Below are 57671 nucleotides of genomic sequence, written 5' to 3' on the forward strand. Positions count from 1 at the left end.
ATGATCAGATCATATACGGCAGCAACCGTAGCGCGCGGATTGCTGGCAGCCTGTTCACCAGTCGTTTCTTCTGTTACAATAGGCACAGCCGGAGCATTCTCGTGTCCTTTATAAGTAAACTGATAAATTTGCACCAAATTTAAATAACTCCAGGCACGAGTAGCCAAGGCCTGTCCACGGTATTGCTTCAAAGCCTTATCCTCCACATCAGCTGTTGCTACTTTTAGAATGTCATTCGCCATTTTTATTTCACTGTAGAACAAATTCCAGAAGTAATAAGTATTGGTACCTGTTTCCGTTCTGTCAGTCATGCGCAGCTGAGAACGGTACCAGTTATAACCCGTATCTTCAGAAGGCATATCCATTCCGCTCGTATCATACATCATGCAGGCTGACGCAAAACCAAAATCGAAGTGAGCCGTACCACCATACCATTCTCCGATAGAATTATATTTAATCAGGTTTGAGGACAATCCTATTACATCCGCTTTCAGCTTCGAAGGGTCTTTTGACTGTATTTCATCTTTTTGATCAGAGGTGATCGTGCCTCCTTCAGGTATTTCATCCAGATCGCAGGATGTTACCATAAATGCAAAAGATGGAAGGAGATATAAATATTTATATAGTTTCATATTTCTAACTTTTAATTAAAATGTTAATTTAATACCACCAGACAATGTTCGTACAGGTGAATAAGTCATAGCATTAGCGCTGGTATATGACTGACGAGGGTCAAGTCCTTTACGTTTTGACAGCAGAGCCACATTGTCGGCTGCAAAATAAATGCGTAAATTAGACAACTGTAATTTGGTCACCCACGCCTTGGGGAATGTATAACCCAATGTAATATTAGTAAGATCCAGATAATTCGAACTGATCAAGAATCTGTCTGAAGCAGAGTTAGCATAAGTATCATTTCCATTCAAACGGGGTATATTGCTACCTTTATTGCTCTCCGACCATGAGTTCAAGATATCTTTGTGCCAGTTCTGACCGGCAGAAGCCGCACTTCCGTTGTGCATCAATGACTGGTAACCGCTATCAAACAATTTACCGCCCAACTGATAAGCACAAGAAATAGAAAAATCAAAACCGTATGCTGAAACAGTCGTACCGAAGCCACCATACACATCCGGCAACAAGTCACCTGTCTCATATCGGGTTGCTTTATTCCATTCGGTAGTGGTTTCCCGTCCTGTAACATTACCTTTTTCATCTTTCACATCCATATAATACAATGCCACACCTTCATCATTTACTCCTGCATACTTGCGATAGTAACGTTGATACATGGATTTTCCCTCTTTATAGATAGTAGAGCCGGATATCAGCTCTCCATTCAGTTCCGGAGCAAGCTCTAAGATCTTGTTTTTAACCGAAGTCGCATTCAAAAATACATTCCATTGCACGTTTTTAGTCTTGATGATGTCTGAATTCAAGTCTATTTCAATTCCGCTATTACGAATAGAACCCACATTCTTCGGATATACCGCATAGCCATTGGAAGGAGAAACCGGCATGTAATACAACATATCCGTTGTTTTACGGCTGAAATATTCTATACTACCATTCAGCAAACCCTTAAACAAGTTAAAATCAAAACCGGCATTAAAAGAATATGAAGTTTCCCATGTAATATCCGGATTTCCTTTATAGGACATATTTACCGCAAAATCTCCATTATTCTCTACCACATTATATTGATCCTGGTATGGATAATAGTTCTTGCTGCCATATACATCATTGAAAAGCAAATCATCATTACCTTGAATACCGTAGCTGACTTTAAATTTAATGAAATCAGCCCATTTCTGATTTTCCATAAATGCTTCTTTAGTCAATACCCATGCTCCACCAACAGATCCGAAGTTACCCCAGCGATTATCTTTAGCGAATCGGGAAGAAGCATCGCGACGATAAGAGGCACTAAAAATGTATCTGCCGTCATAATCGTATTGTGCACGTGCCAACCATCCTTCTGTAGAATAATTATCAGTAAAAGAACTAATAGAAGGATTTTTTATTGCATTGTCTATTTCAACAATATTCGGGTTGAATAATTTTTCTTTGCTTCCGTTTAAGTATTTATACTCATAAGTATAATTTTCATGTCCTACCAGAACGTCAATGTTATGCTTGCCAAATTCTTTAGTGTAAGACAGTAATTCCTGCTGGTTGATACCTGAGGTACGAGTCGAGCCGGCATAAACGATACCACCCACTTTTGAATATTGTCCATAGTAGGCGTTATACAAGCAGCTGTAGCGAGTATTATCCAGATCAACACCTATATTATATGTAAATTTCAATCCGTCCCAGATATTAACAGCGGCATACCAACGTCCACTGAACACATCTGCCAGGTATTGACGTTTGTCCAGTTCCATCATGGCAGCAGGATTGGAACCACTCATAAACGTACGTTTATAATTTCCTCCCACGCTTCTGTCTCCAAAGTCATATACTGTAAATCCGTTGCTGTCCACCATAATTGACTTGTCGGCATTGCGAGCGTACATGGGATAGATTGGAGCGATGTAATTAGCCACATAGAAAAGATTGGCAGAAGAAGTTCCTGCATAACTGTCCTGACTGGCCGGAGATTGCATATCATAATTTGTGTATGACATGTTCGCTCCCACCTTCAACCAACTTTTGGCTTGATAATCGGCCTTCACACGAGCTGAATAACGGGTAAATCCGGATCCGGCGATCAATCCGCTATCATCCAGATAACCAGCGGACATGTAATAATTTAATTTGTCAGTAGCACCAGATATATTAAGATTATATTCTTGACGTAAGTTTCCACTATTGAATAATTCATCATACCAATTATCCGGCTGATAGTAATATGTACCGTCCGAATATCCCAAGGTGGCTTTCGGATTCAGTTTTCCGTCCATTCCAATCATAGACTCCCCTTGAGGTACTGTATAAATTTGATAACCTACACCACCATTGTTATTAGTCGGCAGTGACTGATTGGCAAAAGCATTCGCTTCCGCAGGAGTCTTTCCATTGTATATCTGACCATTATACATAGAAAGATAAGCCTGTTCCAAATAAGTGGCCGGATTTGTCAGGACATCATAATTAGGTACAGCACGTGAATTGGATCCCCATTTTGCATCCACGTTTATCACTGCCTTCCCCATCGATCCTTTTTTGGTTGTAATCAATACAACTCCATTGGCTCCACGAGCACCATAAAGTGCATTGGATGCGGCATCTTTCAAGACTGTTGTAGATTCAATATCGGAAGTATTAATAGAAGAAAGATCTCCATCATAGGGTACCCCATCCACTACATACAACGGAGCATTTCCGGCGGCCATAGAACCAGTACCGCGCACCCGGATTTTTGCAGTAGATCCCGGTTGTCCGCCATTACTACTAGACATGACCTGCACTCCGGCTACAGCACCAGACAATGCATTGGTAATATTCGACACTTGTCTTTTCTCTATTTTTTTACTATCGACAACTGCCGCCGAACCTGTAAAAGATGATTTTTTCGCAGTACCGTATGCTACAACCATCACTTCGTCAAGTACTTCTGTATCAGACTTTAAGATTATCTGTAAATTGGATTTTATACCCACTTCCTGGGTCGCCATACCAATAAACGAAACCACCAAAGTCTTTGCGGAACTAATGTATTGTCTATTTCGTTCATTATCAATATGATAAAATTTGCACCTAATTGATTCCCCCACTGCTTAAAACCGTATTATAATGATTTTGGAAATTATTTATACCATTATTCTACCATCCCGGCCCTTCATCTTGATTAAATTTTCACCTGTCGTAACCTTTCTTTAATAGATATCGCATTCATGGATTTTTCTTCTTTGTTACCGGAATTTATAATGACGGGATGTGAAATCCAGTTGTCGGTTGGCTGTTTTGGATTCTTTAACAATTCAAAAAAATGCAGTGGCCCTTGGTACTGATTTTCTACCTGGTTGTGCAAGGAGGGGATTTTTGTTGTGTTTTATTTCCTTCAGTTTATTGCCCGGCAACCACGGCGAAGAAACGCTGTGCTTACAAGGCAATAAACTTTATCAAGGAGATGATGCGCTATTTCTTTTGGCATTTTTTCAAATCCCGTACGATTGTACTTCCCATCACCTCTCCATATATCTGTGTCGTAGCAAGATTTTTATGTCCTAACAGCTTTTGCACAGTTGTTATATTGGCGCCTTTGTATATCAATAAAGTCGCATTGGTGTGGCGGGCAGAATGGAATGAAAAGTGTTTGTTTATTCTGGCCAATTTGCCTATTCGTATCAGTTCTTTATTTACGCTTGAATTATTCTTTATTGAAAAAAACGAACTCCATTTCCCTCGGTATTTCTGCAACAGGGTTAGTGCCTTACCTTCAAACAACAGGCTTAAAGGCAATTTTACTTCCGCACCGGTTTTGACAGAGTCAAAAATCAGCCACAATTTTCCGCCCATTTTCACGACATTCTTTTCTTTCAGACTCACAAAGTCAGAATAACGTAATCCTGTATAACAGCAAAATAAAAAAGCATCAAGTGTATGTTCCAACCCCCTGTTTCTTCCTGTCAGAGAGACTTCCTCTAATTTTTTCATTTCTTCCGGCAATAAAAAAACATGTTTTCCTTCTTTCATTTTGATTTTATATCTTCTGAAGGCATAATTGTTAGGATCAATATATCCTTTATTAATTGCGGCATTAACAAAAGATTTCAAATGTTTCATGTGTTTGGCTATTGTGTTTGTTTGATATCCGGATTCATAAAGGAATTTTTCAAAATCTGTAACGAAATTATAGGTCAAGTCTTCAAACTCAATTGTCGGCTTGAACGATTGTAAAAGGGTTATTGTTGTCAAATGATTGCGCTTGGTACTGTCTTTTAACTGGGAAGAAATAATTTCTTTGCGTGCAAACCCTAAAAAAGAAGCGTCTGTATTCGATTTGAACTCTTCCTTGATGAGGCTCAAGGTTATAGTCTTTCCCTGTCTCCACAAACTTAATTCTTTTTTCTCCAATTCAATAATAAACTCATTGAGCATGCCGTTCAGTGCATCTTGATTGGGATGATCCTTGACCACCTTTCTTTTTACATCCCATTGTTCCGGCCGTAAATAAACATGCGTGGAGAAATACACTTTCTTTTTATTCAAGTAAGCCTCAACTTGAACTAAAGCTGTCCCTCTGTCATTTAAACTTTTTTTTCGATTGTAAACGAAACGATAACTGATTTTCCTCATAATTTAATTCTTTAATTGAAATACTACAATACTATAATAAGACGCAATAAAGAAAAGTAGAAAAGCGTTATCCTGCTATTTTGTTTCCATCTTTATATTAATTAGACGATTGATTAACATTTGTAGGTTAATGTATGTTTATATAATAAGTTATAATTTGAAAGTCATTTCTCTTCACGACTTAGAAAAAAGAATAAATATGAGGTTTATTTTCGTTTTTTGTGAGTTTTAAATGCCCAAAAGCATAAAAATATAGCGGTTTAGTATGTTTTTTACAATAATTTGTTTGAGATTACAATTTTATTCATACCTTTGTAATTTGTTAGAGTGAATGAATTTATATTAATGCAAAGTTAAACTTTAAGAGAGAATTTTATGAAAAGAAAATTAATGCTGTTATTGACCTGCCTTTTTGTAGGTATAGGTCTGGTAACCGCTCAGATCACGAAGGTGACAGGTACTGTTATCTCGGAGGAAGACGGATTACCCGTAGTTGGCGCCTCTATTTTGGTAAAAGGTACTACTGTAGGTACAGTTACTGACATGGATGGTAAATTTACATTATCAAACGTTCCAAGTTCCGCAAAGACTTTGGTGGTTTCGTTTATTGGGATGGCTACTCAGGAAGTGGGTATTAAACAGACTGTTCATATCGTTTTGAAATCTGATGCAGAGATGCTTGACGATGTAGTGGTTGTGGCATACGGTACTGCGAAAAAATCATCTTTTACAGGTTCAGCAGCTGCCGTTAGTGGAGAAAAAATAGCAAAAATGCAAGTTTCTTCAGTTTCTAAAGCTTTGGAAGGTGCAGCAGCTGGTGTACAAGTAATCAATACCAGCGGACAGCCTGGAGAAAATGCAAAAATAAGAATCCGTGGTATTGGATCTTTTAGTGCCTCGTCGGCTCCTTTGTATGTCGTTGATGGTATGCCTTATGATGAAGAGTCTGTTAATGCATTGAATCCTGCCGATATTGAAAGCATGTCTATATTAAAAGATGCTGCGTCTGCAGCCCTTTATGGTTCACGTGCTGCAAACGGTGTTGTGATGATTACTACCAAAAAAGGTATGGTAGACAAGTCCAAAGTTACTCTTGATGCACGCTGGGGAGTAAATACTCGTGGTGTCCCTGAATATGATATCATGAAAGATCAAAAAGAATACGTACTGACAGCTTGGAATACGTTGAAAAATCAATCTACAGGCGCGGAAGCTTCTGAAGGATTGATCGGCAGCATTGGTTACAATCCTTTTATCGGTGTAGCTAATAATGCTATGGTTTCAGCTGATGGTGTAGTTAGTTCTGCTGCTCTCCGTCATAATGACGATTGGGCTGATGCCGCATTGCATAATGGTATGCGCCAGGAATATAATTTGAGTTTGCAAGGTGGTAATGCCAAGACAACTCATTTTTTATCATTGGGATATTTGAAGGATGAAGGAATTTTAAGGCATACTGACTTCGAACGTATTTCAGCACGTGCCAACATTAATCATACTGTAAACAAATTTATTGACGTCAATGGTAATTTGGCTTATGCAAGAGCAGAAAAAAATGCAGGCCAGTCGCAAAATGCCAGTCTGACTAATTATTCTAATGCTTTTATGTTTACTCAGCAGATCGCTCCCATCTATCCTGTATATGCGTATGACGAAAACGGAAGTCGCATATATGACGAAGATGGCAACACTGTTTATGATTTTGGTGATGGTACATACAGTACACGTATGGGTGGTTTCAGCAATCAGAATATTGCAGCCAACTCTGGATTGGATGTACATCAGACATTGAATGACAACTTTAATGGTCGTGGTACTATCAATATTAATATTATTGATGGTTTAAAGGCGACCGCTAATATTGGTTATGATTTGATGAACCAGATCCGTACAGACCACATGAATCAATTGTATGGAGATGCTGCTAAAGTGAATGGTCGTACTTACAAATACAATCAACGTATTGAATCATTTACAGCAAATCAACTTTTAACCTATAACAAATCGTTCGGCCATCATAATATTGACATAATGGCGGGTCACGAATCTTATTCATATACACTGAAGTATCAGTATACTCATAAATATAATTTTTATACTATTGGGAATCCTGAGTTCAACAATGCTATAACTATGAGTGATATGGAATCATACACGCAAGAACATAGCATGGAAAGTTTCTTCGGACGTGTAAACTATGATTTTGATAACAAATATTATCTGTCTGCAAGTATTCGTTCGGATGAATCCTCCAAATTCCATCCTGACCATCGCCGTGGTACTTTTTGGTCTGTCGGAGGGTCTTGGAGATTGACCCAGGAAGAGTTTTTGAAAGATGTGGAATGGTTATCCAATCTTAAACTGAAAGCAAGTTATGGAACACAAGGTAATGATGGAATTCTTGATATAAATGGTTATGTAGTCTATCAGCCATATTTGAAACAATATTCTGTAACCAATAATAACGGAGATTTCTCTGTAGTCGAAACTTATCGTGGAAATAAAGACCTGACTTGGGAAAAAAGCAAAAACTTGAATATTGGTTTGGAAGCTGGCTTTTTTAATAACCGTTTGAAACTAGAAACTGAATACTTCTTGAAGAAGAGTTCGGACATGTTGTACAATATGCCTTATCCTATTTCTTCTGGTATTTCTTACGTTCCGATGAACTTGTTGGATATGCAGAATAAGGGTATTGAATTTACTATTTCTGCCACTCCGATTCAAACAAAAGATTTTACATGGAATCTTTCTTTTAACGGTACACACTATAGCAATAAGATATTGAATCTTCCGGAAGACAAAAGAGAGAACGGAATCATTCATGGTACCGCTTCTTTATTCCGCTTGATGGAAGGAGGCTCCATCTATGATCTTTATACCTATGAATATGCAGGTGTTAATCCGGAGACAGGTGCGGCACAATGGTATATGGATGAGAAAGATGCTAATGGCAAAGTGATCGGAAAAACTGTGACAGAAGATTATACTCAGGCAAGTAAATATGAACTGGGTTCTACTTTGCCCGACTTCCAAGGAGGTATCTCAACTGATTTTGTATACAAAGGAATCGATCTGTCTATAGCTGCAAACTTTCAAATAGGTGGAAAGATATATGACAGCATGTATTCTTCTTTCATGCATGCGGGAAGCAATATGGGCAACAACTGGCACAAGGATATCTTGGATGCCTGGACTCCGGAAAACAAAAATACAAATGTACCTATAATGGACGGTGCGCAAAATAGCAACAGTCAGTCTTCACGTTTCTTGACGAATGCATCATTCTTCAATATCCGTAATATTTCATTAGGATATACTTTCCCGAAAGAATGGATGAAAGCAATATCAGCAAGCAGTGCACGTATTTACGTATCTGCCGATAATGTAGCTTTATTCTCTAAACGTAAAGGTATGGATCCACGCCAATATGCTTATGGATATTCGGCTGCCAACTATTCTGCGATTCGTACTTTATCATTCGGCATTAATTTGAACTTTTAAAAGAATAGAATTATGAAATATACAAAATATTTAGCAATATTGGCTGCAGCACTTATGATGGGGTCTTGTAGCGATGACTTTTTGGACAAGGAGCCTTCAGAAAATGCATCAGAAGACCAAATTAAGGATTTGCTTGACAAAGATCCTACAGCTATTCAAGCATACATTACAGGATATTACAAAAATATGTTTGCTCCGGAAGCACAGCAAAGTCATGATGACTTCGGATTAAAAGCGTTTGAATTGGCTACGGACTTGATGGGGGGTGATATGGCGTATATGACTTCACACTTCTTCGTATATGATTATCTGCTTGACAACCGTGCCTCAAGTTATCGTCGTACTACCACTTACTGGCAAGAACTGTATGCTGTAATCAGTGGTGCGAATGAAGTAATCGGCGGTCTGAAAGAACAAGAGGGCAGCGGTGATGAGAGTGTTGAGAAGATGTTGGGACAAAGTTACGCCATACGTGCTTACTGCTATTTTTGGTTAATAAACATGTACCAACAACCTTATGAATGGAATAAAGATAAATTAGGTATTCCTATTTATACCGAATCTGAAACCAAATTGAATCGTATTCCTGTAGGTGAGGTCTATGAACAGATACTGAGCGATATAGACAAAGGATATAATTATTTGAAAGGAAAAGGTATATCCAAGAAAGATGAATTGAATGAATATGCAGCAGCTGCCATTTATGCAAACATCCTTTCATTTGTCAATGATTATCCCGATCAATGGAATGAAGTTGCCAAATACGCAAAATTGGCTATTGAAGGTGGGTCACTGATGAGTGAAAAAGAATTACTTTCCGGCTTTAATGACCTTTCTTTGAGCGAAGTGTTATGGGGGGCTGATATTAATGGTGAAACGAATACATTTTACGCTTCATTCATGAGTCAAGTTGATCCTTACGGTCCGGGCTATGGTGGTAGTTTAGGAAATTACAAAATGATTTCCAGTGATTTGTATGAAAAGATTTCAGACAAAGACATTCGTAAGAAATGGTTTGGAGTTGATTTTGGAGAAACAAATACTCATTATAAAGTAAGACAATATGTGCAGCGCAAATTTATTGATGTAGGTTCTACCGCACCTGGTTTTACTCCTACAGGTGATACTTTCTGCTCTGATTATATTTATTTGCGTACCGGTGAAATGTATTTTGTCGCAGCAGAAGCATTATATAGGGCAGGAAAAGAAAGTGAAGCAAAAACAATGCTGACTACGATTATGAAAACTCGTAATCCGGAATACGAAACATCCGCAACAAGTGATGCGCTTTTACAAGAAATTGAACTTCAAAAGCGTATTGAAATGTGGGGTGAAGGTCGTCGTTTGTTTGACATGAAACGTCGTCATGAAAGTTTGGATAGAACACATGCGATTAATCATAGTGCGATTGCTCCAAAGGAAGTCCCTGCCGGTAGCAAATTGTTCATTTATCAAATTCCTGATAAAGAGTTGAATGCCAATAGTGAGATTACTGATAAAAATGAATAATTACTGATAAATCTATAATAAAAAGATGTCTGGTAATAAAGGGCACTGAAATAGTTCATACTTTTCAAGCGCCCTCGGCTGAAACCTTAAAATCAAAAGTTCGCCAAGTCCATATTCACGGATTTGGCGATTTTTTTTCCGAGGGTTGAAAAGTCGATATATAGCAGTAGTGGCTTTAACGTGGCCAAAATCACTTTTTATGAAGTTTAATCAATTGGATTACAGCCAAATCGGAAGACCCTCCATTAAGATGGTCCTCTATATTATGATTTGAAGTGCCGTATCGATAATAAATTAGAGTTCAATACATTGACAATCCTCTGTTCATTAGCATGTAGGGATGCTGAGATTATCTTCATATTAAATGACTCAGCGATAAAAGCCGGTTGTTCCTTTTCTCCTTTCATCTACAGCTGAAACGCCCTGTCCATAGGCGTTCCGGCTATGAAGGGGCTCCTGTCATTGCCCTGTCAGCCTCCTTTCAGCCTGCTCTTTCACATTTTTTGTGAAGGGACAAAACGATACGGGCTGAAATGGAAGTGAGGGGAAGTGGTTTCAGCTTTAACCGGCTGATTTTCTGTGCATATTACATAAGATGACAGGATGAGGGGAAAAGGGAGCGTATCGGATTAGTGGGGGAGTAATACACGGAACAGACCAGGTCTGTAAGCTGAACAGGCTAAGTCTGTACGTTGAACAGGCTAAGTCTGTACGTTGAACAGGCTAAGTCTGTGCACTGAACAAGCTGGCGTGTTTTAAAAACGTATAGTTGTTTTTTAAAAGCCTGAAGATGTTTTCTTAAAAGTTGAAGGCGTATTTTTTAAAGCTCAAGGTGTATTTTAAAAACATAAAGGCGTATTCAACAATAACATTAGTAACGTATAAGCCCCGACATTAGTAACGTGTCAGCCCACACGTACATAAGCATCGGGGCACACATACGCAAGCATCGGCTTACACATACGTATGTATTGCGCCCTGCATCCATTGAATTTTGCCCCAAGTTGACTTATACTGAAAATGGTTGTTACTTTTCGAGGCTGGTTACTAAATACGTTGTTATTTTTAGTTACTCCTTACTAAACAGGTTGTCTATTTTCGCTTTTTCCAACTAACGAAGTTGTTATACACGAAAACAATGGACAATCCTAATTGTTTTCAGTTCTCGGTAAAAGTCAATAGGGTTCGATACCCTATTGACTTTTGTGGGACAATGGCATAAACCGTCATGTCTCCAGTTCTCGGTGTTACAAATATACCATTTATTTGTCATCTGCCCTCTTTTTCCCTTCTTTTTTCCACATGCACTTTCCCGGCACCTCTCCATAGTATACATCCATCGGTTTCTTCATTCCGATACTCATATGCGGTCGTCCGTTGTTATAGAAGTCTATCATCTGGGCAATCTGCTGTCTTGCGTCATCCTCATCCTTGAACAGGGACATGCCATATATCCATTCACATTTCAATATCCCGTTCATCCGTTCGGCTACCGCATTGTCGGTCGGTTTGTAGCTTTCAGTCATGCTTATGCGTATGTGATGTCCGGTTAGGACATTGACATACGCATCACAGGCGTACTGGGAACCACGGTCAGAGTGGTGGATTGTACCGCAGAGGTTGCCGCCGCCGCTTTCCGATATTGCCTGTTCAAGTGCCTGTATCGTATAATCGGCCTGGAGTCCGGGGGCGAGCACCCATCCCAGGACGGCATGCGAATATGTGTCCGTAATGAGATGTAGGTAACATACCCCTCCTTCAATCCAGATATAAGTGATATCGCTCACCCAAATATGGTTCGGGTATTGTGCCGTTATGCCTTTGGTCAGATTCGGATATTTCTTGTACAGATGGTTGGAATCCGTCGTATGCCGCGGCTTTTTGGGAGGCAGCATGAGATGACGGGAACGAAGCAGGTTGAGAAAGGTATCCCGACCGCCAATCAACCCACTGCCATAAACAGAACGGAGTTCGTTATAGAGCTTCAGACCACCGATTCCGGGGGCCTTGGAACGGTAATATTGGACAAAGGAAAGCATGGTGTCTTGTATCTGTCTGCGTGAAACAAGCGTCTTCTTTTTTTTGTAATAGGCCTGGGGAGTCATGCCAAACAGTCCGCAAAGAGTTTTCACGCTAATGCGGGGAAACTCTTTGCGAAGCCCTGTCACTGCCTGGCACCATCTTTTTTTAAGATGGAAATACCCTCTTCTTTTTCTGTCAGCTCAATCAATTTCTGAAAGGCGCGGGAACGCAATTTCTCCGTTTCCAAAGCCTTCTTAAGACGCAAATTCTCTTCCTCCAGAATTTGTTCTCTTGATTTAGAATCATTCTTCATTTGACCTTGTGATATTGGTTCGGAAGACAAAGATAGTAATTCCGAATCAATTGGATAGCACTTCTGCCAACGGCTAATATAAGTATTACTCGTTAGCCCCCATTTTTTCGCAGTAGAATTCTTTGACAAACCACTTGCATAATAATCTCTGAGAACTTCTAATTTGAAACTCTCAGAATAATTCTTACGATGAAATTTAGACATAATATTTCTTTTTTTATGCCTCTTTTTAAGTGTCAACCTATACCAGTGTAAGACAAATCTTGCAGCAAGCTCCATTGAATCATGCACCAAGTCCCATCGGATCTTGCCCCAAGTTTCATCGAATCCTGCACCAAGTTCCATACCCTATTACCCGCCCCTCTTGACAAACGCCTTTTTATGTTGTATATTTGTAGTTTGCCAAACTAAAAAAAGTAACCTATGAATGTATTCGCCACTCTCAAAACAGTCTTCTTCGGAAGCAAATTCCTGTCAAGCCCTGTTCCCACCGAGGGAACATTGCGCCGTGATCTCGTATCCGCCCTCAACGGAGTGATGCCGCTTTGCCGCACTATCCCCGGTGTGCGTCTGGCACTGGATATCCGCGAGGGGCAGCTGGCTCTGGTACTGAACTGGACTCCGCGCACCGACGGGAAGGCACCCACGGGCAGTTACCACTACATCGTGTCAGGCGAAGACGGAGTGAGAGAAGTGACCGGATCACAGGTGCTCCTCGCTGAAAACGGCAAGGACAACCTGCCGGAAAATGTGGACGTTTCCCACAAACGGCCGGCAGCCTCAACCGAAAAAGCAAAGGAACATTCCGCCCATACGAAAGACGTTCAAAAGAAAACGGAACAAGCACCCTCGGAAGATACCGGCAGGAAGGCGAAATCACGTACCCTGATGCAGGAGGTGACCGCTTTCCTCACCTCCCGCTACCGTTTCCGCTTCAATGTCCTTACCGAGGAAACCGAGGTGGCAAACATAGAAAACATAACAGACATAGCAAACGACATTCCCGACACCCACCTGCGCTACACCAAGGTGGACGAGCGATGGATGAACTCGCTCAGTATGGAAGCCATCGAAACAGGCATAGACTGCTGGGACAGGGACATCCAACGCTTTGTGCGCTCGCGCCGCATCAGCGAATACCATCCCTTCACCGCCTACTTTGAGCACCTCCCCGAATGGGACGGAACGGACCGGGTATCCGCACTCGCCCGCCGGGTGTCCGAAGACCCGGTATGGGTGAACGGTTTCCACCGCTGGATGCTGGGGCTCTCCGCCCAATGGATGCAGCTTAATCCGGATAATAACCGCGCCAACAGTGTGGCCCCCCTGCTGGTGAGCAGCCGTCAGGGACTGGGGAAAAGTACGTTCTGCCGCCTGCTGATGCCCGATACGCTGAAAGCCTACTACACGGAAAGTTACGACCTCAGCTCCCCGGCATCCGCCGAAGCCAGACTGGCCGCCTACGGCCTGATCAACCTGGATGAGTTTGACAAACTAGGCGCATCCAAAATGCCCTTGCTGAAGAACCTGATGCAGGCCTCCGCACTGAACATCCGCAAGGCCTACAAACGCAGTGCATCGGCACTTCCCCGCATCGCCTCGTTCATCGGCACCAGCAACCGGGAGGACCTGCTGGTGGACCGTACCGGCTCACGACGCTTCCTCTGTGTCAGCCTGGAACACGCCATAGACTGCGCCACGCCCGTAGAGCACAAGCAGCTGTACGCCCAGCTCAAGGCGGAGCTTCTGTCCGGTGAGCGAAGCTGGTTCAACAAGGAAGAGGAACAAGCCATGCAGCAGCACAACGCACTGTTCTACAAGCACATACCCGAAGAGGAAGTATTCCGCCTCTGCTTCCGTTTTGCCACCGAAGAGGACCATCCGCAGGAAGTGCTGACCCTTTCCGCCACCCAGTTGTTCGAGCGCATGAAAGCCGCCCATCCTTCGGTCATGAGGGGCATGACCGCCTACAGCCTGAGCCGTATCCTGCCCCAGCTGGGCGAACGGGTGCATACCGCCAAGGGGAATGTGTACCGCGTGGTGGCATGTTAAACATTTAAGCCATATACGAATTTTATAAAGGTTAATTTAGTGAAATGATATCAACACAATCTCATTTTATGGTAGAATTATGGTAGAAATAACTTGTAGGTTATGGCGTTATAACCCCGTGGAGTGTATGTTGGCATAATATGATAGAGTTGATAATTATTTGATAATCAGCGTACTATATATTTTTCTAGTTCCGCAAAGACTTTGCTCGTTTCTTTCATCGGTATGGCTACTCAGGAGGTGAGTATCAAAGCCAATTTACAGATATCTTTAAAATCTGACACAGAGGTACTTGACGAAGTAATGGTTGTGGCATACGGCACAGCCAAAAAAGCCTCATTTACCGGGTCTGCTTCTGTTATGAAAGCAGGGGAGATCAGTACACAGAAAGAATCTTTGGTGAAATCACTGGAAGGCAAAGTCGCCGGAGTGCGTGTAGGCGGTTCTACCGGCGATCCCGGTTCGGATCAAAAGATTCTCATTCGCGGTATTGGTTCAATCAACGGATCCACACAGCCTTTATATGTTGTAGATGGAGTTCCGGTTGTGAACGATGACATGAGTTCCGGTCTGAAATCTCAATCTGTATTATCTTCCATCAACCCCGACGACATTGCCAGCATGACGATCTTGAAAGATGCGGCGGCAGCTTCATTGTACGGCTCTCGTGCCGCCAATGGCGTTGTCATCATTACAACCAAACAAGGCAAAGAGGGAAAGACCCGCGTCAGCTATGACATGGAAACAGGCTGGACCAGCATGGCTGTCCGCAACCAATATAAAATGATGGATGCCAAAGATACAAAAGACTATTACTGGCATGCCATTAAAAACTATTTTATAGAATATGCCGGCATGGATGAAGCGACAGCAGCCTCAGCAGCCAATGAGGAAGTGCCCGGCTGGTTCTATAACTATAACAGCGACACCAATACCGACTGGAAAAAGGAAGTGTACAAAAACGGACTGAATACCAATCATCAGGTTGCTATCAACGGTGGTAATGAAAAGACCCGTTTTTATACCAGCTTTGGATACAACAAAGTAAAAGGTATAGTAAAAGGCAGTGAGTTCGAACGCTATAGCGGTCGTTTGAACCTGGATCATAAAGTAACAAACTGGCTTAGAGTTTCGGCCAAACAAATGATTTCGTTCTCTTCAACTGAAGGATTCCGTGACCAAAACGATCAGTCACAAGGCTTTGGAACAACTTCTCCATTGTCCATCATGTTTTCTATGGACCCTACAGCGCCTGTAAAACTGGAAGACGGCTCGTATAATCCAAACGCTTCTTTCAGCTCTAAAATTTCCAACCCGAATCTGATGTTAGGACAAAAGACAGGACCAAGAGCTGAAACGGTAGCTTCGGACTTGATGCGTAGTATGACTAACTTTGAAGCAGAAGTAACACTTCCTTATAATTTCACAGCCCGCACTGTATTGGGATATGACTACATGAATAACAAAGAACGGGAATTCTGGGCACCGGAAAGTGTGAATGGAGAATCATTAGGTGGTCTGGGTACACGCTATGATTACACCAACAAGACGCTCACTTCTTCCACAACCCTGAACTATCACAACTCATTTGACAGACACAATGTAAATGCATTGGTCGGATATGAAGTGGAAGACCGGTCTTTGAACTATCTGTACGCAAGCGCAAAATCGTATGCTACTGACAAATTGCCCGATTTGGCCAACGGACAAAGCTACTCGACTTCAAGCAATGTATATGAGGCCGCGATCATGTCCTATTTCGGCAATATCAACTATGACTTCGACAATAAATACTATTTGTCGGCCAGTTTCCGCCGGGACGGTTCTTCACGTCTGGCAGCAGACAACCGTTGGGCAAACTTCTGGTCTGTATCCGGAGCATGGCGACTGAGCGGCGAAAGCTTCTTGCAGGACAACCCATTGTTCACAGACTTGAAATTGCGCGTTTCTTACGGTACTAACGGTAACCTGCCGGGTGACTATTTCGGCTACATGGATACTTATTCCACCAACGGAGGTTACGGAAGCAGTCCGGCCATTTATTGGGGAAATGCCGGAAACACAAAGCTGGGCTGGGAAAAATCTCAGAACTTCAACGTGGGTGTGGACTGGAATCTGTACAACCGCGTAAACCTGACAGTTGAGTATTATTCCAAACTGACCACAGACTTGCTGTTCCAGACACCGACATCCTATGTGACCGGTTTCTCAAGCCAATGGCAGAATCTGGGTAAAATGAAGAACCAAGGTGTTGAGTTTACCATCAGCTCTCAAAACGTGGTTACAGAAAACTTCACATGGACTACCGACTTGAACTTGACCCGCCAAAGCATTAAAATTAAGGAATTGCCCGACGGAGCAGACGTTCAATATGGTGACGGTAATATGTATTTGCTTCGCGAAGGTGAATCCATGCATACATTCTACCTGCCCGAATATATCGGAGTGAACTCTGAAACCGGTTTGGGAGAATTCTGGATTGACCCGGACGATCATTCCAAAGGCGTTACCAACTATTACAGCAAAGCTGGAAAAGGTATTGTAGGAAAGGCTGTCCCCGACTGGATGGGTGGTATGACCAACCGATTTACTTATAAGAATTTCGACTTGTCATTCATGATTTCATTCCAGACAGGCGCAAGTCTGTTTGACTATCCCGGATACTTCCTTACCTACAGTGACGGTGTACATGTGGGCAGTTTCAACATGACCGCTGATGTAGCAGGAAATTACTGGACTAAACCGGGCGACAAAGTGGACAATCCCAAACCTATCTATAACAATCCTTATCGTTCAGACCGATTCTCTTCCAGAACCGTACGTTCCACCGACAATATCCGTATGCGCGACATCACCTTTGGTTATAAGATTCCTGTTTCAAAGAAATACATCAATAACCTGAGAGTTTATTTCAAGGCAACCAACCCGTTCTTGATTTATTGTGCTACAAAGGACATAGATCCGGATGTGGATATCAACGGATACCGTCAGACAGACACTCCTCCCACCAAAGCGTTTATGTTTGGATTGAATTTCGAATTATAATTTAAAGGAATAACAAAATGAAAAATATATATTTAATTATAGGATTGGCTGCCGGAATCTCATTCTCTTCCTGCAGTGATTTTCTAGACAAAGCTCCAGGATCGGCCCTCCCGTCTGAAGGAGCTATTACTTCCGTGTTCGATTTGCAGAACGCTGTAAACGGTGTCGGTTATATCGTTTCGGAAGGCAGAATGACTTATAGCGCCGAGTTTGGAATCTATGCAGACTTGATGTCCGGCAATTTTAAAGTAATCAGAGACTACGGACAATCAAGCCCCATATCTTATTATGCTATGACTAAAAACGACGCATTGCCCGACTATGGTTATTATTACTATTACAAGGCTTTGGCCAATGCGAACAAGGCATTGAGCTATCTGGACAATGTAACCGGTGATGAAACTCAGATCAAGAATCTGCACGGGCAATTATTGGCATGGAGAGGACTGCTTCACTTTGATTTGGCAAGAATGTTCTGCCATATCCCGACGACGGTATCCAATCTTGATGAAGCCAACTCCGGTCTGGTATTGTCAACCGAGGCGTTCGAAGCCGATTACAAAGGAAGCCGTTCTACTTTGAAGCAGACTTATGACCAGATTATCCAGGACTTGACGGATGCCCTGCCCCTGTTGTCTAAATCCAAGAGCACCGGTTATCTCAATTATTACGGTGCCTTGGCATTAAGAGCACGCGCTTACCTATATTACGGCAAGAACGATCTGGCTTTAGCTGATGCAAAAGCAATTATCGAAAGCGGCGCATACAATTTGTATTCTAGAGCCGAATACCCCAATGTATGGGTACAGGAAGGCACGGCCGAATCAATATTCGAGCTGTTGATTACAGATAATTACAATGCGCAACGTAATTCATTGGGATATTATACAGACGCCACTGGTTATCCGGAATGCGGTTTCAATACAGACAGCGAATTGTTCAAGTATCTAAAAAACAATTCTCAAGACATTCGCAGCACCTTGATCAAAGATCAGACCGCGGCTTCTTACAAAACTTCCGCAGGATATTATCCAGCCAAATATCCGGGCCGTAATGGCAGCATTTACGTGAACAATCCTAAAATCATCCGTTTGTCCGAGATCTATCTGATCGCTGCAGAAGCCGCTTATCATTTATCGGGAGGGGATGCTGCCGCAATTTACCTGAATACGATCCGAAAAAACCGTATCGAAGGTTATGAAGATGTAAGCAGTGTGACATTGGAGGATATTCTTTTTGAGTATGAAAAAGAGTTGTTTGCCGAGAATCAGACCACATTCGCATATTGGAGAAACAAGAAAAGTGTCACTCCGGCCATGATTACAGATGTGATCAATTACAATGATTATCGGACTATCATGCCTATTCCTCAACGCGAAATAGACTTGAACAGTGCTTTAATTCAAAATCCTCAATATTGATAGAGGCAACATGAAGTGACCTTGAAAAGTCAGACAATTCAAACAGTTTCCTGTTATATAGAAAGAGTCCGGTATCACGCCGGACTCTTTCATTTTCTGCACACTCCATCTATTCATCCTCCACCTCCATGAAGGCTTCGGAATTTCCCTGTTGATGCAGCATGAAAAATTCCGCCGCATATCCTTTTCATGTATGATTATAGAAAGGATTCCACTTCCTTCCAGTCCTTCATATCGAAACTCGGCCTGAAAGGTAAAGAGGCCTCTTTCTTTATATTATAATAAATAGAACCCATCCCCACATTCTCCGCCCCTGCTACATCATTCTTCCAGTTATCGCCTATCATCAAAGAAGTTTTCAATTCCGACTGGGTAGCCGACATGGCAAAATAAAAGATTTCCGGATAAGGCTTCAGCACTCCTATGTCTTCAGACAGAATAATCTTCTTGAAATATTCTCCCACTCCCGCTGAACGCATCTTCTGTTCCTGCAATTCCCGGAAGCCATTGGAAAGGATGTACAAATCATATCTGGAAGCCAGATACTCCAACGCCTCGCGTGCATGGGGCATCAGTTTCTTCTTATAAATAATATCAGCAAAGAAGTTTTCAGAATAGGCTTTTACCAATGCTTTATCATCCACACCCACTTGCAGCAGGGGATAAGAGAAACGTTGAATGTTCAACTCCTCCTTGGTTATTTTACGGTTTCCGTACTCCTCCCATAACGTCACATTCCGCGCTTCATAAATCTCATAGAAATGTTCAAAAGAACGAAAATAACGGTCGAAATGATACTTATCATACATATCTTGAAAGGTATCACGGGCATTTTCGGAAAAAGCCCACACCGTATCATCCAAGTCAATGAATATACTTTTGTACATACACAAATAAACAGATTAAAAAAGGGTTGTATCCACTCATGGCACAACCCTTTCACAAAACAATCATTCAATATCTCTTATTTCACCTGAATAACAAGATAGCGTGACACGCTCCAGAATTCAGTAGGATTCGTAATCTTCAAAGTCAGCTGGCCTTTCGCATCCTTCACCAGTTCGTATGAGCCAGCCGGATGAGTGGTCAACAATTCAGCACGTTTGGAATACAACTTGATTTCCTTGTCGGTACGGATGTCAATCTGAGTGAAATAATCCTTGTTGAAGTCCGCACTTTTCAGTACATCCCCTTTTTCAAGAATCTTCTGGTCCTTCAATTCAGATTTTGTTCCAAAAACAAACCAAGCAGCATTCAGTGCCTTATCCTGGCTGGCTACAGTAGCTGCTTTCGCTTCATTTTCAGCAGTCAGTTCACTTACATTCTGGTTCAAACCGGCCACAGCATCATCCAGTTCAGCGATACGGATGTTCTTTGAAGCCAATTCAGCCTGCAGTGTTTCAATCTGCTGCTGCTTAGCCTCCAGTTCCTTAGTCAGGTTGGCAATGGCTTTCTTCAACTGAGCGGAATTGTACTGGCTGTTCTTCAACTGTTTTTCCAGTTTCGCGATTTGCTCACGGTTTGCCTGCAATTTCTCACTGATGAAACGGATATCTTCTTTTATCTTGTCAGCATTGTTCTCACGGATAGAGCCACTCTGCAAGTCCACACGGTTTTCAGCCTCGTTTATCAGACGGAAACCTTCCTGCACTTCATTGAACGCACCCATGATATCATCTAATTCAGCATTTCTGTTTGACAGTTCCACCATCAAAGAGTCATTTTGAGCCTTCAAGGCATCTTTCTGAGCTCCATTACCGCATGAGGTCAATAAAGCTACAGATAACAGCGATAAAAATACTAGTTTTTTCATTTGCTTTACTTTTTAAGTTTATTCATTTTTAGTCCTCTTTCCCACCAAGTATAATTACGATTTCACCTCGCGGCTCGTTTTGAGTGAAATGCGCTATAACTTCAGTTAATGTGCCCCGAACACTTTCTTCGTGAATTTTCGAAATCTCACGACATACGGAAACAGGCCTTCCGGCACCGAAAAACTCGGCAAATTGAGTTAAGGTTTTCACTAAACGGTAGGGTGATTCATAAAATATCATCGTCCGCTTTTCTTCTTGCAAAGAAGTCAGGCGGGTTACTCTTCCCTTTTTTTGTGGCAGGAATCCTTCAAAGCAAAAACGCTCGTCAGGCAGACCCGACGCCACCAGCGCGGGTACAAAAGCGGTAGCTCCAGGCAGGCATTGCACTTCAATGTCATTCTTCACACACTCGCGCACGATCAAAAATCCGGGATCAGAAATACCAGGAGTTCCGGCATCAGATATTAAAGCAACGGTTTCGCCCGCTTTGATACGATTCACAATACCTTCCACTGTTTTATGCTCATTAAACTTATGATGAGACTGCATGGCGTTCTTAATTTCAAAATGCTTCAAAAGAATGCCCGAAGTACGTGTGTCTTCGGCCAATATCAAATCGGCCTCTTTCAACACACGGATGGCACGGAAAGTCATATCTTCCAAATTTCCTACAGGAGTAGGTACGACATACAGTTTTCCCATAAAACAAACACATTCTGTTATAACGGAACAAATGTAGAAAGAAATTACATGCATAAAGTTAATTGCCCCCATTATTTAACAGATGTTGCACTTTAGTTTAACATTATATCTTTTATTAATAAATTTCCGAGTGAAAATAGTCCTTTTTCAAGGTACAAGTCGTACATTTGTACCCAGAATTAATCTATATTGTTATATCGAAATTATGGTAGTTTTTTCAGAAGACCACATCCAGGAAACGCGTAGAAGAGGAAGAATAGAGGTAATATGCGGTTCGATGTTCTCAGGCAAGACCGAGGAACTGATCCGTCGTTTAAAAAGAGCAAAGTTTGCCCGTCAACGGGTTGAAATATTCAAACCGGCCATGGACACACGCTATTCGGAAGAAGAAGTCGTATCACATGACAGCAATTCCATTGCATCCACTCCCATCGACTCTTCCGCCAGCATCTTGCTTTTCTCATCAGACAAAGACGTGGTGGGAATAGACGAGGCCCAATTCTTTGATGAAGGTCTGGTTGATGTTTGCAATCAGTTGGCTGACAATGGCATACGAGTCATCGTAGCCGGATTGGACATGGATTTTAAAAGGATTCCTTTTGGTCCTATTCCTGCCCTGCTGGCTATTGCGGACGAAGTAACCAAAGTCCACGCCATTTGTGTGAAATGTGGAAATCTGGCATACGCCACCCACCGGATCACCAAAAGCGAAAAGCGGGTTTTATTGGGCGAAAAGGCAGACTACGAGCCACTTTGCCGGGCCTGCTATATGGAAGCTTTGAAAGAGGAAAGTGAAAATAAATAACAGACGCCTTATGCAGCAGAAAAAAATAACATTCGACAGCTTTATCCGCGGGATACTGACGGCAGTTGTCATTATCGGCATTCTATATTTGGTAAAACGGCTCAGCGGAGTGTTGCTCCCCTTTTTCGTGGCATGGCTTATTGCCTACCTTATCTATCCGATGGTTATTTTCTTCCAGCACAAGCTGCGTCTGAAGAACCGGGTAATCTCCATATTTGTTGTTTTATTAACCTTGGCATCTATCCTGACCTTGGCATTTATAGGACTTGTCCCCCCTATCATCGAAGAATTCGGTAAACTGAAAGAACTGCTTACCGATTATTTTGTGGAAGGTTCCAAGCAAGCGGCCATTCCCGGCACTGTGGCCAACTTCATAAAAGAGCATATAGATATGCTGAAAATACATGAAGCACTGAACGAAAACAATTTCGCGAACACCATGCGCAATGTACTTCCGCAAGTATGGGCATTGCTGACCCAGTCCGTCAATATTGTGGTCAGTGTATTTACCTCATTCATCATCCTGCTTTACACCTTTTTTATTTTATTGGATTATGAAGCCATCGCACGAGGATGGATCAAGCTGGTTCCTATCAAGCATCGTGAAATGACAGTACGCATCGTCACCGATGTGCAAGATGGCATGAACAAATATTTCCGCGGCCAGGCGTTTGTCGCTTTTTGTGTAGGAATTTTGTTCAGCATAGGTTTTCTTATCATTGATTTCCCACTGGCTATCGGTTTCGGCCTGTTTATCGGACTTCTCAATATGGTACCTTATCTTCAGCTCATCGCTTTCATCCCCACCATCCTGCTAGCCTTACTGAAAGCAGCTGATACGGGAGAGAATTTCTGGTGGATATTATTTTGCGCCTTTTTGGTGTTCTGCATCGTGCAAATCATACAAGACGCGCTGATCGTGCCGAAAGTTATGGGAAAAATCACCGGCCTGAATCCTGCCATCATTTTATTATCCCTCTCCGTCTGGGGAGCGTTAATGGGAATTGTAGGAATGATTATCGCTTTACCTTGTACCAGTTTAATGCTTTCTTACTATCAAAGGTATATACGGATAAAAGAAAAAGAATTTTCCGAAAGGACAGAAACAACTGATAATCAACAGATAGATAAATCAGAAGAAAAATAATTCAAAAAAAGAAAGCAATATATTTGCATGTTTCATATTAAACGTCTACCTTTGCACTCGCAATTCGGAAGAATAGCAATAATAAAGGATTGATTCGCTAGCTCAGCAGGTAGAGCACAACACTTTTAATGTTGGGGTCTTGGGTTCGAGCCCCAAGCGGATCACTGAAACGCTGGACAGAAATGGACAGTAAATGTACAACTCCTACAATATCAAGGTATTGTAGGAGTTTTTCTTTGTATAATGTCTGTGACCTAAGACATGAAAAGGTCACAAAAAGACACACTTTCGTGACCAATTCGTGACCTGTCCACCCTCTAAGATTTTAGGTCACGGAATGTCCAAAATTGACGGTTTGTTGTCTTGATTTGTCCGTACTGCAAATATCTCATTTTCAGTTCATCAATTTAAGTTTGTAACTAAAAAAAAGAGATTATGAGAAGTACTTTTAAGCTACTCTATTTCGTCAAACGAAATGCAGTAAAGAAGAACGGCAACGCACCGATTATTGCACGTATCACTATTGACCAAGTTGTAGCCCAGTTTAACACCAAGCTGGAAATAAATCCGGCTCACTGGAGCGTGGAATTAGGCAAAGCTTCCGGCAGAACCGCAGAAGCCGTACATATCAATTCCATGCTGGAAAGTATTCGTAGCACAGTTCATCAACATTACCATGCGTTAATGGCGCAAGACGGATATGTAACCGCAGAACTGGTAAAGAACGCTTTTTTAGGCAAGATAGCAAGGGAACGGACTTTGATAGAGTTCTTCAAACAGCACAACGAACAGTATTTGCAAAAGGTTAAAATGAATACCACAGACAAAACCTACTCACGTTATGAACTGACAAAGAAACGGCTTATGGAGTTTATGAAGTTTAAATACTCCGTTTCCGATATGCTCATTAAAGATATAAATGTGGTATTCATTGAAGATTTCCTGTTGTATATCAAGAATAACTATGGGTGCAGCCATAATACGGCGATGAAGTTTGTACAACGCTTTCGCACGGTGGTAAACTTTGCCAAGAATACGGGTTTAGTGACTGCCGACCCTTTCGGGAGTTATCGGGTAAGGTTTGAGCGTACCGATAGGGATTATCTGACTATGGAAGAAATTACCGCTATTTACAATCACGAGTTCAGCACTAAGCGACTGGAACAAGTGCGTGACTTGTTTATTTTTAGCTGCTATACGGCACTTTCTTACATTGACGTATGCGAACTAAGACAAGAGGACATTCGCACCGGATTTGACGGTAATTTGTGGATTATACGGAAAAGACACAAAACGAATGTTACATCTACCGTCCGGTTGCTGGATATACCAAAAGCCATATTGGAAAAGTACAAAGATAAATTGCCAAACGGTAAGATTTTACCCATTATCAGCAATCAGAAAATGAATGATTACTTAAAAGAAATCGCAGCCATTTGCGGAATTGAAAAGACCTTAACCTATCATGTCGCAAGGCATTCTTGTGCGACTTCGGTACTGCTTGCCAATGGTGTTCCCATTGAAACGGTATCTAAGATTTTAGGTCATACCAATATCCGGACTACTCAAATTTATGCGAGGATTACCGATTTGAAGGTAAGTAACGACATGGAAATGTTGGCTCAAAAGCTGGACGCTGCACACAGGATTGCCAGCCGATGAAATCATGTTATCGTCAGATAACAGCAAGGTGTGATTTGTGGCACACAAATCTGTTTTCCGTGCCGCAAAACACCTTGGGCAAATTCACTCCGAAGTCGTGTTGCCAATTAAAAAAAGACATTCCCTAACTAAAGATTTTCGCTCGTCGGGACGGGTGGTCCCGCCCCTTGCCGCTGGGCGTTCCCCGACCGATGAGTTGTTAACTAGTCAGAAACAATAAAATACACAATATCAGTTTATTTATTTTCATACATACAATATAATTTCTCAATGAAATAAGTTATATTTGAAGTCATAATTGTAGATTCTATTAAAATAAGTTTAAACCCATGAAATACGGAAGACATCAAATTGATAAAGCAGGAGAGATTATCATGTCCTCAAAAAACAATGAAGATTATGATAATGCAATGTTAAAGATAAATGAATGGAGAACATTGCATCTTCCTGCTTTAGACACTTTACAAAAAGAACTACTCTCTTTGTTAAATCCAAACAAAACTGATATTTTTTTAACATCTAGAAGATTAAAAAGAATCACCTCTATTTTATACAAACTCGATATTAATCCAGAAATGCGTTTAGGAGGAATGCAAGATATTGGTGGTTTTAGAATTGTGGTTAATGATATTGAAGCTTTACTAAATACTAAAAAGGTTTTATCTGAAAATATTCCTACAAGCTTTGATTTAGTTAAAATCATGGACTATATTCAAGAACCTAAAGAAAGCGGATATCGTAGCATTCATTTTATTTACAAGTATAAATCCACTGACGATAATACAGACGGCGCAAAAGTTGAATTACAAATAAGGACTAAGTTGCAACATAGCTGGGCTATGGCAGTTGAAACTGCTGGTTTAATAACAAGCACACCCCTAAAATCTAGTATGGGTTCAGATGACTGGCTGACTTTTTTCAAAATTGTAAGTTCTCTATTTTCGATTAAAGAAAAGCAGCCTATTCTGAAAGTGCACAGAGAACAAGGATATGACGTACATGGCTTGATGAAGCTACTATACGCAATCAATGTCGAGCATAATCATAGTGACACATTAAAAGTACTAAATGTATCAGGTATCCAGGCTAAGAAAGAAAATTTCAAAAACGGCTATTATATATTAAATATTAACTTTGAATCAAAAATCGTAAAAATCAGCGCCTATTCAAAAGAAAAAGAGAACGAAGCATCTATGGCATATTCAGAATTAGAAAAAGGAGTAACAGATAAATGTAATGCCGTTGTTTTAGTGTCAGTTCCTAAAATGAAAGAATTACAAGATGCATATCCTAGTTATTTCCTAAACACATCAGAATTTCTTTTAGCTATTGACACAATGATGGAAAATTGCAAAAAAATGAAACTTATTCCTTCTTGACCAATATAAAAACTTTCATCCTTTGCTAAAGATTTTCACTCATCGAGACGGGTGGTCCCACTCCCTTGCCGCTGGGCGTTCCCCGACCGATGAGTTTATTTTGCAATCCTGCAATCTTGTTTTATTGAAATATTGATAGCTTGATTGATTGAAAGCAAGATTTCAATATGGCAGGATTGAATGAAAACAATAAACCATTCAATATTGATTGAAATACTGAATGGTTTATTTATTTCCAAGAATATAATTACTTGCGAAAAGAAAATAAAACTCGCATCATGTATCGTTTTCATCCATTCTTCGGAGCAGACTTTTTTGCAATGTTTCCAAATACCGAGTTCTATTTATCTTACGGCTTCGCATTTCCAAATAAGAATGATATAAATCACCAATATCTATACTGAACACATTTTCAAAATATCCTGCAATCTCTTTTAAAGTAGCCGTTCCTTTATTAAAATCCCCATTCGCTTCTAAAGCATAAATCAGTTCTACCAACGCCCTTTTAGAGCCAGTCCAACGCAAAATAGTTTCTACAACCTGTCCGTTATCCGCTTTGCGCTGTACAATACGCTCCAATTCTTGCAATCTGTTAGTCAAATAGATTTTCAACAGTTCGTTGGTAATAATTTTAGCCACTTTAAAATCATATCCGGTTGAATATAGAGGGTCTTTATCAATATGGGAACTGTCTGTACATATTCGTAAATCGTTTTGGTTTCGGGTAAAATAATACCTATCCAAATAAGTAGATTTAGAACGGTAATACTGATAAAAGTCCAAGTTCCTACTGAAATAAAACGTCAAACTATCCAATTCTTTATATAAATACTCTCTTTGTTTCATATCACTACCGGTAGGATATTTACTCTCAATGACATATATTTTATTGTAATACAAATACTTGCTCAATACTTCCGGCTTATACTCCTTAAAAAAAGAGATTTCTTCCGTTTCATCAGCAAACTGATAAGCTAATATATATTTTCTCAATTCATCACATAAAGGCTGAATAAAACGCATCATATGCAAAGCACTGTCAATGCCCATACAATCATCTATACCGAGCTTTTCTATCTCTGTATTGATTTGGAACAATATCTTATCTACAAATTGCATAGAATATCTTTCAAGTTTCCGTTCTCTAATTTATATAATGAGTTCCCAGTAAATCATCAGTGGGCATAGGCATACCACAACTTTGGCAAATTCTCTGTTTCATATTTTAATTGAGTCGATAAATAAAATTAACTACAAATCTAAAAATCACGTTCTCGCATTAAGGTATTCAGATAAAGACAATATCGAATAAAACACATTTTTAGGATTACAGCTTTCTAAGGCTGTAGCTTCACTTTGTGGAATACTCCAAGCAGCAGACAGACACATCACATTGGCTTTCCTGCACTCCGTTATATCCGAAAGTGCATCCCCGATATATACGATTTCATTTGCAGCCAAATGATAATCGCATAAGAGTTCTTTCAATGCTTCCGACTTGATGTTCCTTTCAGCGTTTCCCGTAATGATTTTTGCAAAAGAAGTCTTCATATTGAATTGCTTGAGAGTTATATCACAACTGTTCATCCCCTTTCCAGTGATAAGCACCACAATGATACTCTTTTGTTTTAATAAGGCTATCAACTCACGTATTCCCTCAAAAGGTGTCGGACACATTTCTTGATGCAGTTCCTTATAAATCACATAAAATTTATGCAACGCCTGTTGCCGATAGGGTTCATCAACGACACACCCAATCATGCCTTCTTCATTCAAACCAAAAGTATGCCCCACTTCTTCGTCCGACAATTCATGTCCGATATATGGTTGTGTGGCTTTCTTGAAAGCCTGTACGCACATCGGTAAGGTATTGCCTATCGTACCGTCCAAATCAAAAGCGACTAATTTAATCATGGCTATGCGAAGTATTGATTTTCCGAATTACCCTACATGGATTTCCTATAGCAAGACTATTTGACGGAACAGATTTAGTGACAACACTTCCCGCCCCGATAACGCTTCCCTGACCAATAGTAACACCCGGCAGGATAATAACACCGCCGCCAATCCAACAGCCGTCCTCAATGGTAACAGGCAGGGCATACGTGTGACGGATATATGCTGTCCCTTTTTCTGTTTCTATCGGTGTCAGCCGCTCATTCAATTCAACAGGGTGGGTAGCCGTATAGATTTGCACATTGGGGGCTATCAATACATTGTTGCCGATAATGATTTTGTTGCAGTCCACAAAGGTACATCCGGTGTTTATGCTGACATTATTACCTATGCTGATGTTACAACCATAATCGCATATAAAAGAATGTCCTACTGAAACTTTCTTGCCAATGCTTTCAAACATTTCTTTCAGTATTGCATATTTCTCTTCTTTACACTCATACGACAAGGAATTGTATTTCAGCAACAATTCATGCGTTTTTCTTTTAAACTCCATAAATACGGGAGCATGGCAATTGTACCATTCGCCCGACAAGCATTTTTCCAATTCATTTTTCATACCTAATCATGATAAAAGTTACTGCTTTATTTTATTCATGGCAAAGTTATACATATTTAAGCGTAAATATATGTATTATTTTTCCTTTTATCTGTACCTTTACACCTAAAATAGCAAAATAGATAAAATGAAAAGGGAAAATCTACACCAGCCGTTTGAAATTTGTTTCAGTGAACTGGACGAATCACAATTAAAGGAACACGACCATACTTTTTTTGAACTGGTGTATATTCTATCGGGAACAGGTATTCAATGGATAAACAACAATAAATTTCCGTATCATGACGGACATCTTTTCATGATTACCCCCGGTGATATACATTCTTTCGACATTCATACTACCACAAAATTCGTATATATAAAGTTCAATGACATTTATATTCATTCGGCTGTTTTCGGAGCAGAAAACATTCAACGGTTAGAATTTATACTGCAACACGCTAATCATCGCCCCGGTTGCATATTGCGCAATCAAACCGACAAATTGCTGGTAAAACCTATGATAGAAGCGATTATCCGTGAATATGTGAACAGGAACATATACAGCAGTGAAATTATTACGCAGTTAATCAACACAATTGTTATTGTTGTTGCCCGTAACATTACTATGTTCCTACCTGAACAGATAGATGAAAATTCGGAAGAAAAGTCACTGAACATCTTGCAATATATTCAGTCTAACATTTGTTATCCCGAAAAGATAAAGGTTAAAGCGATAAGCCAACATTTTGGTATTTCCCCTAATTATCTTGGGAGATACTTCAAAAAGCAGACTAACGAGACCATGCAGCAGTATATCTTAAACTATAAAATGAAAATGGTGGAAAGTCGGCTTTTGCACAGTGAAATGAGAATTAGCGAAATAGTAGAGGAACTGGGATTTACAGATGAAAGTCATTTGAACAAGCTATTCAAGAAATACAAAGATTGCAATCCAACTGATTTTCGGAAGAAATATCGTATTTAATAAGGCTATTTTTTAGTGCAAGGTGCAAGTATATATTTATATATATAGCTTGCACCTTGCACTAACCTTAGAATGTTTATTTTCAACGATTTGCATAATCCGAAAATAATGCGTACATTTGAACCCAAGATGTTGGCAGACAGACACCGGACAACAGCAGACAGTTTTTAAGGACTAAAGCGTGACGGATACAAAGCCAAAATTACTGAAAGTACTGATATTTAGGAAGAAATAACGCTTGGTTCATAACCCAAGCGGATCACCAAAGAATCAAGCAGTTATCTAATTTAGATAGCTGCTTTTTTCGTTTAGAACACTATATTTTGCTACATTTATGTAAGCCAGTGTGTAAAGCAACAACCGGTCAAACAGACCAACCATACTGTTCTATTTCTCCCTTTTAAGCATAAATAATACCGATGACTTGCTCATTCCTAGAATAATAAATACCTTTGCAACCCTAATTTTAAAAAGCAATGAAATTTGATATCAAAAGACATATTTATCTTACACTCTTATTCATCTTATCCTTCACTACAGGAACGGCGAATCCACAAGAAGCAGACAGCATCCGTATAACGGTAACAGATACGATACCTACCTATACCAGTGACTCCGCAGTCATCAGCTTCCTGAAAGATGCCGGCATTCCCATCACCCGGAACAGTAAACTGAAATTATTGAAAAGCGGCCGCGCCAAATTCATCGACCTCTTTGAGGAAATACGAAAGGCGAAACATCATATTCATCTGGAATACTTCAACTTCCGTAATGACTCCATAGCCAATGCACTATTTGACTTATTGGGTGAGAAAGTGAAAGAAGGAGTGGAAGTCAGAGCACTGTTCGACGCTTTCGGCAACCTGTCGAACAACAGACCGCTGAAAAAAGAGCATCTGAATGCCATCCGCGCCAAAGGCATAGAGATTGTCAAGTTTGACCCTTTTAAATTCCCCTACATCAATCACGCCCTGCACAGAGATCATCGCAAGATTGTAGTCATAGACGGAAAGGTGGGATATACCGGCGGCATGAACATAGCCAACTATTATATCAAAGGCCTGCCGGAAATAGGCGACTGGCGAGACATGCATATCCGCATAGAAGGGGAGGCTGTAAATGAGTTACAGGACATCTTCTTGACCATGTGGAACAAAAGCACCAAACAGCATGTAAGCGGAGACAAATACTATCCCTTACGAAACGATTCCACTTTCAAAGGAGACAAGAAAGTAGCGATAGTGGACCGTGTTCCCAGAAAAGCTCCCAAACTGATGCGGCAAGTGTACATCAAGTCCATTGATGCCGCACAGGACAAGGTACAGATAGTGAACCCGTACTTCACCCCCACCTCCAGCGTCAAGAAAGCCATTAAACGCGCCTTGAAACGAGGTGTGGAAGTAGAGATCATGATACCGGGTAAATCGGACATTCCCTTCACCCCTGACGCCGCTTTCTATACTGCGAACAAATTGCGCAAGAAAGGAGCGGAGATTTACGTGTACAACGGAGGGTTCCATCACTCCAAAATCATGATGGTGGACAGCCTGTTCTGCACCGTGGGAAGCACCAATCTGAACAGCCGCAGCCTGCGCTACGACTACGAGGTGAACGCCTTTATCTTTGACAAGGCAACCACCCACGAACTGAGTACCATGTTCGAACACGACAAACTGGACAGTACCCTCCTCACCAAAGAAGAATACAAAAAACGCTCCGGTTGGAAGCGCTTTGTAGGTTGGTTTGCCAATCTGTTCACACCGTTCCTTTAACCCGAGGAACGGCGTAATTGCTCAATTCCAAATATCCGTATCCCATTCCGGAGTCCAACCGGTGACTGTTCCCTGTTAGTCCGGCTTCCACTTCTGGAGACATCCATTTACACGTACGTACGTGTAAATGGGGTTCGCATTTTGCCGTTTCATAACTGGAGTTTGAAGCGGATTCTACAAGCAGAGTGTTCTTTCTTCCATCTATTTCACCTTATTATAAGGTGAAGATAAAATAAATCCCTTTTTCATCCCCTCAAACTACGATATTTTTCTTATTTTTGCCCAAATATGTAATTCCGCCCGATAAGGCACAAGAGAACGAGATAGAACGATGAGAGTAGTTGATTTAATAAAAAGTACGGATAAGACGGCTTTTTCTTTTGAAATCCTCCCTCCGCTGAAAGGAACGGGTATTGAAAAACTATATAAGACGGTTGATACGTTACGCGAATTCGACCCTAAATATATCAATATCACCACCCACCGCAGCGAATATGTATACAAAGACCTGGGCAACGGGCTGTTCCAACGCACACGCCAGCGCCGCCGCCCGGGAACGGTTGCTGTTGCCGCCGCTCTGCAAAACAAATACAATATAACAACAGTGCCGCATATCCTGTGCAGCGGCTTTTCCCGCGAAGATACGGAATATGTATTGCTGGATCTCCAGTTTCTGGGTATCACCGACTTATTGGTGCTGCGCGGTGACAAGGCAAAGCATGAATCGGCCTTTGTTCCCGAAACCAATGGTTATAACCATGCCATAGAACTGGAATCACAGATCAACGATTTCAATAAAGGCGTGTTTGTGGACGGTTCACCCATCAAGATAACAGGAACCCCTTTCAGTTATGGAGTAGCCTGCTATCCCGAGAAACACGAGGAATCGCCCAACATGGAGCAAGATATTTATTGGCTGAAAAAGAAGATAGAAGCGGGAGCCGAATATGCTGTAACACAGATGTTCTATGACAACCGCAAATACTTCGAGTTTGTAGAAAGAGTAAGGAAAGAAGGTATCAATGTACCGATCATCCCCGGCATCAAACCTTTCCGCAAACTATCCCAGCTAAGTATGATACCCAAGACATTTAAGATAGACCTGCCACAAGAACTGGCAGTCGAAGCAATGAAATGTCAAACCGATGAAGAGGCCGCAGCCCTTGGCATAGAATGGTGCATACACCAGTGCAGAGAACTGATAGGTTATGGTGTCCCCAGCATCCATTTCTATACCGTAAGTGCTGTGAACAGTGTGAAAGAAGTAGCGAAAGCGATTTATTAGTGGTGAGTAACTAGTGATTAGAAAGAATGTTTTTTAAAGATGTAATAGGACAAGAAGAAGCAAAGGAACGGCTCATTGCCGAAGTAAAGGAAGGGAGAATCCCTCATGCCCAACTGATTTGCGGTCCCGAAGGTACAGGAAAGTTACCTTTGGCAATAGCATACGCCCGTTATATTTGCTGTGAGAACCGTGGCGGGCACGATGCATGCGGAGTATGCCCCTCTTGTGTGAAATTCAACAAACTGATACACCCTGATTTGCATTTCGCCTTTCCCGTGATCAAGAAAAAAGCCGGAAAGGACACGGTATGCGATGATTTCATAGCAGACTGGCGCAACTTTGTTCTGCAAAACCACTATTTCAATCTGAACCATTGGCTGAAAGAAATGGGAGCAGAAAACCAACAGGCGCAAATCTTCGTGAAAGAGAGTGACGAGATTGTACGAAAACTCAGCTTGAAATCCAGTCAGGGCGGTCATAAAATCATGATCATCTGGCTTCCCGAAAAAATGAACATGGAATGCAGCAACAAACTGCTGAAGTTATTGGAAGAACCTCCCGCCATGACTGTTTTCTTATTAGTATCCGAAGAGCCTGATGCCATCCTGCAAACCATCCAGAGCCGTACCCAACGATTTAACATTCATGGTATCGAAGAACCTGAGATTTCAAAAGTACTGCAAACCAAATACGGATTGCAACCGGAAGACGCCGACGATATAGCGCACCGCTCAGAAGGCAATTTCCTGAAAGCACTGGAAACCATACACCTGAGCGAGGAGAACAAATTGTTTTTTGAACTCTTCATAAGCCTGATGCGCCTCTCCTACCAACGGAAGATACGCGAGATGAAACAATGGAGCGATGCGGTAGCCTCCATGGGGCGTGAGCGTCAGAAGAATTTTCTGGCCTACTGCCAACGCATGATACGCGAAAACTTCATATACAACTTTCATCAACGTGATTTAGTGTATATGAATCCCGAGGAACAAAATTTTTCCACCCGTTTCGCACCGTTTGTCAACGAGCGGAATGTGATGGGCATAATGGACGAACTAAGTGAAGCACAACTACATATAGGACAGAATGTGAACCCCAAAATGGTGTTCTTTGATTTCTCTTTGAAGATGATTGTGCTATTGAAAAATTAAAAGTTGAGAATTGGAGATCAGGAAACAATAGCATTGCATGGCATTTATTTCTTAGTTCTCAATTCTCAATTCCCAATTAAAACAGAATTATGGATAATGAATTCAAATTAAAGGACGGAAGTGGCTGTTTGTGTTGCAAAGGCTGCGGACGACAGGATAAGCAGCTGAACACATACGACTGGCTGGCTGATATCCCCGGAAACACCGAGGAACAGGAAATGGTCGAAGTTCAATTCAAGAATACCCGCAAGGGGTATTACAAGAACAGCAACAAACTGAAGCTGGAAAAAGGAGATATAGTAGCTGTAGAAGCAAGTCCCGGACACGATATCGGTACGGTAACCCTGACGGGAAGACTGGTGCCTTTACAAATGCGCAAGGCAAACATCAAGCCCGATGCTGAAATCAAACGTATCTACCGCAAGGCTAAACCGGTAGATATGGAAAAATACGAAGAGGCTAAAGCCAAGGAACATGATACCATGATCCGCTCCCGTCAAATAGCCAAAAATCTGAATCTGGACATGAAGATCGGTGACGTGGAATATCAAGGAGACGGCAACAAAGCTATCTTTTATTACATTGCGGACGAACGCGTGGACTTCCGCCAACTGATCAAGGTATTGGCTGAAGCTTTCCGCGTACGTATCGAGATGAAACAAATCGGTGCCCGCCAGGAAGCCGGACGCATTGGCGGCATCGGACCCTGCGGCCGTGAATTGTGCTGCGCTACCTGGATGACAAATTTTGTGTCCGTATCTACCAGCGCAGCCCGTTATCAAGATATTTCCCTGAATCCACAGAAGTTAGCCGGGCAATGCGCCAAACTGAAATGCTGTCTCAACTATGAGGTGGATGCTTATGTAGAGTCCCAGAAACGCCTGCCTAGCAAAGAAATGACTTTGGAAACTGTAGATGGGACTTTCTATTTCTTCAAAGCGGACATTCTGAAGGGAACCATCATGTATTCTACTGACAAAAACTTCATAGCCAATGCTGTAACCATCACCGCACGCCGTGCATTTGAAATTATCAATATGAACCGACGTGGTGAGAAACCGGAAAGCCTGACCGAATCCGTGAAAAAGAACGAACCTCAGAAACCTGTCGATTTGGTGGAACAGGAAAGCTTAACCCGGTTCGACAAACGAAAAGGTAACAACAGCAACCGAAAGAAAAAGCGCAAACCGGAAAACAACGGCAATAACGGTACCAACGGAGAAGGTACCCCTAACGAGAACAAACGTCCACAACCATCCAGAGAGAACCGGCTGCAACAGCCAAAAGAGAACCGGCCACCCAGAGAAGGGCGTCCCAAGCAACCCAGAGACCCCAAAGAACCTAGGGAACCTAGAGAAAACAGGACTCAACAACCACGCGAGGAGAACGGAAACCACCCTAAAGAAGAAAACCGTAAGCGGGAAAACCGCGGTCGGGAAGAACGCAACCGGGAAAATAAGGAAGACGGAAACCGGAACCGCAACAGACGCCGTCCCAACAACGGCAACAATGAAGGAGGCGGTGAAAACCGGAACGACGGAGGCGGAAAGGAAAACAACAATAACAACAACGGAAACAAGAGCCAAACTCCGAATGAAAAGCCACAAACTCCTGCATCAACTAAAGAATAAACTGACATGGCTGCCAATCCTAATATTGGCAGCCTGTCAAAACAATACAGTCTATCACTCTTATGAACCCGTGTCCCTTGACGGATGGAGTAAAAGTGATACGCTTGTCTATACCTTGCCCAATTCGATCCCTGCCGGAAATTACGAAGTGGAAATCGGCATACGCCATCAAGAATCTTACCCTTACAGAGATCTCTGGTTAGAAATCGGCCATAACACACAAGATTCCTTGGTTTATGTCACAGATACTTTGCAACTCTTTCTTGCCGATGAAGCCGGAAACAAAACAGGAGACGGCCCTTGCGGACTATATCAATGCGGCCTGCCTTATAAGGCATCCCTTCCCATCCGCGCGGAAGGAAGCACACGTGCTTTCCGCATCGTTCACATCATGACGGACAATCCGTTAACAGGAATCAGTGATGTAGGTATCCGGTTGCGAAGGTTGGAAAGCCCGATGAACTAATGTTTCCCCCGTCCTGCATCAATGCGCAGAAATACAAAAAGCAAGATTGTAAATCCCCACAAGGAAGACCCTCCATAACTAAAAAAAGGCAATGGTATGCCGATAACGGGAGTCAGCCCCAACACCATACCTATATTAATAAACAGATGGAATAAGAAGATGCTCAGCACCGAATATCCATAAACACGGGCAAAACGGGTATGCTGGCGCTCCGACACCACAATAAGACGTAAAATCAGTCCGGTGAAAAGAAGCAAAACAACAGCCGAGCCTATAAACCCTTCTTCTTCTCCTACCGTACAGAAGATAAAGTCCGTATCCTGTTCGGGTACATACTTCAGCTTGGTCTGCGTACCATTCAAAAATCCTTTTCCCCATAAGCCTCCCGAACCAATGGCAATCTTACTCTGATTCACATTATATCCTGCTCCGGCCAAGTCCTCCTCCATGCCCAGCACCACCTTGATACGTATCTGCTGATGCGGCTCCAGCACATGATTGAAAACATAATCAGCAGAAAAGAGAAACCCCATCGATCCTATCGCGAACAGAGCGATATAAAAATAATTGCGCATACGTTCACGCATGGAAAGGAAGATCAAGTAGAACAATAAAGCTACACACAACCCATATTGAAACCAGGTAACATCAAAAGGGATGACATAATACGAGAATAATAAAGCCAGCAAGGTACCACCGGCGCCAATCCCCAGAATATACCACACTACCGATGCTTTCTTACAATAACTATTCACCAGCAAGGCAGAAAGAATGACGATCAACAACAATACGGAAAATTCACCGATAGAAGTACAGTCATCCGCCATCAGTTCATTGTCAAAACGGATTCCAACTACAAAATAAACCACAGCACAAATTCCCGCAAACAAAATAGAACCCGGCATCCCCTCCCTGTAAAACATAAAAAAGAAAGCCAGATAAACCAGCGCCGACCCCGTTTCCCGTTGTAAGATAATAAGCAGCATAGGCAGCAACACCATCCCTACTATAGGCAATGAATACTTCAACTTGCTCATGGTAAACCCATAGACATTCATGAATTTAGCCAAAGCCAGCGCTGTAGCAAATTTAGCGAACTCCGCCGGTTGTAAACTTACAGGCCCGAATTTTATCCACGAATAAGAGCCCTTGGTATCCTCTGCCAGAAAAGGTGTTACCAGCAGCAACAGCAGCATAGCCCCGTACAGAATGTAGGCAAACATATCATATAGTTTATCCTCCAACATCATCAGGATAAATCCAAGCCCCAACGAGCAACAGATCCATACAAACTGTCTTCCCGCACGGGTATCGAAACTGAAGAAATCAATTTCGCCATAATCATAGCTGGCTCCACATACGCTGAACCATCCAAAGATAACCAACATCAGATAAATGCAGATGGTCATCCAGTCCACTGATTTCCATATACTATCGTTCGTGTATGCCATAATCTATTCGTCTGCTTTGTATTTCAGCCGCTTTCGCCTCACTCTCCGGTGAAAGCTCGCCCTTTAAATATTTCTCCATGATCAATGAACCGATGGGCACACCGTAAGTTGCCCCCCATCCACCATTTTCCACATAGACCACCACGGCGATCTTAGGATCATTCATCGGTGCGAAGCCCATAAAAGCGGAATGGTCTTTTCCACGGTTCTGCGCCGTACCGGTCTTGCCGCACACTTCAATACCGGGGATATTGGCATTACGGCAAGTACCGCCCGTCACTGCCGCACGCATCCCCTGGACTACTGTCTCATAATGTTCGCGGTTCACCTTCGTATAATGTTTGGAAGTAAACAAGGTGTCCAGCGGTTCGTCTTCCACTTCTTTCACCACATGCGGAGTAATATAATAGCCCCGGTTGGCAATCGTAGCTCCCAGGTTGGCAATCTGCAACGGAGTAGCTGTCACCTCACCCTGGCCGATGGAAATAGAAATAATAGTCAGTCCGTTCCAGGAACCCCGGTAGTTCTTGTCATAATAGGCGGCATTCGGAATCATCCCGCGTTTCTCACCGGGAAGGTCCACTCCCAGCGGATAGCCGAATCCCATGGAAACCATATAGTCACGCCATGTATTCATGGCAGCCTGTACGGAACCATACTTTTTCTTCGCCCCTATCATGTGAAACAGCCCCCAACAAAAATAGCCGTTACAGGAAGTAGCGATAGCAGGCACCAAAGGTAGTGGGGAGCCGTGTGCATGGCATCCCACCCGAAGTCCGGCATACACAAAACCATGATAGCAAGAATAGGCTGTCTGGGGAGTAATAATCCCTTCTTGCAGGAAAGTCAGCGCCTGGGTAGTCTTGAAAGTAGAGCCCGGCGGGAATTGTCCCATAATGGAACGGTTCAGCAAGGGTTTCCAACTGTCGCGTGCCAGTTCCAGATGGTTTTTACCCCGTTGGCGTCCTACCATCAGTCTCGGATCAAAAGAGGGAGCGGATACCATGCAGAGTATTTCTCCTGTTGACGGCTCGATGGCCACTATACTGCCTATCTTTCCTTCCAACAAACGCTCTCCCAACATCTGAAGTTCTATGTCTATACCTAGTTTCAGATTCTTTCCCGGGACGGGGGTTTTGTCATATTTCCCGTCCATGTACCTTCCCTGGATACGTCCGCGGGCATCGCGCAGTAATATCTCCACTCCTTTCTCGCCCCTCAGCTGTTTTTCGTATGAGCGTTCCACCCCCTGTTTCCCTATGAAGTCACCACGTACATAGTAATCGTCCGCTTCAATGTCGCCCTTGGACACTTCCGCGATATCCCCCAAGACATGAGCCGCCGAATTGTAATTATACTGGCGGATGGTGCGCCGCTGAATATAGAAACCTGGAAACTTGAACAACTTTTCCTGGAAGACCCCGCACTCTTCCGCCGAAAGTTGGGTCATAAATACCTGATGGGTATAAGGGGAGTAGCCCGGATTGGAACGTCTGTCCCTGATCTCACGGATACGCTTCTTGAAATACTCGGGGGTAATGTTCAATGTTTTACATAAATCAAGCGTATCAAGGTCATGTACCTCTTTCATCACCATCGTGACATCGTATGCAGGCTGGTTATACACCAGCAGGTTGCCATTCCGGTCGTACATCACCCCACGGCTAGGGTATTGCGTCTTGTTCAGAAAAGCGTTGCTGTCCGCATTCTTTTTATAATCCTCGCTCATAATCTGCAAGGTAAAAAGACGTATCAGATAAATCAGCACAATAACGATTACCGATGCACCGATCACATATTTCCTTTTCTCCAGATTATAATCTCTTTCCACTATTTTTTCCTCCTGATCGCCTCAGCGCACAATATACAAACGATGGTTATCGAGGCGTCTGTCAATATTTTCAATAATAATACAGGCAGGTTGAAGAATGAAAAAGTATCAATGACAAGTAAGATAGAACAAAATAAGAAAGTGCACAACAAGATATACCGGAAGAAAGGCGAGAACCCCATACTCTTGACACCCGGTTCAAAATCCTCGGCACTGTCGCGGAGAGTGACCAGCCGCAAGACAGGCCCGCGCATAAAAGCCAGTACTGTAGCCGCAGCCGCATTCATCCCCGGCGTGTTACCAAATATATCGACAGACAATCCCAGCAGGAACGCCCATATCATGAGGACATTGCGACCCACTCCCGAATTGTATTTCAAAATAAAATAGATAAAAAAGAAAGGAGTGGCATACCCGTTGATATGCATGTGATTCAATACCAGCACCTGCAACAGTACCAGTCCGATAAACCACTCTATTCTTTGTAGATAAGTCAACATCCGCCTTCTTACTTAATCGTTTTTACCTGCTTTTCCAACTCCAATTGTTCTTCCTGCCCTTTTTGGGCAATTACGCGCACATCGTTCAAACGGGCAAAGTCCGTAAACAGCTTCACTCGCAGCAAATAAGACAACCCATCGTGACTATCGGCAATATCATCGACCGTACCCACCGGAATACCGGAAGGAAAAACAGCACTATGCCCGCTGGTCACAATTGTATCACCTAAAGAAAATAATGAATGACGGGGCATATCCTTTACAAAAGCAAATTCGGACGAACCGCCATCCCATTTCAAGAAGCCGAAATAATCACTCCGTCTGATTTTACAGCTGATGCTGCTTTTGGAGTTCAACACCGGAATGACGATGGAGTAATGCGGGGAAGTGAGATAAACAATACCAACCACACCGCTTCCGTTCACTACCCCCATCTCACTACGGATTCCATCCGCTTCTCCTTTATCAAGTGTAATATAGTTGTCAGCATGGGTCACACTGTTGTTTATCACGCTGGCCTTGAAAATATCATAACCAGCCAGTGCTTCCCGCTTGATCTGTTCTATGCCACTGCTGTCTTCCGTCGCTTCGGCCAAAGCTTCACGGATACTCTCCAACTGCAATTCCAATTCCACATTTTTCTGTACCAATTCATCGTTAATGGCCTTCAGATGAAAATATCCGGTAACATTGTTGGCCACATCATACATAGCTCCCGATACCCAATTAGCCGATGTAAAGAACGCGCTTCCTTGATAACTGTTGAAACGGAATAATAAAGCAAAACTGATTGTCTCCAGAAGAACAAAGAGAAACCAGTAGTTATACTTTAAAAAGAAATTCAGCAGATTCTTCATTAATAATAATTATTCAATGTGCCAATTGAGCAATGTGCCAATGTGCTAATGTGCCAATTGGTGCGCCATGTCCGCATGGTAATTGGCATATTAGCAAATTGCCTCATCAGCAAATTATTTACCGCATTAGGAATGAGAAACGATCTACATTCTTCAGTGCAATACCAGTACCTTTTGCCACACTCAGCAAAGGATCTTCGGCAATATGGAACGGAATATTGATCTTATCTGTCAGACGCTTGTCCAGGCCACGCAGCAAAGCACCGCCACCTGCCAGATAAATGCCGTTCAATACAATATCGGCATAAAGTTCAGGGGGAGTCTGTTCCAACGCACTGAGGATAGCCGTTTCGATCTTGGCAATGCTCTTTTCCAAACAATGAGCCACTTCCTGGTAGCATACCGGAACTTCCATGGGAAGAGCAGTGATGCGGTTAGGTCCGCGTACAATGTAATCTTCGGGAGCATCATCGCCCAGATCAGTCAAGGCAGCGCCTACGTGTATTTTGATACGTTCGGCCATACGTTCACTGACCTTTACATTGTGCTGGCGGCTCATATATTCCTGAATATCGGCAGTGAGGTCGTCACCGGCAATGCGGATCGAGTTGTTGGACACAATACCACCCAATGAGATCACAGCAATTTCTGTAGATCCTCCGCCTATATCAACAATCATGTTGCCTTCGGGAGCCTCCACATCAATACCGATACCGATAGCAGCAGCCATCGGTTCAAAAATCAAATAGACGTCACGTCCTCCGGCATGCTCGGCACTGTCACGCACCGCACGAAGCTCTACTTCGGTACTGCCTGAAGGGACACCGATCACCATACGCAAAGAAGGGGAAAAGAAGCGGTTGCCCATGTTTACCTTCTTGATCAGACCGCGCATCATTTGTTCGCAGGCATTAAAGTCGGCGATAACCCCGTCGCGCAACGGACGTACGGTACGGATATTCGGATTTTCCTTCTCGTACATCATTTTGGCTCGTTCGCCTACGGCAATCATCTTGTCGGTACGGCGATCAAGCGCAACGACCGAAGGTTCGTCCACTACAATCTTCCCGTTATTTAAAATGATGGTATTGGCAGTGCCAAGGTCCATCGCAATCTCTTGTGTAAAGGAGAATAATCCCATAAATTCATTTACAATTTAGCAATTTACAATTTACAATTCGCAATTTACCATTTACATGAACAAGACTACCCAAACAGTCCGGATGTACATTGTAAATGGTAAATTGTAAATGCCTTAGTGTTTAAAGTGACGGATTCCTGTAATAACCATAGCTACGCCATGTTCATTGCAATATTGGAAAGTCAAGTCGTCTTTTACAGAGCCTCCCGGCTGGATAACGGCTTTCACGCCTTCCTTGTCCGCTATTTCCACGCAGTCGGGGAACGGGAAGAAAGCGTCGCTGGCCATCACAGCGCCATTCAAATCAAATTCAAATGATTTAGCTTTTTCAATCGCTTGTTTCAACGCGTCCACACGTGAAGTCTGGCCGACACCACTAGCCAGCAACTGTTTGTTTTTAGCCAGTACGATAGCATTGCTCTTGCTGTTCTTCACAATCTTGTTTGCAAATAACATATCCTCTATCTCAGCTTCTGTAGGAGCTTTTTCAGTCACCTGCTTCAAATCGGCAGTCGTTTCCACATCCAGGTCTCTTTCCTGAACCAGCACTCCATTCAACAAAGAACGGAACTGCTTCTTCGGCAATTTAGCTTCCTTACGGACCAGAATGATACGGTTCTTCTTCTGTCCCAGAATCTCCAAAGCATCCACATCATAATCCGGAGCAATAATCACCTCAAAGAATAATTTGTTGATTTCTTCCGCTGTCTCCTTGTCAATCACGGCATTAGTAACCAGTACACCGCCGAAAGCCGATACCGGATCACCGGCCAGCGCATCCTTCCATGCTTCCAGCACCGTAGGACGTGAAGCCAGTCCACATGCATTATTATGCTTCAGAATCGCAAATGTCACCTCATCAAACTCGTCAATCAAATCAACGGCTGCATTGATGTCCAACAAATTGTTGTAAGAGATCTCCTTTCCATGAATCTGATCGAACATCGCATCCAGATTACCATAGAAATAACCTTTCTGATGAGGGTTCTCGCCATAACGAAGTTGTTTCTGCTCTTCCACCGCACAACGGAAAGCCGAACCTTCACCGCCATCAAAATAGTTAAAGATGGCAGAATCATAATGAGAAGAAACAGCAAATGCTTCTTTTGCGAACCAGCGACGCTCCTCGCGTGAAGTAGTAGCGCCATGTTCCAACAACATATCGCGGAACGGCTTGTACTGTGCCTGGCTGGCGATAATCACCACATCATTAAAGTTTTTGGCAGCAGCACGGATCAACGAAATACCACCTATATCTATCTTTTCGATGATAGCCTGCTCTTCGGCACCCGAAGCTACAGTTGCCTCAAACGGATACAGGTCAACGATTACCAGATCTATTTCGGGTATTTCATATTTCTCAATCTGCTGCATATCTTGTTCCAAACCACGACGACACAAAATACCTCCGAACACTTTGGGGTGCAATGTCTTCACGCGCCCGCCCAAAATAGAGGGGTAAGTAGTCAAGTCTTCCACCGCCTTGCACGGGAAGCCTAAAGATTCAATAAACTGTCTTGTACCTCCTGTTGACAGGAATTCCACTCCTTCTTCGTGTAGTTTGGTTATAATCTCGTCCAAACCTTCTTTGTGATAAACCGACACCAACGCGGTTTTAATTCTCTTAGCCTCTGACATTTTTTATAGATTAAGTATTTGGGCTACAAAGGTATAAATTTTCGGTCTATAAATTCCACACATAAACGTGAAATATTATTTATCCCATAATATTTAATCAGTTTTGAATGATTTGCCTATGTATCAATAAGCTGAAACATCAGTTGAATGGACTATATTCCCCAGACAAACAGCGTGTCGGCCAATCAGCAATCCGATTCATCGCCACGCCTTGTAACACAAATGTAACACGTATGACATTTTATCATAATATGCCACCCGTATCTTTGCGCTCAATAAAATAGAGAGACAAAATTATATGGAAACAATGTTTTTGGGAATCGTCGTATTCCTTTTTCTGCTAGCCATATTCGATTTGGTAGTAGGCGTCAGCAATGACGCAGTGAACTTTATGAACTCCGCCATCGGCGCCAAAGCCGCGTCATTCAAGACCATCATCGTCATCGCTGCTTTCGGCATCTTCATCGGTGCCACGCTGAGCAACGGCATGATGGAAATCGCACGGCACGGTATTTTCAGACCTGAGCAATTCTATTTTCAGGAGCTGATGTGCATCTTCCTGGCTGTCATGGTGACAGATGTAGTCCTATTGGACATTTTCAATTCCTTAGGAATGCCCACCTCCACCACCGTGTCCATGGTATTCGAACTGCTGGGAGGTACTTTCGTACTGGCGCTTATCAAGATAGCGGGCGACGAAACCGGCATGCTGGGCTTCGCCGACCTGCTGAATACAGAAAAAGCATTGTCCGTCATTTTAGGTATCTTCCTCTCGGTAGCGGTAGCCTTCTTCTTCGGCACACTGGTGCAATACCTCTCCCGCCTCCTCTTTACCTTTAATTATACAAAGAAACTGAAATACACCATCGGACTGTTCGGTGGTATCGCTGTAACATCCATCATCTATTTCATGCTGATAAAAGGGCTGAAAGATTCCGCTTTCATGACAGCCGAAAACAAGCACTGGATTCAAGACAACACCTTGATGCTGATAGGTTGCAGCTTCGTATTCTTCACCGTCCTGATGCAGATACTGCATTGGTGCAAGATCAATGTGTTCAAAGTTGTCGTAATGCTGGGTACCTTCGCCCTGGCCATGGCTTTTGCCGGCAATGACCTGGTGAACTTCATCGGTGTGCCCCTGGCCGGTTTCTCCGCTTATACCGACTTCATAGCCAACGGCAACGGTGAGCCGATGGGTTACTTGATGAACTCACTGAACGGCCCCGCCACCACTCCGTTCCTGTTTCTGTTTCTGGCAGGCGCCATCATGGTATATGCACTAATCACCTCGAAGAAAGCTCAAAATGTGGTAAAGACCTCGGTTGACCTTTCCCGCCAGGACGAGGGCGACGAAATGTTCGGTTCATCAGCTGTGGCACGCAGCATTGTCCGCTCCACGATGAGCGCTTCGGAGAATATCGCCAAAATATTGCCCGACAATCTGAAACGATGGGCCGACAGCCGCTTTAACAAGGACGTGATCATTTTAGAGAACGGTGCGGCATTCGATTTGATACGCGCCTCGGTCAACCTGGTTTTGGCCGGCCTGCTCATCGCCCTGGGTACTTCCCTGAAACTGCCTCTCTCTACCACCTATGTCACCTTCATGGTCGCCATGGGTAGCTCGCTGGCCGACCGCGCATGGAGCCGCGACAGTGCCGTTTATCGCATCACCGGTGTCCTTTCCGTTATCGGTGGATGGTTCATCACTGCCGGAGCCGCCTTCACCATCTGCTTCGTAGTCACACTTATCATGTATTACGGAGGCACATTGGCCATGCTGGCCTTGATTGCGCTTGCCATCTTCCTTTTGGTACGAAGCAACATCAGCTATAGCAAAAAGCAGAAAGACAAAGGCAAAGACGATATTTTCTCGCGCCTCATCGCCAGCAAGGATAAGGAAGAACGCTGGTCATTGCTCCGCCAGCACGTAAACAATACATTGGTAGCCGAAATGCAATTTACCAACGACACTTACCGCCAGATAACCGACGGATTCATCAATGAGAATCTGAAAGCGCTGCGCAAAGCCGTAAGCAACACCGACAGCCAGAAAGAAATGCTGAAAAAGATACGCCGCAAGGAAATTCTGGGACTGCGCCGCATAGACAACTTCACCGCCATCGAGAAGAACACTTGGTTCCATTTGGGCAGCAACAGTTGCGAGCAGATGCTCTACTGTCTGAAACGCATCTGCGACCCTTGCAAGGAACACGTAGACAACAAGTTCGCTCCACTGTCGGAACGCGCCACCAATGAGTTCATTCCCGTCCGCGATGAAATGACCGCCTTGATGACCCGCGCCACAGAGGTGCTAGCCAATAAGGACTACACCCAGACAGATGCCCTGCTACGCGAAGGAGCAATGCTGAAAAGCAAAATCTCCACCCTCCGGAAAGAGCAGATGGACCGCATACAGGAACGGGATGTGAACGTAAAGGCCTCCATCGTGTACCTCAATGTATTGCAGGAATCACAGGAGCTGGTTTCCTACTGGCGTCATCTGCTACGCGCCGACCGCATGTTCCAGACCGATTTGAAGAAATAACGCACTCATCTTATAATAAATAATAAATTAAGATAGCTTCTTCCCCTTATTCAAGGAGAAGAAGCTATCTTTGTCGCATTATTACCCTTGATTATTCACTATTATTATAATAAAACCTATGAAAGACCTCAATCAAATCATCAAACAGTTCCCCGAAGTGGGCGAAATAGAAGAAGTTAAAGCATTAACCTCCGGCTTAATCAACCAGACTTATTTGGTAAAATCGGTCGATCCGCAGGAGCCGGACTATGTATTGCAGCGCATCAACCACCAGATATTCACCGACATCGACATGTTACAGCATAACATCGAAGTCGTAACAGCACATATCCGCAAAAGACTGGAAGCAGAGGGCGAGACAGACATAGACCGCAAAGTGCTCCGTTTCCTTCCGACTGCCGACGGAAAGACCTTTTATTATGACGGTGAAGGTTACTGGCGCATTTCAGTATTCATCCCCCGCTCACAGACACTGGAAGCCGTTACCCCCGATTCTTCTTATCTGGCAGGCTTGAAGTTCGGCGAATTCCAAGCGATGCTGGCCGATGTGCCCGAACAGTTAGGCGAAATCATCCCCGACTTCCACAATATGGAATTCCGCATGAAGCAGTTGCGTGAAGCAGTTGCCGCCAATGCAGCCGGCAGACTGAACGAAGTGCGGGACATTGTGGATGCCATTGAAAAAGACGCGGACGAAATGTGCAGCGCCGAACGGCTGTACCGCGAAGGCAAGCTACCCAAACGTATCTGCCACTGTGATACCAAAGTGAGCAACATGTTGTTTGACGAAAGCGACAAAGTGCTCTGCGTTATCGATTTGGACACCGTGATGCCCAGCTTCATTTTCTCCGACTTCGGTGATTTCCTACGTTCGGCCGCCAATACCGGCAAGGAAGACGAGGAAGATTTGAACAATGTCCGTTTCAATATGGAAATATTCAAGGCATTCGCCAAAGGATACATTGAATCAGCCCGTACTTTCCTGACTCCCCTTGAAATAGAAATGCTTCCCTATGCCGCCACACTGTTTCCCTATATGCAGGCCGTGCGTTTTCTAGCAGACTATATCAACGGAGACACTTATTACCAGACCAAGTATGAAGGCCACAACCTGGTGCGCACCAAAGCACAATACAAATTGTATCTGGAAGCTAAAGCTGCTATCCCTGAGATGAAAGCCTATATCAGCAGTCTGTTATAATCAGCAGTCTGCCTTAAAAGGAAAGGAGCACAGAGGTATCTCACGCGACACCTCTGTGCTCCTTTCCTTTTTACCCGGCAATCATCCGGGACTTACCTTTTCGGTATATCCACCGACTTCTCACTTTTTCCCTTCAGGTGTTCGGAGAAGTAATCCACCAGTCTCCAGTAGAAATATTCATTCATATCACCGAAACCGTGACGCTGCTGCGGAAGAATCAACATGTCAAAACGCTTGCCGGCACGGATCAAGGCATCCGCCACACGCAATGTATTGCCCGGGTGTACATTGTTGTCAATATCACCATGGATAAGCAGCAGATTCCCCTTCAGCTGTCTGGCAATCTGAGGATTGGTAGCTATTTTGTACACAAAGGTCGTATCCCCTTTCTCGCTTACCACTTCTTTCACGCCATGATGAGTCTCGCTCCACCAACGGTTATAGATGTTATTGTCATGATTTCCGGCACAAGAGACAGCCACTTTGAAGAAATCCGGATATTGGCACATGGCAGCCGTACTCATAAATCCACCTCCCGAATGTCCGTGAATACCCACTTTATCTATATCTATAAAGTTATGGCGCTGTGCCAATTGCTCGATGGCATATTTATGATCGGCCAACGGATAATCACGCATATTTCCATATCCATAATTATGATACCATTTGGAACGGCTGGGATGTCCGCCACGTTGTCCCACAGAAATAACAATGAATCCGGCCTGTGCCAGACGGTCCGTACGGGGACTCATGCGGGTAAACGGATAATAAACACCTTCCACCTGCGGCCCGGGGTAAACATAATCCACAATAGGATATACCTTGGTTGAGTCAAAATTAAACGGTTTATACATCACGCCATACAAATCCGTCACGCCATCGGCCGCCTTTACCTTAAAGATTTCCGGAAATTTATAACCGGCAGCAAAAAGCTGTGAGAAGTCGCTCTCCTGGATATCCATTACTTTATTACCATTAGTATCCAGCAGAGTGGCACAAGGCACCGTATTTACACGCGAATAGTTATCCACCACAAAACGGGCATCGTCGTCCACTTCTACACGATGGAAATAATCTCCCTTAGTCAGCAACTTCAAGCCACTTCCGTCCAGATTCACGCGATACAGATGTTCATAATAAGGATGTTCCTTGGCATCCATACCATTGGCGGTAAAATAAATCACACGCGCCTTATCGTCCACTTTCAATATTTCCTCCACATGCCATGGACCTTTTGTAATGCGGTTCTTCAAATTACCTTGATCATCATATAAATAAAGGTGCGCCCATCCATCACGCTCACTCCATTGAATAATTTCTTTTCCACCATTCAGCACTCTCAGCGGACGGGTTTCCTGATAGGTATTCATCCGTTCCTTTATAACAGGCACAATGGAGTCCTGCCCTATCGTATAAGAACAAATATCAATCCGATGCAAATCACGGCTGCTGCGAGTCAGGAAAAAACGGTTGTTATCCCCCTGCCAAACGGCAGCCTGATCCTCCATGTCACGCTGTTTCTGCATCATCGGTTTGTATTCCATGCCAATGCTTTGATCTTTATAAGCCGCCACTTTAATTTCCTTACGGCTGTTATCGGTCATATCGAACAAAAACAAATGCTCTATAGGAGATTCCTTTTCGCCCGGCATCTGATATTTATAAGTTTCCAAAGTAGGACGGGGCTGCGCCATCGAGTTGATTACCCACAATTCCTTTACAGCGCGGTTGTCGGACACAGTCATTGCAAAATGGCGGGAGTCGGGCGACCATAACCCATACGCCCGGCGTCGCTTGCCGTTACAAAGCGTGTCGGTGTTGAGCATACTGTAAGGAATGCCGTAGCCAAAATCCTTCATGCCATCTGTAGTAAGTTGGATTTCCACAATCGTACTGTCCTTTTCATCCTTTTTCGCCTTTTCATAATCTTCACGACTCATGCGATACAAATTCATGTCCTTGGCATAAACCACAGTTTTACCATCAGGAGAAACAGACCCCCAATAGATCTTCTTCGGCTCTTCTTCCTTGTCTTTCAAATGGGTCAGCTTACGAGTTAGGTAGTCATAAGAGAAATAAAAGATTTCCTTTTCATTTTTCTTGTCTTTCTTGTCCTTGTTATCTTTCTTCGGTGCCGCATCTTTCGTTGATTTTACCTCAAAAGTAAAAGTCCGTCCATCTTCTTTCGCTTTCAGATTTGTGATAGGCAGATGACGTGCCTCAAACGGGTCTTTTACAATTTCAGTCAACTGAGAGGCCAGTTCGTCCCGGTCAAACAAGAGTTTCTTTGTCCGCGCTCCCGGATCAACTACATACCAGAAGGTTCCCTCACTCGTTTTGTATTCGAACCAAAAATTATTACCTTTTTGGAACCAATGTGGATCCACCACAGTAGAGAACAACAGGGTGTTCAGTTTTTCCTGTGTGTACTTTTCTGCCTGCAAGTATTCCGGCAAGCGTTCCTGCGCCTTTGCAACAGGGCTTGTCGCACACAGGCCACCCATTAAAAGGGCGATGAATAGCATTTTTTTCATAGATTGAACTTTTTATCGTGTTTACGAGGAGCAAACATACGGAAAATTCTTCATTTCACCTCTATATATCCCGAGATAATTTTCACTCATATAAAAGCAGCGGCTATCGCTTGTTTTTCGTATTCTCCTTATATTCAGTCGGTGTCATTCCAAAACGCTGTTTGAAACACTTGCTGAAATAACGGGGGTCATTAATCCCCACCATATAAGCAATCTGCGTCATATTATAGTCACCACTCTCTATCAATTGCGCAGCACGTTTCACACGCATCTCCTTAATAAATTCAATAGGTGCAAGTCCTGTCAGAGTTTTCAGTTTCTTGAAAAAGACAGAACGACTCACTGCAAGCTCCTGTACCAGATCATCCACAATCAAATCGCCGTTGTCCATATTCTTCTCCATCAATTCCGTCAATTTCTCCATAAACTTACGGTCATGCGAAGACATCTCAGGCTGTGCTTGCTGCTCTTCTTCAGGAACAGGCTGAATATTCATCAGATTCGCACAATACAATTGTTGCAACTTGACACGTTGCGCCAGAATGTTCTCCACCCTAGCCTTCAGATAAGTGGCGCTGAACGGTTTCGTTATATAATCCTCAACCCCCAGCTCCATACCTTCCAGTTTACTGTCCATATCCGTTTTAGCCGTCAGCAACACCACCGGAATATGACTGGTCACCATATTGGCACGTAAATCCTGTGTCATGGCAATACCGTCCTTTTCCGGCATCATGATATCACTAATAATAATATCCGGAACAAACTTCAACGCCTTGTCCAAACCTTCGTTTCCATTGGCCGCCTCTATGACATTGAAGTTTGAGATAAAAATACTACGCAAGAAGAAACGAAGTTCCAAATTATCTTCAACCAGCAACATCGTCTTGCTCTCAGTTCCTTTCTCCTCGTGTTCCCGGACAGGCTCTTCCACTTCTTCCGATCTCATTTCGACAGAATCAGAGAGAATGAACTCCACATTCTCCGTATAATGCTCCTTACCTTTCAAGAACTCTACGGTGAAGCAGCTGCCTTCGCCTTCTTTACTATCTACACGGATAGTAGCCTTGTGCAACTCCACCAATTCCTTAACCAGAGAAAGGCCGATACCTGAACTTTGCTGATTGAACAGATTCTTGTCCAACAGGTTCTCGAAGCGGACAAAGAGGGAGGCTTTCTTGCTTTCAGAAATTCCTATACCTTGATCTTGCACACCAATCGCCACACTATGCTCATTTTCATGAATGAAAAGCGTAATCATCTTACCCTGCGGGGTATATTTAAAAGCATTGGAAAGTAAATTGAAAACAATTTTTTCCAACTTGTCCGCATCTACCCACAGTTTCAAGGAAGGCATCTCACTTTCGAATACAAAGTCAATATGATGCTCTTCGGCCAGCGATTCAAAGTTATCCATGATGTGGTGTACAAAAGGAACAATATCCATCTGCTCTATACGCAACCTCATTTTATTTTTCTGTATTTTGCGGAAATCAAGAATCTGGTTCACCAGGCGAAGCATACGGTCTGTATTACGTTCCACTACACGCAACTGCTCGCGCACATCATCCGGCAAAGCCTTGTTTTTCATGACATATTCCACAGGACCTGCAATCAGCGTCAGCGGAGTGCGGAGTTCGTGAGAGATATTAGTAAAGAAACGAAGTTTGATATCGGAGACCTGCTGTTCCACAGACACTTCATGCTTCAAGCGATAAATAGTAAACAAAATATAGACTCCGGCAAACAGAATCAGCAAAAAAGCGAGAATATAAATCACCATCGCCCAAGCGGTTTCCCAAAACGAAGGTTGAATGGTAATTTTCAAACTGCGTTCGTTCTCCACCCACACACCGTCACTATTAGTCGATTTAACCTGAAATACATAATCCCCTTTCGGCAGATTGGTGTATGTAGCGGTACGTTGTTTATCCACATAATTCCATTCCTTATCAAATCCGTGCAAACGATAAGCATAACGGATATTTTCAGGATAAATCATATCCAAGGCTGCAAAGGACAAAGTTACAATATTCTCCTTGTGCGAAAGTACCAGGTGTTCTGTATTATCAAGAGACTGTCGCAACAAACTGCCTGATACACCCGGAATCACCTCCTGATTGGATATTTTCAACGTTCCGAAAACAATGGATGGGACATAATTGCTTTTCTTGATATGTTCCGGTTCAAAATAAAGCATACCACGACTGGTGCCAAAGAGTAGGGTACTGGAACTAAGATTCAGCGATGTCCCCTCCTCAAAACGTATTTTGCCCCCAAAATCCCGTTCATTATAATTTTCAAAACGCTGTTCGGACGGAATAAATTTACTCAATCCGTTTTCCGTACTTATCCACAGATTCCCCGTGTCATCCTCTTCTACAGACAACAGGATATCTGAAGGCAGACCATCCTTCACGGTATAGGATTTAAATACCGCCTCCCCTTCCCCGTTCATGGAAACAAGCTGGTTAAGTCCTCCCCCAAATGTAGCCAGATAAACTTCTCCTTGTGAAGTGGTGACAACCCGATATACGTTATTGTTACTCAGACAATTCATATCATCGGGAATACGTGCATGAAGATGGAAAACAATCGATTCGGGATCTTTAAAATCTTCTTTAAAACTAAGTGCGCCATCACTGCTTCCCACCCATATATTTCCTTTATTATCAGAAGCGATATGACGTACACGATAAAAACGGTCATACGGGAAACCTTTCAAATTGTTCCGGGAACTTATGAACACATATTTCCCTTCGGGAGTTTTCTGAATATAATTCAACCCTCCACCGAAAGTCGCCACCCAGATGCGTCCATGCTTGTCTTCGTGCAACCAGTAAACACTGTTATGGCTCAGGCTATAGATATCATCCTCATCATACTTGAACCGGGTGAACTTAAAATGCGCCCCCTCCTTCTCTGCCAGAACAATCCCGTCTCCTTTGGTAGCAATCCAAATGTTTCCCCGGGAATCTTGCATGATATGGTAAGGGACTCCACTCAACGGTCTGCCAGATTTGGCTATAACCCCCTCCTCAGTCAAAATCCCCTGATAATTCAAATCGGAAGAATAAATTTCAATCTGGCCGTCCCGTTTCCCCATCCAGATGCGATGTTCACTATCTTCAAACAGCGCACGCACCGTATTGGCATTCAAGTCATAGCCATGCCCCGTACGGGGATAAATATGAAACTGGCTTCCCAGAAATGTAATCTTCTCCAACCCTTTTGAATGGGTACATAACCAAAGATTACCTTGCTTATCGGATAACATGGAATGCAGTTTGTTGGAAAAACGCCAATCCGGTGAATCGGGATCATTATAGAAAGGCAATAGCTTATCCGCCTCCCTGTCATACCAAGAGAGGCCACCGCCTTGCGGATGTACCCACAAATTACCGTTCAAGTTTTCACAAATATGAAAACTGGGATAGGAACGATCAGCGCCTCGTGGCTCCACTTGCATCTTTTCCTGCTTGAACACTTTCGTAAAAGGATTAAAATGACAAACCTCCCCCCATTCGGTCATCTCAAACCATGCCTCCTGTCTACTGTCAACATAAACAGAACGAAAAGCGTCCGCAGGGAATTCGGGACAATTGGATTTATTATAGACTTTACACTCTTTTGTATCCGAATGGTACAATATCAATCCTTCACGGGCAGTGGTTATTAATAATCCTATTCCTTTTATTTCATTGATAGCAACCACTTTATCCTTTACCGGAAGTTCCCAAAGACGAAAGATTTCATTCTGCAAGGAATAACACCATATCCGCCCTCTGTCTGATCCAAAATAAAGTTCGTCTCCACCACTGCAAAAAGAGTAGAAAGCCTGTACGGATTCATCTTTACCCGATTGGATATTCACAAAATAAGAAACCGGTTCTTCCTTATCATCAGTAATCTTCAGCAAGCCGTTATTGGTAAGCAGCCACTCTTGATTGTGAGCGTCGCTAAAGACTTGATTAATGTGAGTGGCATTTCCTCCGTGACTATGAGTGGCATATACCCGGGTGGTTATGCTATAATCCTTCGGATTTGTTTTCACCCGGACTGCTCCTTCATTTTCAGAAAGCAACCAAATGATACTGTCCGGCAATATTTTAATGGAAGAAAAACGCATGCCTTCCTCTTCTCCTTCGGCAGGAACTTGTTCGAATTTCTCTGTTTTTTGATCAAAACGACATACACGATAATCATACGTTTGCAGCCAGATGTAATTATAGGGATCTACTTCCAACAGGTCCACCCGGTTATTGGTCATCGTAATTTTATTCCCCTGTCTGGCCTTATAGACTTTGAAGTCATAACCATTGAACCGATTGATTCCATCCCAGGTCGAAAACCATAATGCTCCATTGTGGTCTTGTACCATGCTCATGATGGAATTCTGAGACAAACCATTTTCTGAAGAATAATGGGTAAAGGTACAATTAGGCTGACTTTTTGCATAAAAAAAGAACAGCAGAGCAAATATAAATAGAATGTGCCTTTTCATTTCGTAGATTTTCATATATATAGCATGACAAAAGTACATAAAAAGCAAGATATACCGATGTACGAGTCACTAAAAAAACAAAATAGTAAGGTGAAAAAAGTAAGTTAACTTCATGGACCAAGTAAGTTAACTTCATGAGCCAAGTAAGTTAACTTCATGGGCCAAGTAAGTTAACTTACTTTTCGAAGCCACATTTCTCTTGCTTTTCGCAAACCGGTTCCGTCCGATCATAAAAGATAATCCAGTTATCTTTTCAAGTTCTGCAACAATGCATTTCCATTTTTTACGGGGTTCCAGCCATCATCACCAGCCAGAATCTGCGCCTCTCCATAACCATCGGTATTCTTCAGTTGCTTTCCAAACGATGCGCGTTCACCCGTAGAGGCTCCTTCACCACGATTCTGATATTCGGCATAAAATGCTGTTTTCTCATTTTCCTTTTTGCCCCAGTTGTTCCAACCTGCCGGAAGGATATGTTTTCCTAAATCACAATGAATATAAACAGCTTGCGCATAAGGGCGCCAAGGACGGGACAAATACACCTTTCGAGCCTCAGCCGCACCCGTCAACTTACAATTGATGAATACATAGCCATATTTCTTTCCTTTATCCGTAGAAGGGGCAGTAACATACCCGTCTCCCAAACTATGAATGGTGCAGTCCTTGAACAATGCCGTAGACCAGCCAAAAATAAAATCCACCGTTCCTTCTATGTAACAACAATCGTAAAACTGACGGCTGTCTTTACCATAAGTGTACAAAGTATCCTGATTTCCCAAAAAACGACAGTTTTTGAAATAAGCGCGGTCTCCGCTGACAAAACAAGCTACTGCCTGCCCCACTCTGCCGGCACTGTTCTCGAAAGTAATATTCTCGGCATAGAAATCGGGAGCATAGATATAACAGGTTGATGAACCAGAGGTAGACATTTCTTCTCCAAAATAGTTCTTTTTAGAAGCAAAATCATCATTTGTCAGAATTGCTCCGTCCTCGCCTATCAAAGATATATTAATCTTGCTTTCAGGAATAACCACTTTCTCCTTATATACCCCTTTACGGACTAGAATAGTAGTGCGTCCTGCTTTACGAAAATCGGGAACAGCATGGATTGCTTCCTGAATGGTAAAGAAATCACCACTGCCATCTTTTGCCACAACAAAATCATAATGACGAACAAAAGGCGCCAATGCAGGAACCTTTTCAGCTATAGCGTCCACTGTCAGACCGGCAATGGTACGTGCCCCATATACATTCAAGTGCGTATTATCCTCACGACCTTTCGGGCAAGCCGCACACACGCCTTCGGGTATCCACATGAATAATTTTTTTGAAGCTTCCGCTCCCATTCCCTGCACCAAATCATGTGTTATCTTGTTCATATCCACAAAAGGTACATCCAATTCTTTTGCCACATTGCGCGGAGAGTCCAAATATTTTCCATGAGTGTCAATCAGCACTTCCCCATCCTGAGAAGCAGCATCCTTTGACAAATCCCTGCGCACATCATCTTCAGCCACCGCATTCTTATTATTCCGGAAATTACGACGGACTATGGCATTAAACAAAACGGGAATTCCCCCTTTGGCACGCGTTTCTTTTACAAAACGACGTAGATTGGCATCAAAAGTAGATCCGGGATCAGTGTGGCGTTTCTCATCTGCTTTCTCATCATTATGCCCGAACTGGATAAAGACATAATCACCCGGCCTTACCTTATTAATTACTACCTCCCATAATCCTTCATCAATAAAACTTTTAGAACTCCGCCCATTCCTTGCATGATTTTCCACACGGATTTCTTCACTGAAATATCCCCCCAGCACATGTCCCCAGCCACGTTCCTGATTGCCCCCTTCCAAAGGCTTGTTGGCCATAGTCGAATCTCCTATCATAAAAATAGTAATCGTACGGTCTGCCGTAAAGGCAGAAAATAACAACAAAGCAACAAGTGCCATCCATATTTTTAATCTCATCATTGTTTATTTTAAGTTTTTATTAAAGAACTCAAGTACATCTGCCTGTATCTCTTTGCTACAAAAATGTGGCAGGTCATAGAATTTAGTACTCAGCAGATGTTCCACCGACTGATTTTTCCACACATCCTGCATGGTAGAGAAAGCGCTTTCAACTCCCTTTACAGGAAAAAGCTTGTCCCGTAAACCATTGATGAACAGCATCGGTTTAGGACAGGCAATAGATGCCACATGAGGATAATCCATCCAGTTCCGTATGCCGGGAATAATCATGGAATAGGCAGAACCGCCTTTATTCTGATTATTAGTAAGCGTCATTAAACTATCCGTAGTATTCATCCAGCACACAGCAGCGCCTGCTTTCACCACATCTGTAGCAGCACTGATCATCCAGGCACGATGTGCTCCCATAGAAAATCCCATCGTACCTATCCTATCTTTGTTGACCATAGGCAATGCAGCCAAAAATTCAGCGCTACGGATATCATCCCAAACGATCAAGGCTCCCCACGACATTCCCATCTGTAACATATTAGCCGCCAATGCTTGTTGCGAGTCATAACGTACTCCTTCCTTACGTCCCCGTTCTCCCCAAAACAAAGCATCTACCGCAAGCACTACATATCCGTGGCTTGCCAGATAATCACCCACATACTGTTTGTCATAACATCTTTCCGCCCAATCGTCCGCATCAGCTGTCACAGACGCTTCCACACCAAACGGGCGCACCATCTTCTCTTTCCCTATCGAAAAATGGGCTCCATGATCGTGAAGCAACAACACGGCGGGGAACGGCCCTTTTCCATCAGGAATCAACAGATAAGCGGGGACACGGGAATATTCCGACACATTGAACAGAATCTTTTCTGCCGTATATCCATTCCGCCGTTCCGTATCTATCACTTCTTTATCAAAAGCCGCCACAGGAGGAGCGGGTTGCATACAATCAAACAAAACTTTTCTAGCCCCCTCACGCCATTTTTCGAAATTCCGGATAGAAGAGTTCCCCCATGCCATAGGATAAGTCAGACTTTCCTTCAATTTCTGATAAAACAACGGCATATCATTCTGCGTTTCATAACGC

Annotated in this window: 39 protein-coding genes and 1 tRNA gene (1 of these 40 running past the window's edge); 18 read left to right on the plus strand and 22 right to left on the minus strand. The window is 42.9% G+C overall.

The window, feature by feature from the left end; all coding sequences use genetic code 11:
- The 3 genes from ACYQ0C_RS17155 to ACYQ0C_RS17165 all read right to left on the minus strand — a co-directional run.
- The coding region (locus ACYQ0C_RS17155) for a RagB/SusD family nutrient uptake outer membrane protein (protein WP_459976821.1) at positions 1-632 on the minus strand (632 nt) is incomplete at its 3' end.
- Between the two features lie 15 nt (positions 633-647).
- Positions 648-3659: a SusC/RagA family TonB-linked outer membrane protein gene (locus ACYQ0C_RS17160; protein WP_459976799.1), complete on the minus strand. Its 3012-nt coding sequence runs from the start codon at positions 3657-3659 to the stop codon at positions 648-650.
- Positions 3660-4083: 424 nt separating this feature from the next.
- The gene (locus ACYQ0C_RS17165) at positions 4084-5244 is read right to left on the minus strand and encodes a site-specific integrase (RefSeq protein ID WP_135952806.1); all 1161 of its coding nucleotides are present in this window, start codon (positions 5242-5244) and stop codon (positions 4084-4086) included.
- A gap of 375 nt (positions 5245-5619) precedes the next feature.
- On the opposite strand from ACYQ0C_RS17165, the gene ACYQ0C_RS17170 reads away from it, so the two are divergent.
- A complete protein-coding gene (locus ACYQ0C_RS17170) occupies positions 5620-8748 on the plus strand; it encodes a SusC/RagA family TonB-linked outer membrane protein (RefSeq protein WP_459976822.1) in 3129 nt (1042 codons plus the stop codon).
- Between the two features lie 12 nt (positions 8749-8760).
- A complete protein-coding gene (locus tag ACYQ0C_RS17175; protein ID WP_025077303.1) occupies positions 8761-10257 on the plus strand; it encodes a RagB/SusD family nutrient uptake outer membrane protein in 1497 nt (498 codons plus the stop codon).
- Between the two features lie 1262 nt (positions 10258-11519).
- Here ACYQ0C_RS17175 and ACYQ0C_RS17180 read toward each other — a convergent pair.
- On the minus strand, positions 11520-12425 hold the full coding sequence (locus tag ACYQ0C_RS17180; RefSeq protein WP_016274975.1) for an IS3 family transposase: 906 nt from the start codon (positions 12423-12425) through the stop codon (positions 11520-11522).
- Positions 12422-12937, minus strand: a complete 516-nt coding sequence (locus ACYQ0C_RS17185; RefSeq protein WP_244964557.1) for a hypothetical protein — start codon at positions 12935-12937, stop codon at positions 12422-12424. The genes ACYQ0C_RS17180 and ACYQ0C_RS17185 overlap by 4 nt, the downstream gene beginning before the upstream one ends.
- Before the next feature lie 78 nt (positions 12938-13015).
- On the opposite strand from ACYQ0C_RS17185, the gene ACYQ0C_RS17190 reads away from it, so the two are divergent.
- The 3 genes from ACYQ0C_RS17190 (at position 13016) to ACYQ0C_RS17200 (ending at position 19110) form a co-directional block, all read left to right on the plus strand.
- The gene (locus tag ACYQ0C_RS17190) at positions 13016-14644 is read left to right on the plus strand and encodes a VapE domain-containing protein (RefSeq protein WP_016275383.1); all 1629 of its coding nucleotides are present in this window, start codon (positions 13016-13018) and stop codon (positions 14642-14644) included.
- Between the two features lie 225 nt (positions 14645-14869).
- Positions 14870-17689 (plus strand): SusC/RagA family TonB-linked outer membrane protein, encoded by a 2820-nt coding sequence (locus tag ACYQ0C_RS17195; protein WP_025076649.1) that lies wholly within the window; start codon positions 14870-14872, stop codon positions 17687-17689.
- 17 nt (positions 17690-17706) lie between these two features.
- Entirely contained in the window at positions 17707-19110 is a 1404-nt protein-coding gene (locus tag ACYQ0C_RS17200) for a RagB/SusD family nutrient uptake outer membrane protein (RefSeq protein ID WP_016278648.1), read from the plus strand.
- 197 nt (positions 19111-19307) lie between these two features.
- Here ACYQ0C_RS17200 and ACYQ0C_RS17205 read toward each other — a convergent pair whose 3' ends face one another.
- The 3 genes from ACYQ0C_RS17205 to rsmI all read right to left on the minus strand — a co-directional run bounded on the left by ACYQ0C_RS17205 (position 19308) and on the right by rsmI (position 21626).
- Positions 19308-19997, minus strand: coding sequence for a YjjG family noncanonical pyrimidine nucleotidase (locus ACYQ0C_RS17205; protein ID WP_016278649.1), 690 nt, complete (start codon positions 19995-19997; stop codon positions 19308-19310).
- Between the two features lie 77 nt (positions 19998-20074).
- Positions 20075-20923, minus strand: a complete 849-nt coding sequence (locus ACYQ0C_RS17210) for a Cbp1 family collagen-binding glycoprotein adhesin (protein ID WP_016278650.1) — start codon at positions 20921-20923, stop codon at positions 20075-20077.
- Between the two features lie 28 nt (positions 20924-20951).
- Positions 20952-21626, minus strand: a complete 675-nt coding sequence (rsmI, locus tag ACYQ0C_RS17215; RefSeq protein WP_025017882.1) for a 16S rRNA (cytidine(1402)-2'-O)-methyltransferase — start codon at positions 21624-21626, stop codon at positions 20952-20954.
- A gap of 205 nt (positions 21627-21831) precedes the next feature.
- On the opposite strand from rsmI, the gene ACYQ0C_RS17220 reads away from it, so the two are divergent.
- The 5 genes from ACYQ0C_RS17220 to ACYQ0C_RS17240 all read left to right on the plus strand — a co-directional run bounded on the left by ACYQ0C_RS17220 (position 21832) and on the right by ACYQ0C_RS17240 (position 26619).
- Positions 21832-22431 (plus strand): thymidine kinase, encoded by a 600-nt coding sequence (locus ACYQ0C_RS17220; protein ID WP_025017881.1) that lies wholly within the window; start codon positions 21832-21834, stop codon positions 22429-22431.
- A 10-nt stretch (positions 22432-22441) separates the two neighbouring features.
- Positions 22442-23578, plus strand: a complete 1137-nt coding sequence (locus ACYQ0C_RS17225) for an AI-2E family transporter (RefSeq protein WP_016278653.1) — start codon at positions 22442-22444, stop codon at positions 23576-23578.
- Positions 23579-23669: 91 nt separating this feature from the next.
- A tRNA-Lys gene (locus ACYQ0C_RS17230) sits at positions 23670-23742 on the plus strand.
- Between the two features lie 271 nt (positions 23743-24013).
- Positions 24014-25240, plus strand: a complete 1227-nt coding sequence (locus ACYQ0C_RS17235) for a site-specific integrase (RefSeq protein WP_149967984.1) — start codon at positions 24014-24016, stop codon at positions 25238-25240.
- A 329-nt stretch (positions 25241-25569) separates the two neighbouring features.
- On the plus strand, positions 25570-26619 hold the full coding sequence (locus ACYQ0C_RS17240) for a RelA/SpoT domain-containing protein (RefSeq protein WP_149967982.1): 1050 nt from the start codon (positions 25570-25572) through the stop codon (positions 26617-26619).
- Between the two features lie 276 nt (positions 26620-26895).
- On the opposite strand, the gene ACYQ0C_RS17245 is transcribed toward ACYQ0C_RS17240, so the two are convergent.
- From ACYQ0C_RS17245 to ACYQ0C_RS17260, 4 genes are read right to left on the minus strand one after another with little or no spacing between them, the layout of a single operon-like run.
- Positions 26896-27738, minus strand: a complete 843-nt coding sequence (locus tag ACYQ0C_RS17245) for an RteC domain-containing protein (protein WP_025076651.1) — start codon at positions 27736-27738, stop codon at positions 26896-26898.
- Between the two features lie 25 nt (positions 27739-27763).
- Positions 27764-27841 (minus strand): zinc ribbon domain-containing protein, encoded by a 78-nt coding sequence (locus tag ACYQ0C_RS17250; protein WP_117737530.1) that lies wholly within the window; start codon positions 27839-27841, stop codon positions 27764-27766.
- Positions 27842-27885: 44 nt separating this feature from the next.
- Positions 27886-28533, minus strand: a complete 648-nt coding sequence (locus ACYQ0C_RS17255) for an HAD family hydrolase (protein ID WP_025076652.1) — start codon at positions 28531-28533, stop codon at positions 27886-27888.
- On the minus strand, positions 28526-29134 hold the full coding sequence (locus ACYQ0C_RS17260) for a sugar O-acetyltransferase (RefSeq protein WP_117737378.1): 609 nt from the start codon (positions 29132-29134) through the stop codon (positions 28526-28528). Before ACYQ0C_RS17260 ends, ACYQ0C_RS17255 begins: the two co-directional genes overlap by 8 nt.
- 127 nt (positions 29135-29261) lie before the next feature.
- Between ACYQ0C_RS17260 and ACYQ0C_RS17265 the strand changes: the two genes are divergently transcribed.
- The 6 genes from ACYQ0C_RS17265 to ACYQ0C_RS17290 all read left to right on the plus strand — a co-directional run bounded on the left by ACYQ0C_RS17265 (position 29262) and on the right by ACYQ0C_RS17290 (position 36406).
- Positions 29262-30101: an AraC family transcriptional regulator gene (locus ACYQ0C_RS17265; protein ID WP_025076653.1), complete on the plus strand. Its 840-nt coding sequence runs from the start codon at positions 29262-29264 to the stop codon at positions 30099-30101.
- A gap of 476 nt (positions 30102-30577) precedes the next feature.
- Positions 30578-31873 (plus strand): cardiolipin synthase, encoded by a 1296-nt coding sequence (cls, locus tag ACYQ0C_RS17270; RefSeq protein WP_016277699.1) that lies wholly within the window; start codon positions 30578-30580, stop codon positions 31871-31873.
- Positions 31874-32204: 331 nt separating this feature from the next.
- On the plus strand, positions 32205-33158 hold the full coding sequence (gene metF / locus ACYQ0C_RS17275; RefSeq protein ID WP_016277700.1) for a methylenetetrahydrofolate reductase [NAD(P)H]: 954 nt from the start codon (positions 32205-32207) through the stop codon (positions 33156-33158).
- Between the two features lie 26 nt (positions 33159-33184).
- Positions 33185-34309: a DNA polymerase III subunit gene (locus ACYQ0C_RS17280; protein WP_016277701.1), complete on the plus strand. Its 1125-nt coding sequence runs from the start codon at positions 33185-33187 to the stop codon at positions 34307-34309.
- An 89-nt stretch (positions 34310-34398) separates the two neighbouring features.
- Positions 34399-35940: a PSP1 domain-containing protein gene (locus tag ACYQ0C_RS17285; protein WP_016277702.1), complete on the plus strand. Its 1542-nt coding sequence runs from the start codon at positions 34399-34401 to the stop codon at positions 35938-35940.
- Positions 35903-36406, plus strand: a complete 504-nt coding sequence (locus ACYQ0C_RS17290) for a gliding motility lipoprotein GldH (protein WP_016277703.1) — start codon at positions 35903-35905, stop codon at positions 36404-36406. Before ACYQ0C_RS17285 ends, ACYQ0C_RS17290 begins: the two co-directional genes overlap by 38 nt.
- Here the strand turns inward: ACYQ0C_RS17290 and rodA are convergent.
- The 6 genes from rodA to purH all read right to left on the minus strand — a co-directional run bounded on the left by rodA (position 36403) and on the right by purH (position 43824).
- Positions 36403-37857: a rod shape-determining protein RodA gene (rodA, locus tag ACYQ0C_RS17295; protein ID WP_032942050.1), complete on the minus strand. Its 1455-nt coding sequence runs from the start codon at positions 37855-37857 to the stop codon at positions 36403-36405. The genes ACYQ0C_RS17290 and rodA overlap by 4 nt on opposite strands.
- Positions 37838-39688, minus strand: a complete 1851-nt coding sequence (gene mrdA / locus ACYQ0C_RS17300) for a penicillin-binding protein 2 (RefSeq protein WP_016277705.1) — start codon at positions 39686-39688, stop codon at positions 37838-37840. The genes rodA and mrdA overlap by 20 nt, the downstream gene beginning before the upstream one ends.
- Complete coding sequence (mreD, locus tag ACYQ0C_RS17305; RefSeq protein ID WP_016277706.1) at positions 39688-40188, minus strand: rod shape-determining protein MreD; 501 nt, start codon at positions 40186-40188, stop codon at positions 39688-39690. Before mreD ends, mrdA begins: the two co-directional genes overlap by 1 nt.
- 8 nt (positions 40189-40196) lie before the next feature.
- Positions 40197-41045: a rod shape-determining protein MreC gene (gene mreC / locus ACYQ0C_RS17310; protein WP_016277707.1), complete on the minus strand. Its 849-nt coding sequence runs from the start codon at positions 41043-41045 to the stop codon at positions 40197-40199.
- 118 nt (positions 41046-41163) lie between these two features.
- Positions 41164-42186, minus strand: a complete 1023-nt coding sequence (locus ACYQ0C_RS17315) for a rod shape-determining protein (protein WP_005842742.1) — start codon at positions 42184-42186, stop codon at positions 41164-41166.
- 114 nt (positions 42187-42300) lie between these two features.
- Positions 42301-43824 (minus strand): bifunctional phosphoribosylaminoimidazolecarboxamide formyltransferase/IMP cyclohydrolase, encoded by a 1524-nt coding sequence (gene purH, locus ACYQ0C_RS17320; protein WP_016277708.1) that lies wholly within the window; start codon positions 43822-43824, stop codon positions 42301-42303.
- Positions 43825-44122: 298 nt separating this feature from the next.
- On the opposite strand from purH, the gene ACYQ0C_RS17325 reads away from it, so the two are divergent.
- Together ACYQ0C_RS17325 and ACYQ0C_RS17330 are read left to right on the plus strand one after the other, a co-directional pair.
- A complete protein-coding gene (locus ACYQ0C_RS17325) occupies positions 44123-46375 on the plus strand; it encodes an inorganic phosphate transporter (RefSeq protein ID WP_016277709.1) in 2253 nt (750 codons plus the stop codon).
- A gap of 118 nt (positions 46376-46493) precedes the next feature.
- Positions 46494-47576: a phosphotransferase enzyme family protein gene (locus ACYQ0C_RS17330; RefSeq protein ID WP_016277710.1), complete on the plus strand. Its 1083-nt coding sequence runs from the start codon at positions 46494-46496 to the stop codon at positions 47574-47576.
- 92 nt (positions 47577-47668) lie between these two features.
- Here the strand turns inward: ACYQ0C_RS17330 and ACYQ0C_RS17335 are convergent, their stop codons facing one another.
- From ACYQ0C_RS17335 to ACYQ0C_RS17350, 4 genes are all read right to left on the minus strand, one after another.
- Entirely contained in the window at positions 47669-50110 is a 2442-nt protein-coding gene (locus tag ACYQ0C_RS17335) for a S9 family peptidase (RefSeq protein ID WP_016277711.1), read from the minus strand.
- A 103-nt stretch (positions 50111-50213) separates the two neighbouring features.
- Positions 50214-54614 carry a hybrid sensor histidine kinase/response regulator transcription factor gene (locus ACYQ0C_RS17340; RefSeq protein ID WP_025076654.1) on the minus strand — a complete coding sequence of 1467 codons (4401 nt, stop codon included), beginning with the start codon at positions 54612-54614 and terminating at the stop codon, positions 50214-50216.
- Positions 54615-54859: 245 nt separating this feature from the next.
- On the minus strand, positions 54860-56587 hold the full coding sequence (locus tag ACYQ0C_RS17345; RefSeq protein WP_032942068.1) for a pectinesterase family protein: 1728 nt from the start codon (positions 56585-56587) through the stop codon (positions 54860-54862).
- A 6-nt stretch (positions 56588-56593) separates the two neighbouring features.
- Positions 56594-57671, minus strand: partial view of a dienelactone hydrolase family protein gene (locus tag ACYQ0C_RS17350; protein ID WP_016277714.1) — the 3' portion only. 83 nt of this gene lie beyond the right edge of the window; 1078 of the gene's 1161 nt are visible here — the last part of the coding sequence; its start codon lies beyond the right edge, outside the window; it ends in the stop codon at positions 56594-56596.

This window comes from Phocaeicola sartorii JCM 17136 = DSM 21941 (assembly GCF_054653615.1).

Coding starts and splice junctions, on each gene's coding strand:
- ACYQ0C_RS17165 (WP_135952806.1), bottom strand. CDS start 5,244: ATGAGGAAAATCAGTTATCGTTTCGTTTACAATCGAAAAAAAAGTTTA.
- ACYQ0C_RS17170 (WP_459976822.1), top strand. CDS start 5,620: ATGAAAAGAAAATTAATGCTGTTATTGACCTGCCTTTTTGTAGGTATA.
- ACYQ0C_RS17175 (WP_025077303.1), top strand. CDS start 8,761: ATGAAATATACAAAATATTTAGCAATATTGGCTGCAGCACTTATGATG.
- ACYQ0C_RS17185 (WP_244964557.1), bottom strand. CDS start 12,937: ATGGAACTTGGTGCAGGATTCGATGAAACTTGGGGCAAGATCCGATGG.
- ACYQ0C_RS17190 (WP_016275383.1), top strand. CDS start 13,016: ATGAATGTATTCGCCACTCTCAAAACAGTCTTCTTCGGAAGCAAATTC.
- ACYQ0C_RS17195 (WP_025076649.1), top strand. CDS start 14,870: ATGGCTACTCAGGAGGTGAGTATCAAAGCCAATTTACAGATATCTTTA.
- ACYQ0C_RS17200 (WP_016278648.1), top strand. CDS start 17,707: ATGAAAAATATATATTTAATTATAGGATTGGCTGCCGGAATCTCATTC.
- ACYQ0C_RS17205 (WP_016278649.1), bottom strand. CDS start 19,997: ATGTACAAAAGTATATTCATTGACTTGGATGATACGGTGTGGGCTTTT.
- ACYQ0C_RS17210 (WP_016278650.1), bottom strand. CDS start 20,923: ATGAAAAAACTAGTATTTTTATCGCTGTTATCTGTAGCTTTATTGACC.
- rsmI (WP_025017882.1), bottom strand. CDS start 21,626: ATGGGAAAACTGTATGTCGTACCTACTCCTGTAGGAAATTTGGAAGAT.
- ACYQ0C_RS17220 (WP_025017881.1), top strand. CDS start 21,832: ATGGTAGTTTTTTCAGAAGACCACATCCAGGAAACGCGTAGAAGAGGA.
- ACYQ0C_RS17225 (WP_016278653.1), top strand. CDS start 22,442: ATGCAGCAGAAAAAAATAACATTCGACAGCTTTATCCGCGGGATACTG.
- ACYQ0C_RS17235 (WP_149967984.1), top strand. CDS start 24,014: ATGAGAAGTACTTTTAAGCTACTCTATTTCGTCAAACGAAATGCAGTA.
- ACYQ0C_RS17240 (WP_149967982.1), top strand. CDS start 25,570: ATGAAATACGGAAGACATCAAATTGATAAAGCAGGAGAGATTATCATG.
- ACYQ0C_RS17245 (WP_025076651.1), bottom strand. CDS start 27,738: ATGCAATTTGTAGATAAGATATTGTTCCAAATCAATACAGAGATAGAA.
- ACYQ0C_RS17250 (WP_117737530.1), bottom strand. CDS start 27,841: ATGAAACAGAGAATTTGCCAAAGTTGTGGTATGCCTATGCCCACTGAT.
- ACYQ0C_RS17255 (WP_025076652.1), bottom strand. CDS start 28,533: ATGATTAAATTAGTCGCTTTTGATTTGGACGGTACGATAGGCAATACC.
- ACYQ0C_RS17260 (WP_117737378.1), bottom strand. CDS start 29,134: ATGAAAAATGAATTGGAAAAATGCTTGTCGGGCGAATGGTACAATTGC.
- ACYQ0C_RS17265 (WP_025076653.1), top strand. CDS start 29,262: ATGAAAAGGGAAAATCTACACCAGCCGTTTGAAATTTGTTTCAGTGAA.
- cls (WP_016277699.1), top strand. CDS start 30,578: ATGAAATTTGATATCAAAAGACATATTTATCTTACACTCTTATTCATC.
- metF (WP_016277700.1), top strand. CDS start 32,205: ATGAGAGTAGTTGATTTAATAAAAAGTACGGATAAGACGGCTTTTTCT.
- ACYQ0C_RS17280 (WP_016277701.1), top strand. CDS start 33,185: ATGTTTTTTAAAGATGTAATAGGACAAGAAGAAGCAAAGGAACGGCTC.
- ACYQ0C_RS17285 (WP_016277702.1), top strand. CDS start 34,399: ATGGATAATGAATTCAAATTAAAGGACGGAAGTGGCTGTTTGTGTTGC.
- ACYQ0C_RS17290 (WP_016277703.1), top strand. CDS start 35,903: ATGAAAAGCCACAAACTCCTGCATCAACTAAAGAATAAACTGACATGG.
- rodA (WP_032942050.1), bottom strand. CDS start 37,857: ATGGCATACACGAACGATAGTATATGGAAATCAGTGGACTGGATGACC.
- mreD (WP_016277706.1), bottom strand. CDS start 40,188: ATGTTGACTTATCTACAAAGAATAGAGTGGTTTATCGGACTGGTACTG.
- mreC (WP_016277707.1), bottom strand. CDS start 41,045: ATGAAGAATCTGCTGAATTTCTTTTTAAAGTATAACTACTGGTTTCTC.
- ACYQ0C_RS17315 (WP_005842742.1), bottom strand. CDS start 42,186: ATGGGATTATTCTCCTTTACACAAGAGATTGCGATGGACCTTGGCACT.
- purH (WP_016277708.1), bottom strand. CDS start 43,824: ATGTCAGAGGCTAAGAGAATTAAAACCGCGTTGGTGTCGGTTTATCAC.
- ACYQ0C_RS17325 (WP_016277709.1), top strand. CDS start 44,123: ATGGAAACAATGTTTTTGGGAATCGTCGTATTCCTTTTTCTGCTAGCC.
- ACYQ0C_RS17330 (WP_016277710.1), top strand. CDS start 46,494: ATGAAAGACCTCAATCAAATCATCAAACAGTTCCCCGAAGTGGGCGAA.
- ACYQ0C_RS17335 (WP_016277711.1), bottom strand. CDS start 50,110: ATGAAAAAAATGCTATTCATCGCCCTTTTAATGGGTGGCCTGTGTGCG.
- ACYQ0C_RS17340 (WP_025076654.1), bottom strand. CDS start 54,614: ATGAAAAGGCACATTCTATTTATATTTGCTCTGCTGTTCTTTTTTTAT.
- ACYQ0C_RS17345 (WP_032942068.1), bottom strand. CDS start 56,587: ATGAGATTAAAAATATGGATGGCACTTGTTGCTTTGTTGTTATTTTCT.